The following is a 55,646-nucleotide window of genomic DNA, read 5'->3' as shown; positions in this document are numbered from 1 at the left end:
AGCCCGATCGAGACGAACATGCCAGGGACGAGCGCGCCATCGAGGTTCTCGAACTTCGCCCGCGCGCGAATCGTGCCGCTGCGGGTGTCGATCTTGTTGTCGAACGTATAAATCACGCCCCGGTAGATCCGCTCCGTGTCGCCCTGCACACGCATTTCCACCGGGATGTGCTGCTCTTCGTTGTGTGTGCCAGCATGTCGGCGGATCGACTGGACATAGGCCTGCTCGTCAACATCGAAGTCGGCATAGATCCCGTTGTTCGACACGATGCGCGTGAGCACTGGCGCATTGGCGCCAGGCTGGACAAGATTGCCAAGGGTGACTTCCGCACGGCTGATGCGGCCGCCGATCGGCGCCTTGACATAGGCATAGTCGAGATTGATCTCCGCCTGTCGCAACGCGGCCTCGGCCGCCAGCACAGCCGCCCTCGCCATGCGGTCTTCATTGGTTCGCTGATCGTGCAGACTAAGAGGAATTGCCTCCGCGTCGATCAGGCCCTTGGCACGCTCACGCTCGGCGGCCGCGAATTCGGCGCGCGCACGCGCCGAAGCCAGGTCGGCGCGTGCGCGCGCCACGGCAGCCTCATAGGGACGCGGGTCGATGACGAACATGACATCGCCTGCCTTCACCGTTTGGCCGTCGCGCACGCGAACTTCCACTAATTTTCCGCCCACTTCGGGGCGGACCTGCGCCTCATCGACCGCGTTGAGACGGCCGGAGAAGTTGGCCCAGACGCGCACGTTCTCGGGGGCCAGTGTCTTTACGAAGACCTCGGGCACCGCAGTTGCCGGGGGCGTCGCAGCGCGCGTGTCCTTCAATGCCATCGTTGCGACTAGGGTTCCGGTCGTGACGGCCAGTATGCCGCCTGCCAACAGCCACCGTCTGCTTGGGGCCCATCGATTTGGTCTCTCTACCATGCTCTACTGCCAATTGGTTTATCGGTGATTTGGTCCGATGGCGTGCCACACGCGCCTGTCGGGATTCTCTTCTCAGCTTTGCTGCGCCGTACCGGCTGCAGCACCGACCATGCCGGCCGGTTGTATGTCCCGCCGGGCGATCCGCCGTCGCGCCAGTTCGGCGATGAGCAGCGCCACTACCAGAAAGACCGCGCTCACGAGGCCGAGGGCATGACGGTCGAACCAGAAGATGGCCGCGGCGCCGATAATCCCCGACATCGATACGCCAACGTAGATCGCCGCCGAATTCAGCCCTAGCAGCAGTGGCGCCGCAGCCGGCGTGATACTAATGAGCCGGTGCTGCTGCGGGACCAGCACGCCCCAACCACACACACCCCAGACAATCAGGGCGGGGACTGCGGTCACCAGCGATGCCGACGTCAGCGGCAACAGTGCGAAGTCAATGACCAGTACGGCAATAGCGCCGTTGATGATGCGGCGACTGCCATAGAGATCGGTCAAGCGGCCGGCGGCAAGATTGCCGACGGTCGCCGCTACTCCCCACAGCAACAGCAAAGCCGCCAGCACGCGCGCGTCGCCGCCGGTCGCCCGGTCGAAGCTCAAACCGATGTACGTGTAAACGAGGAATAGCCCCGCGTAGACCATCCAGGTGGTCAACAACGTCAGCAGCACGCGCGTGTCCGCCAACGGTGCGAGGCGGCGCGACAGAGTGACGGGTAACGGCGTCGGGACTCCCGGCAGGCGCCAGGCCACGCCCAGTCCCGCCAGCGTGCCGACTGCGGCCACGAACCACATCGTCGCGCGCCAGTCCAGCGCACCGCCAATGAACGTGCCCAACGGCGCGCCTAAAGCCGTCGCGCTGGACAGCCCACCGATCACGATGGCGAGTGCTCGTCCACGCTGCTCTGGCTGCACCAACGACGCCCCAGTGGCAGTCGCGGTCGGACTGAACATGGCCGCGCCAAGGCCCGCAATCAGCCGGCTGGCCAGCACGAGCTCGATGTTTGGCGCCAGGGCAGTTACCACGTTGCCCACCACGAACACCGCAAGGCCGGCAAGCAGCAACCGCTTGCGTGGCCAATGGGCTGCCGCCGCGGCGATCACCGGCGACAGCAACGCGTAGCTCATTGCATACACCGTGACCATCTGCCCAGCCAACGCCACCGGGACACCTAACGAGGCCGACACTTGCGATAGCACCCCAGCCACAACGAAGCTGTCGGTGCCTATCGCGAACATGCCGCCGGCGAGGACGATAAGACGTCTATCCATGAGAGTCCTTCGCGGCGCATTGGGCCGCTATCCAAGAGGTTTGCCGGCGCAGCCCGCAAAAGTTTTTTGATGCAACTTACAATAGCTTATAAAGTTGCATGATGCAACTTAGTCGTCTACGATTGTGCTTATGCAACGAAAAACCTTCACAGGAATGAACTGCTCCGTGGCGGGCGCTCTCGAACAAATCGGCGAGTGGTGGAGCCTGCTGATCGTGCGTGAGTGCACGTTGGGGACCACGCGTTTTGACGACTTCCAGGAACGGCTTGGGATCGCCCGCAATGTGCTGACCACGCGACTGAACAAACTGATCGAGCACGGTGTGCTGGTCAAGGTGGTAGCGGAGGGCAGCGAACGGCGCACCGAGTACCGGCTCACCGAAAAAGGCGAGGCGCTTTATCCGGTCATCGTGGCCCTCATGCAATGGGGCGACCAATGGTGCAATTCGCGAAAGCCCATCCGCCTCGTCGAGGACAGTACTGGCAAGCCGGTGGAACCGGTCAGTCTGCGCGTGGGTCCACGCACGCTTGGCTTGCGCGACGTCCGCCTGGAAGCCGGCGAGGGTGCCACGGAGAGAACGGCCGAGATCATCGACGCCCGCAATAAGGCGATACTCGGCAGATAATTCATTCGGCTGGGCCGCCGTTCACAAAGGCTCACCGCCGCCTCACCCAACGGCGCGTTTCGTCGCGCCGTCCGGTTTGCGTCCGCTCCCCCTACTTGCCAGGCACGACGAGCCGGGCGCCCTTGTCGCGGTCAGAGTTGCTGCGGCTTCGCCTTATTCCGCTTCGAACGTGGTGCGCACCTCTGAAATCGTTGCAGCCTTGTCCTGGAGATGCGGGTAATGGCCGATGCCGGGCAGCAGCTTCAGTTCCAGTTGCGCGCGTCTTGCCAGCTCCTCGCCCATCTCCTTGCGAATGTAGATGTCCTTCTCACCCCAGATCACCGTAACGGGCGTCTTCAAATTGGCGAGATTCGCTTCGAAATAGTCCTGATCTCGTGTGAACCGCGCGTAGTACTGGTAAAACGCATCGGCAGAGGTCAGCGCACCGTTTTGCCATCCACGGGCCATGTCGGCCTTGAACGCCGGCGAGACTTCATAGTGTGAGGATTCGGGGAGGCCGCGCGTGAATGCGTTCTGCAGGATTTCGTCGCGCGTCCGGTTGAACGCCGTATGCACCGCCTCGGCGGTTGCGGGATCCTTCAGGCCTTGCAGTCGCTCCTGCATGAACTGCGGACGATTGAATGGGGCAAAATCGCCAACAATGATCCGCTTTGCGATGGCCGGGTCGTTGATGGCTGCTATGAGCGCTGGCAGCGCCCCGATATCGGTCGCGTAGATCACCAGTCGTTGCTTGTCGATGCCGGTCGTGGAAATGTAGTCCGCCAGCACCTTGGCATAGTCCCGCGGTGCATAGGAAAACTTGTCCACGGCGGGTCTGGATGATTCGCCATAGCCCGGCCAGTCAAAGGCATGGACCTCGTAGTCCTGGCCCAGGGACGATGCCACGTCTTGCCACGCGTAAAGCGTTTCAGGAAATCCGTGCAGAAACAAGACCGTACCCTTGGCACGCGCATTGTGTACAACAAGACGCCTCAGCTTGATGTCCGGATTGACCTGCACGAAACCGATCTCGGGCGTCGGGTCCGGCGTTGCCGCGTGCGCGTTGCCAATGAGCAGCGTGGCCGCTAGTGCGGCTGTGGGACCGGCAGCACCTGCGAACCGAAGCGCGCTGCGAACCGTAGTTTTCGTCGTCATGTCTTTCACCATTTTGCTTGACCTGCAAACACCCGAACCAACGCGGCCGTTTCTGTTGCATATGCAGCATTGAAGAACGGATTTGTATCTGCACTGTAGTGAATGGCGAGGGCAAATGTATGCGTTTGTACCTGCCGCGGTCATCGACACATTGGCATACAAATATCCCTCAGCACGCAGTTCGATGTGTGCTGAAATGCAACGCATATCGGCAGGTTGACCGCCGAAATGGTTGCATATGCATCCCTCCTATCATGAAGACTTCCGACTCCAGCACCGCCAGGAAAGACCATGCAGCCAGTGAAATCCTGCGGAGCTGCCTGATTACCCGTACCCGACAGATTTCCCGTGTGCTGACAGCGATCTATGACGATGCGCTGCGGCCATTCGGAATCAACGCGCCCCAACTCACCCTGCTTGTGATGATCCAGGAACTCGGTCCAATAGGCCGTGCCGCACTCGGCCGACATAACCATCATGATCGTTCAACACTGACCCGAAACCTGCAGCCGCTACTGACACACGGCTGGATAGCGGAAGCTGCGCCGGACGAGGATGGGCGGACGCGGCCGCTGGCCATCACGAAGGCTGGTCAGGCCCTGCTTCGCAATGCCGCGCCCGCGTGGGCGTCCGCACAAGCGACGGCGAGGACGTTGCTAGGCGAGGCGGGTGCCGACGCCATCATGGACATTGCCCGTAGTCTGCCGAAGTACTAGCGACGTCTTTTTCGCTGTCAGATATGTTGTATATACATCATACCAATCGCTATTTCGAAGGAAGCGTGCAACGCATCAGACGTGGAGGAATTCTCCTCGCCGTCTTTCTGAAACTCAGCACACGTGTCAGGGCTCGCCCGAGTGGGCAATCATCGCTACAAGTGAGGATTTCGCAATGACCAATGCATTGGATGGCGGACTCGAACACAATCGCGCGAGCGGCTTGGCCGAACGGCTGAAGCAGGCGCTCACCGTTTTCGGGCCGGAGGGTCAGCCGCTCGCCTTCGTGGACGGCCATTCGGGCCGCATCTGGCAAGACGAAGCCATCCCGCACAATGACCAAAGTCGGTCCGCTCTAACGGACGTGCCGATTCGCAACGCTGAACATCTCAGAAGGGTCATTCTGAGACCGTCACCCCCCCAGATCGGCCGAACCGAAAGTAAGCGCCGCCGGGGAAGTACGGCCTTTTAACCCGGTTCCAGACGGGTGACCCGGCGTCGCTCGAGGGATGCGCCGCGGGTCGAAGCCGATCGGACGAATTCGCAATGTCGTCGTTGCTACAGTAGGCCATCCTCAGAACCGGTGACGAATGCCCACCACCGCGCCGAACTGGTTCGCGCCTGGCTCCACGTTGAAGACGGCGCTCGAGCCCGATCCGCTGTTGAAGCCATTGACGCCCAGTTGCGACTTGTCCTTGTTGAGCGCATACGACACCGATGCATAGAGATCGGTGCGCTTGCTCAACGTATAGTCGCCCATCACGGAGAACAGCCACGGATCCGAGCCGGTCTGGCGGAAATCCTGGTAGTAGGCCGCGCCGGTTACCGAGAATGCTGGCGACAGTTGGTATGCGAGCGCGAGCCAGTAGAGATTCGATCCGATATTCGCAGCTTGGGCGCCCGGCAGCATGGCGCCATCGAGCGCCTTGGCGAGCCGGTAGCCGGCGAATATCTTCGCTGGACCTGTCGCATAGGTACCCGCCACCGAATAGCGCCGGAAGACCGGTGCCTGGTTTGCAGGCGTGCCGGCATGGGCGTCGTCGTAGGACACGCCCAGTGAAAACGGGCCCTTGGCATAATTGACGAATGCACCGAAATCACGGCCGAACACATAGGCGCCGGGCACCTCATTTCCGTTGGACTGGAACGAATAGAAGGCTATTGCGGTCAGCCCGCCGAACTGGCCGACGTACTTGATTGAGTTGTCCGCGCGCGCGCCAAACTCCGGCGCGATCGACAGGATGCCGTAGCGGTCGGCCAGTTGCGCCGGGTCATAGACATTGCCGAACTCGCGCATGGCCGTCTGCTGACGGCCCAGCAGCAACGACCCATACGGGCTGTTCACCCCGACATAGGCATTGCGCCCAAACAGGCGCCCGCCTTGGGCCGAATTGCCGGTATCAAGATCGAACCCGCTTTCCAGGATGAATACGGCCTTCAGGCCGCTGCCCAGGTCCTCGGTACCGCGCAACCCCCAACGCGAGCCGGACAGATTCCCGGAAGTCAGTCGAGTGAGACTATTGCCGTTGCGCCCTGCGTTCGTATTGAATTCAATGCCGGCATCGACGATCCCATACAGAGTGACATTGGACTGGGCGTATGCGGTGCTGGTCAGGGTGGTGGCCGCGATCAGCGCAAAGGACTTTTTCATTGGGCCTCCGATTCCTCTTTTTGGGCACTTCCTGTCCCTGAAGGCGACGGGTTCGCCAGACTCAAGGCCCGCGGTCACGTGGGATTTATTGCTCAGTGTGTCATACGTGGGTTCCAGCGGACAGTATCTCGACGATCTTCGCCTCTTGAATGTCCCCTTTCGCACATTGCAGAGGAACGCTTCGGGTCGCTAAGAGATGGCAGGACCTTAATCGATCGACTATCAGCCGAGCCCGGTCAATTTCTAACAATGACGAGCGAGCGATGACCCACGTGGTGTCGTGGAAAAGGGGCCGAAGACACGCCAAATCAATTGCGCACCGCAGCAGTTCAGATTGATTGCTCGCCGGAGCCCAGTGGCAATTCAGGCCGTAGTCGGCCAGCTTGTGCCGTTCGCTTTTGGGCTCGGTTGGCCATTCATGCGGCCGCTTCGCATCAAAGAACGGACATTCGTGCCCGGATCGCGTCGGACGGCCCATCGGCCGATCCGGTCAACCCAAATTCAGTCACTTGTAATATTTTTTCGCGTGCTCCAGTGTGAAGGCAGCCACCAGCCCAGCGTGGGATCGTGGAGCCCCCCCGCCAAGCCGACGTCCTCAATCCGCTGAGCCGCTGCGGCATCTGGCCGCACTAGCGGTTCCGGCATGACCAATCAAGCCAAATTCGAATCCATCCACGCGGGATCGCCGCGGGACGGGCAATATCCGTGGCATTCTGCGCCGAGGCTGCAACGCAGTAAGCAGCGCCGGCAGTGGCTAGCGATGCGTCCGATCCCTGAGCCAGTTGGTTGCTGCGTACGGTGAAAAGGATCGCACTACTCCCGTACGTACCTTTTGCCAACAATCGTCAGGATGCGCGCAGTTCACGTACGCCCTTGCCCAGTCTCCGACGCAGCAGCGTGCGTAGCGTCACCCCATCCGCGTAGCCAACCTGCTCGGCGATTCGATCGACGCTGTCTTTGCTGGTCTTCAGCAAATGAACGGCACGCTCGATCCGCAGCGTTTGAATGTATTCGATCGGCGTCTTGCCGAGCACTTCATTCAGGCGTCGCGTCAATGTCCGCTTGCTGGTTGCCAGCGCTTCGGCGGCCGAATCGAGCGTGATCGCCGTGTCGAGGTGGTCGCGCACCCAGCGGTCGAAACGCTCGACCAGCGGGTCCGAATGGCTGAGGTGATCGGTGATCGCATAGGCGGACTGCGACAGTCGCGTATCGAATACGAGGTACCTGGCAACGAGCGCTGCAAGCTCAGGGCTGTTATTGCGGATCAACCAGAGCGCAAGGTCGAGATGGCTGAGCGCGGCCCCTGCCGTCACCGTTGCGCCGCTGGGGACGATGATTCGATTCGCATCCAGGTGCACGTCCGGGTAGCGCTGCCGGAACAACGGTGTAAGCCACCAGGTCGTCGTTGCTTCGTATCCATTGAGCATGCCGCTTTCTGCCAGCACAAACGTACCCGTACAAGCGGCTGCAATGCGGGCGCCGGCATTCTGCCACGTACGCAAAGCGCCCAACGCATCGAACACGTCGTCCTGGCCAAGCGCAGGCACGAGCTGATCGGCCGTGATTGCGCCGAGCGCCGGGACGACGACCCAATCCGGGCGGGGGGCGTCTGCGATATCGCGGACGGGCACCTGCAGCCCAAGTGCCGTGCGTACTTGTGGCCGCACACCCACCACGGTGATTTCGAAGCCCGGTGTGGCCATCCCTGTTGCGTGCGCAAGTTTGTTGGCTGTTGTCAAGGCATCGAGGACGGAGGCGAGGCCGGTATCGAACACGCCTTCCAGCGCGAGAACAGAAACTCGCATGGCAGCATTGATATCAAAGTTGTCAATTCGGTCAGTGTTTCCCAGCGCGCTCCGTTTGTAAAGTCCCTCTCAACGCGAGCCTCCCGCACGCGGACACTGGAGAAACGAAGATGATCAGGAAAGCACTATTTGTCCGGCTTGAGGCCAAGCCGGGAAAAGAGCAGGCGGTAGCGGACTTTCTTGCCGCCGGCCTGGAAATGACAAATCGGGAGACGACCACGCCGATCTGGTTCGCCCTCAGGTTATCGCCGGCCACGTTCGGCGTGTTCGACGCCTTTGCGAGTGAAGAGGATCGCCAGGCACACCTCGTCGGCAACATGGCCCAGACCCTGATGGCGCGGGTCGATGAGATGCTGGCATGCCCGCCTTCGGTCGAGCAGTTCGACGTTCTGGCCATGAAGAACAAGCTGACCTGACGTCCTGTCCATAGAACCTGGAGATTCAAATGTTTACGCTGCAAAAGAAGTTTGCGATTGCCATGATGATCGCCATGGGCGGTGCGATGGCTCACGCCGAGTCAAAGCCGGCTGCGAAAGAGAAAGATATCGTTATCGTCCACGGCGCACTGGTGGATGGCTCGGGCTGGCGGGCCGTTTACGACATCCTGTCCAAGGATGGTTACCACGTGACCATGGTGCAAGCGCCGCTCACTGGCCTCACCGAGGACATCGACGCCACCAAGCGCGCCATTGATCAGCAGAAGGGGCCTGTCGTGCTGGTCGGCCATAGCTATGGCGGCTCCGTGATCACGGGCGCAGGCGTCGACCCCAAGGTCAAAACGCTGGTGTATGTCGCCGCACTCCAACCCGATGCAGGGGAAGCCAGCGGTCAACTGCTGTCAAAGTTCGCTCCGCCCAACGATGCCATGCGAGCGACTCCAGACAAGTTCTTCTTCCTCCCCCCAGCGAAATTCCGCGAGACCTATGCATCGGATGTCTCACCGGCGGACGCGCAATTCCTGGCGGACTCGCAGCAGCAACTCGCTGAGAAAGCCCTGGTGGCAACTGTGTCCGTCGCGGCATGGCGGAACAAGCCTAGCTACGCCATTCTGACCACCCAGGACCACGTAGTGAGCCCTCAACTTCAGCGCTGGATGTATCAACGGTCGGGTGCCAAGGTAACCGAAGTCAACGCAAGCCATGCTGTCTTCATCTCTCAGCCAGCCACGGTTGCTCGAGTGATCGAAACGGCTGCGAATCAGGCGAATTGACCGCTGATCAACCCAGTGAGGGTGCCCGCTCTGGCCCGAAGGTGACACCTTGGCCAGTCGGCATGCCCCCCATGGCCTCGCGCACGCTGGGACATAACCCAAGCGCGGGGCCGTGCGATCAGCACCACGAACCTGCCACGGAGGTTGCCTTCATGCTTTTACTGATCCTTGCCTACCTCGGAGTGTATTGACCATCCTTAGTCCGTGCATCCTGCCGGTGCTGCCTTTCGTATTCGCGCGGGCAGACCCCCGTTCGCGCGCAATGGACTGCCCATGCTGATGGGCATGGCACTCACCTTCGCTGTGGTCGCCACGCTGGCCGCCATTGGCGGCGGCTGGGCCGTCCGCGCCAACCAGTACGGCCGCATCGTCGCCCTAGCCGTGCTCGCCGTGCGTGGCCTTACCTTGCTTTCCAATCATGTTGCCGAATGGATCAGCCGGCCGCTCGTTGCCCTCGGCAGCAAGCTCACCCGGCACAGCGAAAGCGAGAACGATTCGGTGCTCTCGGCGGCGGATCTGGGGGTCGCTGCCGGGCTGCTGTGGGCACCATGCGCGGCCACCATTCTGGGGCTGCTGCTCACGGGTGCGGCCCTCAACGGGGCCAGCGTCCAGACCACCCTATTGTTGCTCGCCTACGCGGCCGGAGCTGCGACGTCGCTCGCGCTGGCGCTGCTGATTGGTGGGCGCGTCTTTGCCGTGATGAAGCGCTCGCTTAACGCCGGCGAGTGGGTGCGCCATGCCCTGGGTGTGCTGGTACTGGCGGGCGTGGCCGCCATCGCACTGGGGCTGGATACCGGATTGCTGACACGGTTGTCGCTGGCCAGCACCGGCGACAGCGAACAGAAGCTGATCAACGCGGCGCGCCCTGCGCCTCCCCGTGCAGCCCGCTGTCAAGACCGGCGAGCCGATGTCGGTGGAAGGCGAGCTGCCGCGCGCAGAGAACTTCTTTGTGGGTGTACCAGATTTGGAAGACACGCTCACGCGACTCAAGTCATATGCGCCGGCTGGCGCCGGCTGTCTCTACGCACCGGGAAAAATGACGCGAGAGCAGATCGCCGCGGTAGTCGCAGCAGTCGCGCCGAAGCCCGTCAATGTGCTGGTGGGCTCGAACGCTGAATTCACAATGAATGACTTCGCCGCCCTGGGCGTACGGCGCGTCAGCGTCGGCGGCGCTTTGGCGAGGGCCGCATGGGGTGGCTTCATTCGGGCTGCGCAATCCTTGCGCTAGTGGACGGTTTGACGGGTTCGCCGATGCCGCTAGCTGCGCACAGCTCGACTTACTTTTCCTCTGACATTGCCTGTTACTCATGGTCGAGTTGGCGCGTGGTCATGAATCTCATAGCTTCAAGAGGCTCCTCTTGTCGCTCCTGGATGCCCAGACCTCGGCGTCAGGAAGGGGCTGCGATGCAATCGTGGCCACAGGCCATTGCTCCGCCATGCGTCCATTGATTTCGACAAACTCTACCTCGTGAGGTGCCAAATCAAAGTCGCTCTTGATGGCAGACACCGGACATACGACCTCGCAGATTGAGCAGTTAATACACACCTCGGGATCGATGACCATGAAGTTTGGTCCCTGGTGGAAAGCCTGAACCGGACAAACTTCGATGCAGTCTCCGTGGCGGCAATTGATACAGGGCTCGGTGACGACATACGTCATGGTTTCCTCCGATGAAGTTATGAGGGCTATCCACCTGGATCGCCCTGTCCTCAACCGACTTCAGGACGCCTTGCGGAAGCCCGCCGTACCGAAGAACACATTGGGCTTGCGATAGACAGCAAGCAAGAGGCAGCCTTCATCCGATCGCGTCTCATGCAGCGAACCGGGTTGCCGCCAAACGAATTGGCCAGCGCGGCAGATGCCGTCGTGGTCGTAAAAGGACCCCTCCAGGACATAGCTCTGCTCGATCTCCGGATGCTTATGGAAAGGCAGGACTGCACCCGGTTCCCACTTCAGCAGCACCGTCATCTCGCCCGCTTCGTCATTGCGATACAAGACCTTCATGGAGATCTTCTCGAACTGGGACGGTTCCCATTCGAGCGTGTTCGGATCGATATACACGGATCCGCCGGCGGTCGGTTCCAGCTTGCCTTTGAGGCGCTCGGCAAAGTGCTTATTCTCGGTCTGAGTTGTCATGACTTGTCTCCTTGGTATGGAAGATGGGGGAAGAGCGTGCACACGATGTCTGCGATGCCGCTGTGGATCAATGTAGTCCGATGTTTCCCGTCAGTCAACATTAAGACCACGATTTGTAGCGTACGTGCCGCTTTATCCTCATATGTTTCCCTCGTTTACCCTTGTTTGGTTGAATAAGTTTCCTTTTTGTCTAACATCAACGCTCAGGCAAAGGAAACCCAGTGGCCTCAGGCTACGACGAACAGGAGACAAGGAATGGACATCTACAATTCCGATGCGGCCGGACTAGCCCCCACATCCCACCCGACAAGCAGCACCAACAGCATGGGGAAGGTGGTGACGGCAAGTGTCATCGGCACCATGGTCGAGTGGTACGATTTTTTGCTTTACGGTACGGCAGCGGCGCTCGTATTCAACAAGCTCTTCTTTCCCGCGCTAGACCCTTTGATGGGCACCCTTGCAGCACTTGGATCGTTTGCCGTGGGGTTCATCGCCCGGCCCCTGGGCGGTGTGATCTTCGGTCATTTCGGCGACAAGATTGGACGGAAGACAATGCTAATGACCACCATGTTTCTCATGGGTGGCGGCACGTTTTCCATTGGATTGCTGCCTACGTACGCACAAATCGGCATCTGGGCGCCCGCGCTGCTGATTCTGCTGCGCATCGTCCAAGGTATCGGAATCGGCGGTGAATGGGGCGGAGCCGCACTGATGGTCATCGAGCACTCGCCGCGCGACAAGCGTGGCTTCTACGGAAGCCTGGTGCAGATGGGTTTCCCGCTGGGGATGCTCGCGTCTACTGGAATCTTTGCCTATCTATCGCGCATGCCCGATGCAGATTTCCTGGCATGGGGATGGCGCATTCCATTCCTGCTCAGTGCTGTACTCGTGGTGCTGGGTTTCTACATCCGACTCAAGGTAACTGAATCGCCCGTGTTTGCTGCGGCATCCGGCGATGGGCAGGAAAGTCCAAAGATTCCGCTCATCGAGGTTCTTACCAAGCATCGGCGCAACTTGCTCATCAGCATTGGACTGAAGGTCTGTGAGGTTGCCTGGGTCTACATTCTGACCGTGTTCGTAGTGGTCTACGGCACGACGGTTCTGCACATTCCCAAGGCGGTCATCCTGGATGGCGTATTGCTGGGTGCGGCTCTGGAGCTCTTCACGATTCCACTGTTTGGCTGGCTATCTGACCGGCGGGGACGCCGCCCGCTCTATTTCTTGGGCTCGCTCTTTACCATCGCTGCGGCGTATCCGCTCTTTCTAGGCATCCAGACTGGCAATCCCGTCGTGATCGCCCTAGCTGTGGCACTCTGCATGAACCTGGGCCACGGATCGATGTATGGACCACAGGCTGCACTGCTGCCCGAGCTCTTTGGCACCAAAATTCGCTACAGCGGCTCGTCACTTGGATGCCAGGTCGCCGCCGGCATCGGCGGCGGGCTAGCCCCCATGTTGGCCACGGCTCTGCTTGCCAGACAGGGACATTTTGTCGGCGTAGCCATCATGATTGCTGTACTTGGAATCGCGACGCTGATAGCCACGGCGGCTAGCCCCGAAACCCATCGCGACAATCTTTACGACTCCTGAGCAAGAGGTCTCCCCAGATAAGGGGCAGCCATTTTGGGCCGGCTCGCAAATCCGCATACAATCTTCCGTAGGAAACTATACGTTTCCTGAATCCTCCCTTGAACGGACGACCGGATTTGCGAGCCATGTCGGCAAAAGCCTTCCAAAGAAACACGCCCCCTGCCCAAGTTCCCCGAGTCTCCGCGCAGGCGCCGCAGAACACCAGCGCAGGACTGGATGACGAAGAAATCGTGTGCCAGCGATTGCGCATGGCACGGATAGAGCACGGCCTTACCCTGGATGCCTTAGCCGAGAAATCCGGCTTCACCAAGGGATACCTTTCCAAGATTGAGAATGGCAAGAAGGCCCCTCCCATCGGCTCACTCGCCCGTATCGCGCGGGCTATGGGCATGGAGCTTAGCTATTTCTTCACGGATCCTGCTCAGGCAGAGACCACGGCCATCGAAGAGGTCGATCGCCCTGTTTCGGTAGTCCATCACTGGGAACGGAAGCCCGTTGTTCGTGGCGGAAGCGCCTATGGATATGACTATGTGAGCCTCGCCCATAAGAGGCAGCACAAGCTGATGGATCCGTTCATGTTCACATTCCCCTCTGCAACCGACCTGGACTTCTTCTTCGAGCACACTGGAGAAGAGTTCGTCTTCTTGCTTTCCGGCAAGGTGGAATTCGAGTTCAAGCTAAACGGCAAACTCCAGCGCTACGTTCTGGAAGCCGGCGACAGCCTGTATTTCGAATCTGGCACACCTCATCGGGGCCGCGCCCTCGAAGGCGACGCACAGGCCATCGTCGTGGTTACGGAACCCTCAGAACTGAAAGCTGAGTAAGTCAACTTATGTTGACTATTGGGAAACTTTTCCTAAAATTAGGAAACCTACCAATTAGGAGACACCCATGCGCGTTGCCGTCGTCTTATATTCCCATGTTGAGCCCATCGATCTAGCCGTTGTCGGCACCCTTTCGATGGCCAAGCGTGTGACAGACAAGCTGTCCTACTTCACCGTGTCTGAGAATGGCGGCCAGGTGGAGCTGCAAAACGGACTGCGTGTCCAGACCGATTTCTCATTTGCTGACGCCCCTGTGGCTGACGTCATTGTCGTAACGGGCGGACCAGGTTGGCGCAATGAACTCGAGAACACGAAAATGCACGCGTTCCTCAAGCATCGCCATGCGCGGGGCGAGGTCATCTCGAGCGTCTGCACTGGGGCGATGATTCTCGGAGCATCGGGGCTACTGGATGGCAAACGCGCGACAACCAAGGCGCCTGTAGCGAGCCCGGAGGAGCGTCCCATCACTACGATGGGACGTCTTTGCTCGACGACAGACACTGTCGAGGCGCTCGTCGTGGATGAAGGCGATATCGTGACGGGCGGTGGCGTAACACTTGGCATCGATACGACTCTCTACTTGCTGGAGCGATTCCTGGGGGCGCATGTTTGCAACGAGACAGCACGGATCATGGAGTACAGTGCGGCGCTCGCAGTGAATCGCCATCGACTATCGACACTTAAAACAGAGGCCATGACCTCCGTTTAACACGCCGGGACGCCGTCGTTGACTGGGACATTGATGGAATCTTGCATACAGAAACAGATAGTGTCGAGAACGGCGCCTGCTCGCAACTGGCCCCGCTCACCGCTTTCGGGGTCGGCTATTCGCCGATGCCCACCTGCAGCAGAAATTCGCAAACTCACGCTGTCACGTACAGTTGCCGTAAAACCAATTGGAGAAAAATGATGCTGAATCTTAACGCCATCGCCCTTGCACTGGGCGTCTTGAGCGTGGCGGCAAGCGGGGCTGCCATGTCCGCCACCAACGTCGAAACCAAGCCTTCCGTCGTTATCGTGCATGGGGCATTCGCGGATGGCTCCGACTGGGCGAAGGTTATTCCCCTGTTGCAGGCCAAAGGTATCAAAGTGCAGGCGGTCCAGAACGGACTGAACTCGCTTGGCGAGGACGTCGCCGCAACGCGACGCGCCATCAACAATCAGGCAGGAAAAGTTGTGCTCGTTGGACACTCGTGGGGCGGCACTGTAATTACCGAGGCCGGCAATAGCGATAAAGTGGCATCGTTGGTGTACGTTGCCGCATTCGCCCCCAGCGCCGGCCAGTCGACCGAGGAAGCTGGTAAAGGTTACCCGCCAGCGCCCGGTATCACGAAGCTTGTCGCAGACTCCGAGGGTTATCTGACACTCCCGGCTAACGCGCTCGCGGAAGATTTCGCCCAGGACGTGCCAACAGCCCAAGCCCGCATCATGGCAGCCACACAGGGCCCGATTCAGTCGAAGGCATTTGGCGAGAAAGTCAGCACAGCAGCCTGGATGACCAAGCCATCCTGGTACATCGTCAGCCAAAAAGATCGCATGATCCAGCCGGAGCTGGAGCTTGCCATGGCGAAGAAGATTGGTGCCAAGGTCACAACCTTGCCGACGAGCCACGTCCCTCAGCAGTCGCGTCCGAATGATGTTGCCGAAGTCATTCTCGACGCCGTCCAATCGAGTGGCAAGTGATGACACTTGGTATTCAAGGTGCGTCCTTTCGTTGCACCTTGAATACCAAGGCGTGAGTTCGCGCGCGGATAGGTTTGGTTCCGACAGCAATTGTGAAACATTGCCCCGCTGCCTTCGGCATGAGAACCTTCTGCTTCCAGCACACCATTACGTGTTTCAGGGGAACTCTCAAGCATTGAGTCGTCAGCTAACCGAAGCATTTCGTTGCCTCGAAGGGCTTCCCGTCGTGAAGCATGTTATAGGCTGCACGCGCAAGCTTATGCGCGAGCGCCTTCATCACGACGACAGGCATGCGCCGAGCTTTCTTGCGTTCATAGAAGCGTTTGGCCGGCGGGCAGCTATCCCTGCGGAAGTCTGCAATCGTCTTGAAGTCCGGCGCCAGTCGGCCGGTAAGCCACATCAGCTCTATATTGCGTCGGCATTCGCGCTCCAGCCGGCGGCTGGACTGGATCCGGTTGAGGTAGCCATAGATGTATATCTTCAACAGGACGGCCGGATGATATGAGGGGCGACCTGTAGTCGAGGGATTGGCACCTTCGAACCCGAGCGACTCGAGATCCAACTCTTCAACAAACGCGTCGACGATCCTGGCGGGGTTGTCCTCGGCGATGAAGTCATCGAGGCATTCTGGAAGCAGCGTAGCTTGCTTGCGATCTTCTCCCTCTATGAATCGCTTCATCCGATCCCCCAATCTGAATGCGTTGATCCAGTCTAGGTGATCGAGACGTTTTCACACACCCTCGGTCGTTCAGGGACGGCCGTCTCCGGCCAGTTGCGCCGCCTCATAGTGGCCCTCTCCGCGGTGTCCGAAGGACGACTTCGCGTTCTCACGTGGACGGGTATTGCGATAAGTTTTCTTATCACAATGCCTGCGCAGCGGGTCCAAACTGGACGCCGTCAAATCGCGTTCATCCCGATTTGCCCATACACCCCTGATTTCTAAGTCACACTGAGGAAGCGCGCCGTACAAAGGGCTGCACGGAGTGTGATCGCCGCCCTCCCCCCTCCGTTGACCGGGTTCGGCCAGTTTCTGCCGTCTGACCTTCATCGCGCCAGTGACCGAAGTCGGCCAAAGCCGACATTCGCAGGAACCGCCGAAGACGCTGAGCTAGAATCCCATGGCCCGCGCCTTCACCCCCACTTTGCCGACGATGAATCCCGGACCGCAAGACGTCCTGAGCCGAATCCTTTCCGCATGCAAGGCTGAACGCGCCGTGACGGCAAGCTTCCGGCTCCACGCACCGTGGGCATTGCACTCGGCCGGCACCGAGGGGGCGCTAATCCGCATGTGTACCGGACCCGGATACTGGATCTGCACCGATGGCGGCACACCTGTCGAGATCGCTCCACGCGATATTGTCATGCTGCCGCGCGGCACCCCGCATACGGTGTCATCGACACGCGACCCCTGTGATCGCGTCGTGCCCTTCGCCGATCTGCTGAAGGCGCACATGATTGGCCGCCATGGCGACCATCCGATCGAACTGACATATGGCGCGGATAGCAAGGGCAGCTCGGACACCCCACCCACGCCACTGTTCTCCCTGCACCTATGGATGCCCGCGCTGGACGTGGGCACCATCCCGGCGGAATTGCCACCGCTGATCGTGCTGCGTGCCGATGAGCTGGCGCTGGCGCACACGCTGGCAAACACGATGGAACTGCTGGTGCAGGACTCGCTGGCCCAGCGCCCGGGCTGGCAGTTGTCCGCGGCACGCATGGGCGACCTGCTGCTCGTGCATATCCTGGGCGAGTATCTGCGCACGCCCGCGGCCGTGCGTCAGGGCACGCCGAACGTCCTCGACGACCCCGGCATCGCGCGCGCGGTTGCCGCCATGCAGGAAGAGCCGCAACGGGACTGGAGCATCGCCCAGCTCGCTGCTGTGGCGTACCTGTCGCGCACGGTATTCGTCGAGCGCTTTCGTGCGCTGCTAGGCGTACCGCCGATGCAGTACCTGAGCGCCTATCGCATGAACCTGGCTGCCGAACGGCTGCGCCAGCCGCGCGCACGGATTGCCGATGTCGCCGAAACCACGGGCTATACATCCGAAAAAGCATTCTCACGCGCATTTCAGCGCTGGATTGGTGTGTCGCCCACTCGATACCAGCGCGACGCATCGGCGCCCTGACGCTTCCTCGGGCTGCGGATCCGGACGATCGGTGCCCGAATCCGGCGTTCTGGAGGTTGAGTCTGGCAGGGCGCCTGCCCAATAATTCTGCTCAAATTTCGCTCAATCGCCCGCGCTGGCGAACAAGGAGACTTGGGCATGAAGCAGGTGGAACACGCACTGATCGTGGGAGGTGGTATCGCCGGCTGTGCGGCGGCCATTGCACTGGCACAGGCCGGTGTGCGAGTGACGATGCTGGAGAAGCAGCAGGAATGGAGATTCCAGAGCTCCGGCATCTTCATCTATCACAACGGCCTTGCGGCGCTCGGCAGCCTCGGGGTACTTCCGCAGATCGTGTCGGGTGGCTTTGCCATTGCTGATGGCCGGAATATTTACCTGGACCATCGCGGCGAACCGATCACCGATACGTACTATCCGTCCCGGCACCCGAACATTCCGCCGATCATCGGCATTCGTCGGGCCGAGATGCATCGCATCCTCGCCAGTCGCCTCGACGCCCTACGCGTCGATATCCGTCTCGGCACTACTGCCGTCCGGATTGACCAGAACACGGCAGAGCACGTCACCGTCACGCTATCCGATGGCACCACTGGCCAGTATGACCTCGTGGTCGGGGCAGACGGCATTCGCTCGGAGATCCGTCGCCTTGTCGCGGGTGCGCAGGAGCCGATCTATACGGGACTTGGCGTCTGGCGCAGCGTGCACCCGCGTCCGAAGGACCTCACCGCGAAGATCATGATGATGGGGACCGGTAAGCGGCTTGGCATCATGCCAATCAGCGATGATCAACTGTACCTGTTCGGCACGCTGCCCGAGCCCGCCGGGCAATGGTATGAGCGGGCCGATTGGCCGGCGCTGATGCAAGCCCGCTTTGCGGAGTTCGATGGCCCGGCGCGCCAGTTCCTGGACGCGCTCTCGGTCGACGCCGAAGTCCTCTACACCGCCGTGGAGGAGGTTGCCGCTCCGCTGCCTTGGCACCGTGGCCGTGTGATCATGATCGGTGATGCCGCGCACGCCTCCACACCTTTTATGGGACAAGGCGGCGCGATGGCGCTCGAAGACGCGGTGCTACTGGCGGAGATGCTGTCACGTGACGTCGACGTTGAGACCACGCTGCGAGCCTTTGGCGATGCACGCTATCCGCTGTGCAAGTTCGTGCAGGACACCTCGCGTAAAGTCGGCGAGGCCGGGGCACAGGAAGACGCGGACATTACCAGGACGCGCAACGAAACGATGCGGCGCACCGCGCAGCGACAGGTGGACGATTTTTACGCGAGAATGGATGTGCTACGCAGTCAATTGCCCTTGGCGCATAGCGCCTGACAGGCTAGGTACAAGCGCGCCTAGCCGCGCGCAAGCTCGAGCTTCTCGACAGTGGTCGACGAACTCGATCAGCCCATCGAGGTGAGGCATATCTCCGATGCATAATCTCCTCGCCAGTCGCTAATGGGGGCACGGCGAGAAATCACCGATCGGCTGAACGGAGGGGTAGTGGGACGTTGCGAGCGACAGCTATGGTCTAATTGCGGTCGCACGCTGATCCGTGCGCGAATGACTCAGAAGGGTTGCGGATTCAACCGGTCGATGCAACGGTTTGATGGAATCGTTCAGCCGGGGTATCGAAGTTTAGAGTCTTGCGCGGACGTTCATTGAGCCGCCTCGCTACGGCATTGAGCTTGGCTTGCGAATAGACCGAGAGATCGGTTCCCTTTGGGAAGTATTGTCTCAAGAGACCATTCGTGTTCTCGTTGGAGCCGCGTTGCCAGGGGTTCTGAGGGTCACAGAAGTAGACCTGGATATCCGTGGCCACGGTAAAGCGGTTGTGATCGGCCATCTCTTTTCCGCGATCCCACGTCAGCGATTTGTAGAGCTCCTGGGGCAGTTTGCGCACATGCTTGATGAGTGCATTGACGACTGTCTCGCTGTCTTTGCTGGCGACCTTCACCAGCATCACAAACCTCGTCTGACGCTCGACCAAGGTGACGATCTGGCTGTCAGCATTGCCGAAGAGCAGATCGCCTTCCCAGTGGCCTGGTATCGCGCGATCCTCAACGGTCGCAGGGCGCTCGCTTATCGAAACGGCACCGCTGATTCTTCCACGCGGCACCGCTGATTCCTTGAGCCAGCCTGCAACTTGCTCAGGCAACCACTGCAACTGAAGCTTGCTTGCCACAACCTGTGCAAGTACCCGGTTCCTGACGAGCTTACATGTCTTTGGACGACGGGCGTGCTCCCAGGCGAGCTGGTCCGCCTGATTCGCCCGATAAACCTGACTGCCACCATTGCGCCGGACCTCGCGGCTGATGGTAGATGGCGCACGCCCTAGCCGGGCTGCTATGGATCGGATGGAGTGGCCGGCGACTACCGCGCGCGAAATCTCCTCTCGTTCGGCAAGCGTCAACGCCAATTGCGCCCCCAAATAAACGCCGATCTTGGGGGTCCGGCTGCGCAAAAATCTCGACACCAGACGCCCCGCTTCTCCTCGGCGCCGCTTGCCGACCGAGCGGTGCTGTATTAGATTCCTGCTGTGGGGCAGGCCTGTCCCCCGACTCGGCTCACCTGAGAACGCGTGACGCGAACAGGCTGCAGTAAAGCGGGCTGTCAGGACCGGGGGTCAGTGAGCGCCAATGCCGGTCCTGGCGCCGCCCGCCCCCGACTTTTCAGCCGCTGAGCCCTCTGCCCGTCCGTCAAAGCCGGTTTCTAAGTTCAAAACGGGATCGACCTTATTCTCAATGGGTCCCCGGCAATATGCCGGTCCACTACCCGTCACTGCCCATGCCCAGATTCAAGTCGCCCTTCGAAGGAAAGCCGGCTCGGCTCGATTGGAGTGGCATTTTTACGTTCCATCCCGACGTGGACCTCAAGCTGATCGGTATGTCGTTCAGTGGATTGTTCGCGAGCGAGGGGCTCCGTTCCCTCTATACGCGAATGAAGGCGGCGGAGGGTCTTCCCGTCAACGACCCTGTCGCCTTTCGCGTCCTTACTGATCTCACGAAGGCCGTACCCGATTTGCCAATGAACGGTCTTGTGCAGAAAGCTATTATCAGCGGTGATCTAGGGCCACTTGAGCAAGCGGACCGCGAACGCTCCACGGGCATGTGGGAGTTCGTGCTTCAGGGTATGAAGCACCAAGGAAAGAAATCGATCCCGTCGAGCTGGAGATGGCTCTGTCAGGTCGAATCTGCGGCGAGCGTTCCGAGAGACCTGCTGCCAACGCAAGGCGGCGCCGCAGCCATCAAGGCTATTCGGGCCGATCGCCTACTTTCTCTATGCATAGATGACCGTTCGGCGGCGCTGATTGGTGCCAACTCATCGTGGGAGCCGCTGCTGGAGCCGCGCGCCCTGGTTGCGCTCGAAATTCGCCTCGCTCTAGCCGCATATCTCGCCAGGGAACATTGCGCTGACATCGACTCTAAGGAATCGGGGTACCTGGACTTGGTACCGCCCCCAGAAGACGTTCGTCCCCCAGGCGCGAAGCTGATCAACTGGTTAATGTTGAAGCTTGGAGCGAGGTCGACAACGGACCTTTTCAAGATGGCGCCATACACCGGCCGCCATTCCGTGGTGAGCCTTCCTACGTTGAAAGGATGGAGAGCAGGCAAGAATCTTCCCGAGTCAACCACGCTCTGCGCCTTGGCAAAGCCCCTTTTGACCGAGGAAGGCTTTTCGGAGCTGAGGTCGCGGTACGTGGTCACCAAACATCTTCAGTTTGTTGCCCACCTCGGCGACCGGCTTGCAACGATCCTGAGCATCAAAGGAAGGACTGACGCGGGACCACTTCCATTCCAGTTCCAATCGGTCGAGTCGTGGATGGCGAGCCGCTATCCCTTTTGGCTCGCTCATCCCGAATCCTTGACGCTTAAATAGATGTCAACGGCGCTTGCTCCCACCGGGCTTTGAGGCGTCGGCTGCGCGGTTTTCGTATCAACAATTTTTTGGACCTTGGATGCAAAACCACCGCTTTTGACTTGCCCATTTCCCTTGACGGCCTCGCCTCCCATTAGCCGCGCTTTGTCACCTTCGTTGAATGGCTTACCCGACATGTGAATCTCCTTAGATTTGTTTGACCCTGATCTCCAGGGACGAACAAATTCTCAGGGGAAACCAGCACCACGTCGGTATATCAGTTTGCAAAGTGCCTTATACTCAACATTAACTTGACTCCTCGCGACCACCACTCCGTCATCAGGCATCAAGGAGATGGAGACACTTCGCAAACAAAGATAGCCTCGACCCAGACGCTAAATGTCGTTTAAGCGAATTATTGTCGGAGGTCATCGCGCGGCATATTCTCCTTGCCTGTCATCCGATACTGTATATATTTACAGTACCTGTATGGATGAACAGTGCGAGGAATGCCATGGAACATCTGATCCGTGTCCAGAACGACTATGATCGCCAGGTGCTGGCCTGGCTGCGCGCGCGCATCGGCGATGCCGCGCTACAGTCCGCGGCGGGCCGGCTGGCAGGCGCGCGCAAGCCCTACCTGTCCACCATCTGCCGCAGCCTGGGTATCCGCCCGCCCACGCGCCGGGATTTCGCCCAGGAAACGGCGCGCATGCACCGTGCGGTTGGCGACCAGTACCTGGCGCGCATCCGCGCCATCCTGGCGGCACCGGCCGGCGCCGCCCGCTGATCCGGCTGCCTGCGGTGGCTGCGCAGTGACTATGATCAATCACGACGCTGTGTGCGGCGAGGACCGCGCCGCACCCACACCGCAACTCACCGGACAAGAACATGAGCAAGACCGGTTGCATCGGCCTGGGGGGCTTTGGCTCGAACCATGCGGCGCTGATGCGCGCCATCGAAAGCCCCTCCCCGTTCTCGCTTGACGACGCCTATGCAGGCTGAGCCGGCCACTGCGGCGCCGGCCGCCATGACGCACGCTCGCGTCGTCCTGCTGACGGCTGTCACCATGCTGGCCTTTGCCGGCAATTCGATCCTGTGCCGACTCGCGCTCAAGGGCACGGCGATCGACGCGGCCAGCTTCACGCTGGCCCGGGTCGTCAGCGCGGCGGCGGCCTTGTGGCTGATCCTGCTGGTCCGTCATGGCCCGCGCCGGGTGGCGGTTGGCGGCAACTGGCCGTCGGCACTGGCGCTGTTCGCCTATGCGGCAGCGTTCTCGTACGCATACCTCCACCTTTCCGCCGGGACAGGCGCGCTGCTGCTGTTCGGCGCCGTGCAGGCAACCATGACCGGCTATGGCCTGTACGCCGGCGAGCGCCTGCGCGCCTGGCAATGGCTGGGGCTCGCGCTGGCGCTCGGCGGACTGGCGTGGCTCGTGCTGCCGGGGCTGTCGGCGCCGCCGCCGGGCTCATCGTTGCTGATGGTCGTGGCCGGCATCGCCTGGGGCATCTATTCGCTGCGCGGCAGGGGGGCGGCCGATGCCATTGCCGCCACCGCCGGCAACTTCGCCCGCGCCATGCCGCCGGCGCTTGCTCTGGCCTTGCTGATGCACGCGCAGCGCCGCCTCGACGGCGCCGGGCTGGCGTGTGCGCTGGTGTCCGGCGCCCTCACCTCCGGACTGGGCTACGTGGTCTGGTATGCGGTCGTGCCGCAGCTGCGTGCCGCCACCGCCGCGACCGTCCAGCTCAGCGTGCCGGTGATCGCGGCGGCGGGTGGCCTGGCGTTGCTCGGCGAAGCCATGACCTTGCGGCTGGCCGTCAGCGCTGCCGCCGTGCTCGGCGGCATTGCGCTGGTCATTGCGGGCAAGCCGCGCTGATTCCCGCAAAGCCCCCGGCGTGGAACACCAGTGGCTCGCCCCGGTTCATGCGGTAGGACACGATCTCCACAATGAACAGGACGTGATCGCCGACCTTGCGCGCGCTGCGCGGGCGGCACACGAAGCAGGCCAGCGCGTTGTCGATCAGTGCCGTACCGCATGGTCCGGGCGTGAGCGACACGCCCTGGAAGCGGTCGATGCCGCTGGTGGCAAAGCGTTCGCACAAGGCCTGCTGAGTGTGTGCCAGCACGTTGACCGCATGGCAAGGCGCGGCGCGGAACGCGGCCAGGCTGCCGGAACCGAGCGCCAGGCTCCAGAGCAGCAACGGCGGCGACAGCGACACCGAGGCCAGGGAATTGATGGTGACGCCAACGGGCCTGCCATCGGACCCGGTTGCCGTCACCACCGCCACGCCGGTGGCGAACTGTCCCAGCGCACGGCGCAGGGCACGGCGCACGGTTTGCGCTGCGTCCTCGCCGTGGCCGGTATCGTCCACCTCTGCCAGGCCGCTGTCGTTGCTTGCCTCGGTGGCATACGGCAGCAGCGCGAGCGCGGGCATCATTGCGCGGCCGGCCGCACGTCTGCGGGCGGCGCATCGATATCGAGGCCCAGCGCCATGCGGCCCGCGTACTCGTGCTGCGCGCCGGCCTGCATTGGGTGAAAACGCGCGCCCTGCGCATCGCGGAAGCGCCGTTCCAGCCCGGCGTCGCGATAGAAGCCCGCGCCGCCGGCCAGTTCCATGGCCAGGTCGGCCGTCGCCAGCACTGCGCGCGCGGCCAGCGCGCGTCCGCACATGACCCGGTTCGTGGTCACGGCACCCGGAGCCTGGCTCGCTGCCGCGGCGAACATATCGTCCAGCGCCAGGCGCGCAGCATCGCATTCGTTGCCGATGCGCCCGGCCAGCTCGACGGCATGCGGCGAGACGCGGCGCTGCTTTGCCATCCGCAGCGCGATATCGCGCGCGGACTCGGCAATGCCGACGTAGACCGAATAGATCAGCGGCAAGGCGATCATCGCCACGGTATGCATCATCGGATGCCACACGCCCTGCGGGCGCCGCGCGGCAATGGCGCTGTCGGGCACCAGCACGTTCTCGAGCACCACGTCGTGCGAGCCCGTGCCGCGCATGCCCATCGTGCGCCAGGTGGGCACGATACGCACGCCCGGCGTCTTCATCGGCAGCGCGAAATGCAGCACGGTGGGGCCAGCCTGCGGATCATCATGGACCGCGCAGGTCATGAACAGGTCTGCCGCCGGCGCACCGCTGGCGAACACCTTGTGCGCGTCGATGCGAAAGCCGCCTTCCACGCGCGTTGCCGTGCCGCTGCCATGCAGCCAGTCGGAACCGCCGCTGCCGAGCAGCACGATCTGCTCGCCACCGACGCGCTTAAGCAGCCCTTCCACCGGCGCCTTCTGGTTGCGCCAGCGCCAGGCGGCGGTGGCCGCCGGATGCGTGTGCATCGCGAACGCCAGCGCGGTCGAGCCGCAATACTTGCCGAGTTCGCGCAGGACCTGGCCCAGTTCCTGATGGGACAGGCCGGCACCGCCGAATTCGTGCGGTACCGCGGCAGCCAGGAATCGTTGCGCCCTGAGGTCGTCGTAATTGGCGCTGACGAAGGCGTCGCGGGCATCGATGGCCGGGGCGCGTTCGTCGAAGGTGCGGCCGAGCGAAGCGGCAAGCGCGAGCCAGTCAGACTGCGCACCAGCGCTGGCATCGGGGGCGGTGATCGTTTCCATGGCATAGGTCTCCTGCTGAATTGCCGGCGGCCTGCGCCGTTGTTTGGCGTCAGGCACGGTGCTAGTATCGGAGCCCGGCCGGCTCCGTTCATTGACCGGGCCTCCGGCTTTCTTGCGCAAGACGCCGGGATTTGCGGAGAAGTGACCATGGATGCTCTGTCCGATCTCCTGCGCGCGGTGCAACTGAGCGGCGCTGTCTTTCTCAACGGCGATTTCAGGGCGCCGTGGTGCGTGATCTCCGAAGCGGACTGCAGCCTGCGTGCCGCCTTCCTGCCTGGCACCGGCCCGGTCGTGTCCTACCACCTCATCACTGAAGGCAGTTGCTGGGCCCGCCTGGTCGACGGCGACGGGCAGGGACTGCGCGTCGACGCCGGCGAACTGCTGGTCGTGCCGCAAGGCGAACCCCATGTGCTCGGAAGCGATCTTCGCCTGTGCCCGATCCCGGCCGGCCCGCTGGTCGCGGGGATGATGGAGAGCAATCCGGGCGAGGTCATGCGGCTGTCCTATGGCGGGACCGGCACGCCGACGCGCATGGTGTGCGGCTTCCTTGCCTTCGACGATATGCTCGGCAACCCCCTGCTCTCGTCTCTGCCGCGCCTGTTCAAGGTGGGGTTAGACGGCGGCGTCGAGTCCGCGTGGCTGGCACCGGCCCTGGCCTTCGCGACCTCGGAAGCGGCCGTTCCCAAGGCCGGCAGCGCCACTGTCCTGGCCAAGCTGTCGGAACTGCTGTTCGTGCAGGCCGTGCGGCGTTGCATCGACGGCATGCCGGAAAGCGAGCGCGGCTGGCTGGCGGCGCTGCGCGACCGCTATGTCGGCCGTGCGCTGTCACGCATGCATGCGCGCCCGGCCTATCCGTGGACGGTCGATGAACTGGCCAGCAACGTGGGCCTGTCGCGCTCGGCCCTGGCCCAGCGCTTCACCGACCTGCTCGGCCAGCCGCCGATGCAGTACCTGGCGCACTGGCGCCTGCGCATCGCGGCCACGGCCTTGCGCAATGGCAGCCAGTCCATCGGCGAAGTTGCCGGCATCGCCGGCTATGACTCCGAAGCGGCATTCTGCCGGGCCTTCAAGCGCGAATTCGGCCTGCCGCCGGCAAGCTGGCGGCGCCATCGCACCGACCATGCGCCCGAGGCCCCGGAGGCAACCGTCACACAGTGAACGGCTGCGCGCTTGCCCGACCAGCGCACCACGAACGGCCAGGGGCCCGCAAAGGGCCCCTGAGGTGATGGCTCGCGGACTGGCGGCTACATCTTCTGCTTGGTGCTATCCGCGGCTCCCTGCACCTTCTCGCCACCGCGTTCGATGTCCTTGCCGGCGCCGTGAATGGTGTTGCAGCCCGTAATCACCAGCATGCCGGCGAGGGCGAATAGTGCGAACAACTTTCTCATGACGATCTCCTTGCTCCATGTGGATACGGGCACGCTGCGCAACAGGAACCAAGGGTCCTGGGCTGCTAAGTTGAGCGTAGCAAGCAGCAAACCGTGCGGGCAGTCCGCATTCGTCCTACAACGGTGTCAGCGGGCTGCGCAAATCGCCCCGCCGCCAGGACCCGAACATGCGCAAGACGTCATTGCGCGGAATGCGTTGAGCCAGGTCAACGGACCAACGATTGTCCGGCGTGCGGCCTCCTGCGCTGTCCATACTGGAACCACCAAGGCGTGCGCGCCCCGGTCCCCTGACGGGACAAAGGCTCGAACCGGTCCGCGCCGCAGCCGATACATCTTTCCAATACGACAGACATCACCATGCCTTTCCGCCTCAGATTCAGCCCCCACGATATCTATCCCGATGCACTCGAAGCCCGTCTGGCCGAACTGCACGAGATCGCCGCTGACGTCCAGCGCGCCCAGGAACGCCGCTGGCGCAAGCACGACACCCTGCTTCCGCAGGGCGCCGCATCGCAGGGCAACCCGCCCACACTTCACTGAGACAGCGCTCAGGCCTGCCGCAGATAGCGCGCTGCTGGCGTGGCGTGGCTCAGGTGGCCGGACATGGCCCGGCGTGCTGCCTCGTAGGCGGCCCACTCGGCGCCGTCCTGCAGCGGCGGAATGGTGACCACCTCGCCCTGATCGAACCCGGCCAGCGCCGCATCGACCATATCGTCGGCACGCATCACCCACTCCGCGGGCAGGTTCTCATGTCCGCCCGTTCCGGCAACGTCCCAGAACTCCGTGGCCGTGGCGCCCGGCAGCACGGCCTGCACCCGCACGCCCTGGTCGGACAGTTCGTGCTGCAGTGATTGGGTCAGCGCCAGCACGTAGGCCTTGGTCGCGCCGTAGACACCGTTGAGGATCTCGGGGCCGATCGCCACGATCGACGCGATATTGATGATGCTGCCGCGCCCGCGCCGCACGAATCCCGGGGCAGCGGCGTAGACCAGGCGCGTCAGCGCCGTGACATTGAGGTCGATCATCTGCGCCATGCGGTCGACATCGGCCTCCAGCAACGGCGCAACGGCCCCAAACCCGGCATTGTTGACCAGCGTGTCGATGTGCTCGTCTGCGCGCAGGATAGCCTCCACGCGCGCGAGATCGGCCTGCTTGCCAAGATCGGCGGCGACGATGCTGACGCCGCGCCCCGTCGTGTCGCGGATGCGCTGCGCTACGGCTGACAGCCGTTCCTCGTTGCGCGCGACCAGGATCAGGTCGTGGCCGCGCCGCGCGAGACGGTCGGCATAGATGGCACCAATGCCCGAAGACGCGCCGGTGATGAGAGCCTTGCCCTGTGTCGTAGTGTCCATGCTGAACTCCTGTTTGCATTGAAGGGGAACCGCTTTCGATTTTCGGCGCTGGCGGCGATGTCTCATATGACCAAAATCCGTCAAAAAGAGACAAGGCGTCGCGCCAGCAGGACGGCAGCCAAAGTCCTACAATGCATGGCATTCCCAGCATGATCCCTCTGATCCGGACACCATGAGCGCACGCATCGGACTCGTCGTATTCCCCGGCTTCCAGTTGCTCGACCTGTCGGCGCTGACCGTCTTCGAACTGGCTAATTACGGGCGGCAACCCGCACCCTACGAAGTGACGGTGGTATCTCATGGCGGCGGGATGGTCAGGAGTTCATCGGGCGTCGCGTTCGAGACCCAGCCGATCGGCCGGCGGCGCTATGACACGCTGCTGGTTGCCGGCGCGACGGAGGTCATGCCGGCGGACCCCGAACTGATCCGGCAACTGCAGCGCGCGGCACCGCGCGCGAGACGGGTCGCAAGCATCTGCACCGGCGCGTTCATCCTTGCCGAAGCCGGGCTGCTGGACGGCAGGCGCGTCACCACGCACTGGGCCATGGCCCACGCACTGCAGAAGCGCCATCCGTCGGTCACAGTCGATGAAGACCGGATCTTCATACAGGATGGTCCGGTCTGGTCGTCTGCGGGCATGACCGCCTGCATCGACCTAGCGCTCGCGCTGGTCGATGCCGACCAAGGCGCATCGGTGGCCAGGAGCGTGTCGCGCAAGCTGGTGATCCACTACCGGCGTACCGGCGGCCAGTCGCAGTTCTCCACGCTGGCCGAGCTCGAACCGAGCTCCGACCGGATTCGCGAAGCGCTCACCTTTGCACGCGAGAACCTGCGCGAGCCGCTTTCGGTCATCCAGCTAGCCGAGCATGTCCATTGGAGTCCGCGTCATTTCAGCCGGGCTTTCCAGTTGCAGACTGGCCTGACGCCGGCCAAGGCAATCGAGAAACTGCGGCTGGAGGCCGCGCACGCCCTGATTGAAAAGGGGGAGTCGTCTATCACTCGCGTGGCCACACTGACCGGCTTTGGCGACGAGGAACGCATGCGCCGCGCGTTCCTGCGCGCGCTCGGCAAGCCACCGCAGGCCCTGGTGCGCGAGATGCGTAGCCGGCGCGGCGAGCCTTTCACAGCCCTGGCCGTCGCGGCCTGAGCCTGCCAGCCGCCGCGATGGCTGTCGCCAGCCCTGGCAATTGTGAACAACTGTGATATGCGATTGGCAAGGGGCTGGGGCTACGGAAGAATGGGGGGTTCGATGCGGCGTGGCCAAAGAAGGATTCGGCCGCGGGGCAAATTCTTCCGATGTAGCCACCATGAAACGACCAACCCGGGATTGTGTACTCGCGCTGATCGCCTGCTTGCGGGATGCTGGCCCCGTGCGACGCGATCATCTCGCCAGCGCGTGCAGGCTGTCCGCCGCCGAACTCACGCGCGCACTGAAATCTGCCCGTCAAATGGGCGTGGTCGCACACCTGCCGGCCACCGAGAACATAGCGCAGGCAGAGCGCCTGCTCGCGCTGACTGGCCGGCCATTGCCTCCTGCGCGCCGTGTTCCCGCGCGCGACGGCGAATCCGGCCCCAGTTTCCAACCTTTGCTGGACGCATGGGGCATTGCCCGGCCAAAGCCACGCCGGGTCAGCCACCGGCACTGACGGTTGCCGCAACGTGTTGGATGGAGCAGGCGCCAGGGGTGTCACGTCTCAAAGCAAGTGGGTTTTGTCTCACAATGAGGCATTGAGGCGGTGCCGCCTCCTCAAAAGCGGCGGCCCCTTGCGAGGCCGTCCGTTGGGTGGCGGGAAGCGGAGCAGTCACGCCCGCTTTGGCGCGGCCGCCCCGCCGGGGCGGCATCCTTACTGAGCCGGAAAGGTCAGCGCATTGGTCAGGTCGCCCATGACCGGCTTGCCGTTGGCGATCAGCGACGTATCACGAAGCTTCAGGCCTGGCAGCGTCGGCAGGGCGAAACGGTGCGTGATGAAGCGCAGGACCGAGGCGGTGTCGTACTGCGTATGATCGACGAAGCCCCGCTTGGCGAACGGCGAGACGATGATCGCCGGAATACGCGTGCCCGGGCCCCAGCGGTCGGCCACCGGAACCGGCGCGTGGTCGTAGAAGCCGCCGTTCTCGTCGTATGTCACCACGATCAGCGTGTTTTTGGACTGCGGGCTGGCCTGCAGATGCTTGATCACGTCGGCGATGTGGGCATCGCCGTCGGACACGCTGGCGTAGCCGGGGTGCTGGTTCAGGTCGACCGATCACTATCACGAGAACGACGGCAATGACGCCGAAGACCAGGGGCCGACCGGTGGGCACAACTGGGATGGGCGTGCCAATTCCGCGCACGACCAGGCTCGTGTTCCGCTGTTGTCGGCCTATGAAATGGCCAATGCGGAGCCGCGCGTTGTTGTGGAGAAGATCCGCAGCGGGCCTTACGCCGAAACGTTCCGCGCGGTGCTAGGCAAGGATGTGCTCGACGACGAGGAAACGGCGTTCAACGCTGTGCTCATGGCGCTCGAGGTGTTCCAGCAGACGCCGGCCGAGTTCTATCCCTACACCAGCAAATACGATGCGGTGCTGCGCGGGCAGGCACACTTGACCGCGCAGGAGTTGCGCGGCCTGCGCGTGTTCAACGATCCGAACAAGGGCAATTGCGCCGCGTGCCACCCGTCCGACATTCGCGAAGGCGCACTCCCTGCGTTCTCCGACTTCGGATTCATTGCGGTGGGCGCGCCGCGCAACCGCAAGCTTGCGGGCAATGCCGATCCGGCGTTCTACGACATGGGTCTTTGCGGCCCCGACCGTACCGACCTCAAGGACCGCGCCGACTACTGCGGCCGGTTCCGCACGCCGTCACTGCGCAACGTGGCGTTGCGCCAGGCGTTCTTCCACAACGGCATCTTCCATTCGCTCGACGAGGTGCTCCATTTCTACGCGGAACGCGACGTCAAGCCAGAGAAATGGTATCCGCGTGACAAGGACGGCAAGGTACGCAAGTTCGACGATCTGCCCGCGCAGTATCACGGCAACGTCAACATCGAAGCACCATTCGGCGGCAAGCCGGGGGACAAGCCGCTGATGACCGAGGCCGACATGCGCGACGTGATCGCGTTCCTGAAGACGCTGACGGATGGCTACCAGGCGTCGGTTGCCGCCACAAACCGATAAGCAGGCGTATATCGGCAACGAAGAGCGGCAACGAAGCTGAGACTGGCACCGGCTGACGCGGCCCACCGCGGCAAGCAAGCCGCGCACGCGCTGATCCTGCAACTTGGCCGCGGGCCGGGTTGAGAGGCTGACCCGGCCCCCAACCATCAGGCTGTCGGGCCGCGACGGATTTGGGTATCAGGCAAGCCTTTCTTTCAGAAATGCCACGAGATAGGGAGTCGCGGCGGCGGCCAGGGTAGATGCGGTGGATGGGTCAATACCCATCTTTCCGGCCAGTGACTCCGCCACCCGGGGTCAGGATGCCCTCCCCGCCCTCCTTGAGCGACTGGAAAAACCCATCCCCCCGAATCAGGCCTGCAGCGAAAGCCGCAAAGAAACTCTTGCCTGCATGCTCGCCCAACAGGCCGCCACTCTGTTCTTCCACGTGAGCATGAGCGGCTTCTGCCGCATGGCCCAGCATCTGCTGGGCATCGTCGGGACTGATGCCCTGATCCGCCAACGCCTGGGCGGCCTGTCCTCCGTGCTCGGAAGCAAGAAATTCAGTGACGAGTTGCTGCACATCCATGGCATGCCCTCCTGAAGGTACACGGATGATTGATCCGAACGGGGACGATGGCGGCAAGCGGACGGATGCCGCCGGGTGATGCTGTCATTGCGTGAACGTTGGCCACCCCCCGTGACAGACGTGCCGGCCCGCGAGCGCACCTCTCATCGCGGTGCATTGAGAGACAGTAGCGCCGGTCGGCCCGCCCTGAGTCATTCGAAAGTGAGGCCGGAGGTCCCATGCAGCGAATGCCTTCAGGAGCAAGCCTTGCCGTGATCCGGCTTGTAACCCTTGGCCTTCGCGTCCGCCTCCGACATGTATTCGCCGCTCTTGGTCTTGCCATAGTAGCGGTCGGATGGGCAATGGTAGACCTTTGTGGAGGCGTTGGCCCAGACCTGGCCCGGCCCACCGCCCGGCGCCACGGCGGTCTTCTTCTCGCCTGCCGGGGCCAGCGGCGCCGCTGGCTTCGCCGGTGCCGCGGCTGGGGCGGATGAAGAGGTTGCAGTCTTCGGCGCTACGCCGGCGGCCGCGGGCGCCGAAGCGGCAACCTCGGCGCCGTACCAATCCTTGATGCCCTTATGTCCGGCGCAAGCCCCTTTCTTTGTCGCGCCCGAATAGTAGGTCCCGTCCTTGCAGAGGGCGGTGCTACCGGTCGGCGCACCAGCGGGCGCCTGCGCATGGGCGCCGAGCGACATGCCCAGCGCGGCCGCTGCGGCCATCGATAACAGCAGAGTCTTCATTGGCTGCTCCCATATCCGGGTAAAACCACGGGATGAAAATACGCTTGCGCTGCACTGTCGACGGGCCGCGAATCAGGCATTGCCCAAGGCGGATTGCCGACACAGGCAGGCAAGCGGGCGACCGTACCCGTTGCAGTGCGGCACGGTGTTGCGGTGCCATTTGCCCGCATGTGTTTCCATTAACCGTTGCGACGTCCGCGCCGTTGACAGCGGGTCGCGAAATAATGGAAACGGCAGTTGCAGGCGTTTCCGCATCCCCGCGTCCGTTGGGCTGCCCGCCTGGTCGACGCATCGACGCCAATCGCACAATCTGGCAAAGTACGGCATTTTTACGCCAGGATGGCCGGCCCCCCCTCGCAAGCCGCTCTCACAGCAAGGAGCACAATTGTGAACCCAATCGCGCGCGGCGCTGCCCTGCTCCTGTGGTCGGCGCTGTACTTTGGCTCCGGCTATGTTTCCCACAAGATCAACGGCCCGTTTGCCACCACGGGTTATATCTGGTTGCCGGCAGGCGTGACTGTTGCGGCCTTCATGCTGGCACCGGCGCGGCGCTGGCTGGCGCTCGGCATGGCCTTCTTCGCGGCACAGATGCTGCTGGGCGCGGTCGAAGGCCGCGACGCCTGGCGCATGGTGTTGTTCTCCCTCGACGAAATCGGCTTTGCCGCGGTTGCCGTCGCGCTGGTCCGGCTCACACGCCTGACCCGGTTTTCGCTTGAGGGCCTTGCCTTCGTACGCGCGCTGCTGATTGCCGGCCTGGTGTGCAGCGTCGCAAGCGCCGCTTTTGGTGCGGGCTGGTACACGATCGTGACGGGCGCTGCGTTCTGGCCGGTTGCTCGGGTCTGGGCCGCATCCGACCTGGTGGGGGTGCTTATCATGACGCCCGTTCTGGCCGGCTGGTCGCACTTCCGGGCCAAACGCTCCGGCGGCATGAGCCGTAGCGACTTCCTGTTCGGCCTGGGCGCATGTGGCGCACTGCTGGTCACTGCGCTGCTCATCTTCGATGGGATCGGCCTGCCGCCGCTGCCAGGTGGCCTTTCGTTCGCGCTAACCTATATTCCGCTGTTCTTTGTCACGGTCGTGACGCTGCTGTGGGGCCCGCGCGCCGGATCTGCGTTGGTTGCCCTGCTCGCTTGCGTCGTCCTGATCAATACCAGTCAGGGCGATGGGCCCTTCGTAGAAGCCGCCATGCATCGCGGCAGGTCACTGCTGGAAGCACAACTCTACCTGGCAGTGGCCGCCCTGCTGACGCTGCTGATCAACACACTCAAGACAAGCCGCGAACAGCTCCATGAGCAGTCGGCCACCCGGCAGAACGACGTGGAACTGGCGCTTGCCGCCAGCGCCCAGTTGATCTATTGCCTGGATCCCCATCACGGCACGATCCGCTGGAGCGGCAACCTTCAGCGTGCCCTGGGCGTGTCCGAAGCGGACTTCTCCGATCTCGACAAGGTGCTTGCCCGGGTGCACCCCGAGGACCGTGCGCTGGTGCGCCGCCGCTGGCTTCGAGAAAGCGACGGCGAATCACGCGGCGACTTGCGGTTCCGCCTGCAATTGCCAGCCGGCACCACGACCACGCTTGTCGATATGAGCGGCCCCCTGCTCGATGGCGACGAATCGGTTGCCGTCATCGCCGGTGCATGGCGCGTGATCAGACCTGTACCAGCGGAAGGTCGGATCGCGGCATGACAGCGTCGACGGGCACCGGCACCGGAGCCTTGCTTATCCACGGACTGGGTGGCACCCAGTTCGACCTTGGCCCGCTGCACAAGGCCTTGCGGCGCGTGGACGTCGAGACTCATGCCATCACCCTGCCCGGCCACGGCGGCCAGCCCGAGTCACTGCTTCCAGTGCGTGCCGAGGACTGGCTCGACGCAGTCACGAATGCCTACGATGAGCTGGCAGGCCGGTACGAAGTCTTCCACGTGATCGGCATGTGCATGGGAGCGCTGCTGGCGCTCGCCCTGTGCGAACGCCGCCAGCACCGCAAGGGCCAGTTGGTGGCGCTCTCGGCGCCGGTGTACATCGACGGCTGGTCGACACCCTGGTATCGCCTGCTGCGCTATCCGGTTTATCGGGTTCCAGGCCTGCCTGCGCGGATCAAGGTCGAGGAGGACGAGCCCTACGGCATCAAGAATGATCTCGTGCGGGCCATCGTCAAGGCCAAGTTCGAGCGCGGCGACAATTTCCACTACCGATGGGTGCCACTGGCTTGCATCCGCCAAGTCGACCGGCTGCGCCGATGGGTGCAGCGCGGCGCCTCTCGCATCGCCTGCCCCACCCTGGTCATGCACGCGCGGGAGGACGAGCTGACCAGCCTTCGCTCCGCCGACTTCCTTGAAGCCACGGTGCCGCACGTGCGCAAGATCGTGCTGGAAAATTCCTACCACATGATCTGTGTCGACAATGATCGCGAACAGGTCGTCAGCAGCGTGCTGGAATTCCTGGGGTTCGACCCCGCGCGCGCCCGCAGGCAAGCCCGCAAGCAGGTCGACGTACCCATGGCGCACGAGGCGGTGGCCAGCCTGGTTGCCGAGTATCTGGCGGCCCTGACCACGCATCGCTTCGAGGCATTGTTCCCCTTGCTCGCGCCAACCGTGCAATGGCGACACCTCGGCACGCATCCGCTGGCCGGCACCTATGACGACCGCGATGCCGTGATCGCGCTGTTTGCCAGGATGGGAGAAATGGCCGGCCCTTCGCTGCGTGTTGCCGCACCAGCCCCGCCTCGTATCGAAGGCCAGACCGTGGCGATCCCGCTGATGATCTCGTATGTGGCCGACGGCCACGCTGTCGAGCGCCAGGGTACGCAAATGATCCAGTGCAGCAATGGCAGGATCCTGGCCGTCGAGTACCGGCCCGCCCCCGACACGGAAGACAGGGACGCCGTGTCCGTGGATCAGGCGCCGGCGGGCGGGGACTAGTCCGTGCTAGAACACGCGGCCGAGTTGAAGATACAGGTTCCACACGCCTTGCGGCGCGGCGGCGAAACCGAAATAGAGCGGCCCGATCACGCTGTTGCCGCCAATGAACAGGCTGGCGCTGGATTTGTAGGGGCCACTGCCAAAATTCCTGCGCCGCAGCCAGACGTCGCCCACCTCCAGGCTGGTGCCCACCACGGTGGTACGGAGCCCGGGCAGGATGAACTCGCGCAGGTCATTCAGGTAGGTCACGCGGCCATAAAGCAGATAGTTGCCTGAAAACTGATCAGGCGCGTAGGCCGACAAGTGCTGGAAGCCGCCCAGCGTGAAACCGAGGCCACCGCTGAAACTGTTGTCGCTGCGGTGATCGCCATAGGTCGCCGCCCCTTCGGCCGCGAGGTTCACGGTATGGCGACCGACGCTCGCGGCCCAGAGAGCCTTGGCGCTGACATCGTTGTACCGGTTGTCGGCGCTGCCCAAAGACAACTGGTTGACCATGAACAGGTAATAGCCCTTGCGTGGAAACAGGGGGTCATCGAGCTGGTCGAGCGTCAGCTGCGCCCGCACGACGGGCTGACGAACCTCGCCGGTCGGGAACAGGCGTGTGCGGGACGAGACAATGTTGTACGCCGCCGAGTAGCGGATCTGCTGGTAGTTCATGCCCGCGCGGAACTCCCCCAGCCTGCCGATCGGCACTCCCAGGTCGACGCCGGCAATGGCCGTGTCGACCTTGTACGCCGTGAGCGGAACGGTACTGCCGTTGGAGGCGGTATCGGCAAACAGGTCGACCCGCCTGCGGCCATATTCGGCATAGGGCGCGACGTAGAAGCCCTGCCTGCCGAGCACCGGCTGGCGCAGCTCGGTATGCCACTTGGCCTGCTGGCTGCCGAGCACGATGTCGTTACGCCACTCCAGACCGCTTTGCGTGATCCACGGATAACGGTGGCCGAACTGGAGGCTGAAGCCGCCTTGCCCGTTGAACGTCGTGGAGACCCCGAAGCCGAACAGCAGGAAATGCGGCCCCCACGACTTCTCCTGTGCATCCACCTTGAGCACATTGCGCCCGTCTTCAACGACCATCTGGTGCGTCACGCTCTCGAAATCGCCCGTCGTGGCAAGCTGCGCGAGGTCGCGGTTGAGAGCGGCCACGTCGTAGGCATCTCCCTCGCGCACGCCCAGCGACTCACGCACGTAAGACGCAGGGATGCGGCCGTGGCTGTTGATCTCGATCGCGTCGATGCGCAGGTGCTCGGCCAGCCTTTGTCCGGGCTTGCGGCCCGCCAGGTACGTTTGCCAGGCATCCGGTGACAACGAGAGGGCAGCCAACCTGGCATCTGCGCCCTGGGCAGCCGCCGCGCCGCCCTCCACGCCCTCGCCGGCGCGGGAGAAATCCGTGAAGGACAGCGTGCCCAACTGCGGTTCCAGCAGGATATCGCGCTCGGTCAGCAAAGCCTTCTCTGTCGCGACGTTCTGGTTCGTCAGAATGGTGAGCATCTGCTGGGTCACTGCCGCCGGCGAATCCAGTGCCGCCGGATCGTCCAGCGGCGCCGCGATATTGACGGCGATGACGACGTCGGCGCCCATGTCGTGCGCCATCTGTATGGGCAGGTTGCTCACCAGCCCGCCGTCGACCAGGGTCCGCTTGCCCACCTTCACCGGCGCGAACAGGCCAGGGACCGCTACGCTCGCACGAATGGCCAGCGGCAGCGAGCCATGGTCGAGCACTACGCGCTCGCCGTTGCTCAGGTCGGTAGCCACCGTCCGGAACGGAATCGGGAGCCTGTCGAAATCCAGGTCGTCAGGCAGCTGTGCAGTCCAGTTCTGCAGCAAGGCCAGCAGCCGGTTACCCTGCACCAGCCCGCTTGGCAATTTCAGCTTGCCGTTGCCGAACCCCGCTGAAATCCCCACCGGATAGCGGATGTCGTCCTCACGCAGCGTTTGCGGCAGGTGAGCCCGTTCGTTGCGGTCGAAGACAATATCGCTGAGGTCGGTGTGCGACAGCAGCGCCTCCAGCTCGCTTGCCGACAATCCGCTGGCGTAGAGCCCGCCAACTACCGCGCCCATGCTCGTGGCGGCGATGCAGTCGACCGGCACGTGCATTTGCTCCAGTACCTTGAGCACGCCGATATGGGCGTAGCCCCGTGCCCCTCCGCCTGAAAGCGCCAGGCAGACGCGCGGTCGCTTTGCCGACGCCAGGGGTGTCACCCTGCCCAAATCCGCAGCCATGGATGGCAGCGCGCAGGACAAGCCTAGGCAGAGCAGCCACCCGCGCAGCAGCCTCCGCTGGCGTTGAGCAAGGATCAGGACAACACGGTGCATGGCAAGACAGCGTGGGCAATGGCGTTGCCACACAGGGCGGCAAAGTCAACCCGCGCCGCCGCGGCGGCGTCCGCGAGCTAAAGGTTGCAAAGATAAGACAAGCGCCCGTGTCGAACAAGCGGGCGGGCAAGAATCAGACGCTTATCGTTCGACCGCCACACGCTTACTCGGGCAGGCGGACTTTCGTCACGACGAACCGGTCGCCCGGAGCCCGGATCACGTCGCATTGGACCTTGGCCTTGCGCTTGGCGCCGTCGGCGCCCACGTACTCGACATCAGCCACCACGCTATAGGCATCTTCGGCGACCTTGCGATAGGTACTGCCGTCCCATTTGAAGTGATCGGGATTCGGCAGTTTTTCCCGCGCCGCTTTCCTGCACGCCACCGGCGCGCCCGGGGCTTCGTCCTTGCCGCGCGGCCTGGGCATCTCGAGATCGGCGGCCAGCGCCGTAGCGGCAGCCAGCAGCAGGCCGGCCGCCGAAAGCGCTGCACGGGTTCGGCGGGACAAGACGAGCGTCATGGAGATCTCCTGGACAGGTGGGAGCGCCACATTTTACGCGGGGGCGCCCCGCCGTGCTCCCGGTCAGGCATCTCCGCTCGCCGGCCCGACGGCCAGCAGCGGCATATTGCGGATCACGAACAGTCCGAGCAGCACGGCCGCGACACCCCACGCCACCGCTGGCAGCCAGGGCAGCAAGGCGGCCACGGCGGGCAGCCTGGCCGTGCCGGACGCGACCATGGCAATGCGCAAGGAGGCCGCCAGCGCCGCCAGCGCAAATACCAGTCCGGTGAGCTTGCCCTCGCGGCCGACATGGCCGGCGTCGATCGCGGCGCTGGCAGCGGCACTGAACACCACGCCCCACAGCCCTCCTGCCATACCTTGCGCCGCGATCAGCCAGCCCAGCGAGGGCGCCACGGCAATGCCGGCCAGCACCAGGCTACCCAGCACCGAGGCAGCCACGAGCACGCACTGAAGCGGGAACCGTCCGCGCGGCAGCCACGCGGGCACCAGCGCGCCGAGCGCGAAGCCAATCCAGAAGGCCGGCATCACGCGCACGAGGTCGGCCTGCTTCACGAACTTCAGGTAGGCCGGCGCGGTATTCACCGTGCTATGGACCTGGAATCCGAGCGCCAACAGGAATACGGCGGCCAGCAGCAACCACACCATGACAATTCCGCCGGCGCGCCCCGCGTTCGGCGCGGCGACCGGCCGTGGACCCGCGTGGCGCTCGACCCGCTGCAACGCGAACACGGCGGCTACCAGGCCAAGGCTGGCCACAAGAAACGGCAACGCCGGCGCAAGCCCACGCATCCACACGGTGAGCATGGGCGCCAGCGCGGACGCCAGCCCCACGCCAAGCAGCGAAAAGCCGACCAGGAAGGCGGGCGCCGAAGCACGCAGCCGGCGCGCGATGATCACCATGGGCGGGGCCCGCAGCGCCGAGGATGTCGTCGCCCAGCACGCGGTGAGCGCGAGCAGCATCGGCGGGGACGCCGACTTCGCCAGCAATGCGAAGGCCACGGCTGAAACGATGGTCGCGGCGAGCACCCATACGCCAAGCCGGCGCATGGCATCGGCCACCCGGTCGGCGGCGATGCCGAGCGCGCAATCCATCAGGACGAAGATGGTCTGGTCCATCAGCAGGATCCAGGCGACCTTCGCGGCTGGCAAGCCTGCCTGTGCAGCCAGTGCGGGCAGGAACGCCACGTAGAGCGTCCATGTCACCGCGAGCATGAACTGCACGGAAAACAGCGCCAATGCCTGCATGTCTGCCTGCCGGTATCCAGTCAGCCGCACGGTCGCGCCGTGCGGCGCGCAGGCGGCTGCGCATGCCATGCGCGGTCAGCCGGCATGGCGGCGGCGGCCTGCCGCCATCCCTGAACAATACTTGCTGACGGCCTCAGAAACGAGCCGAGTACTGGAGCAGGAAGAAGTTGATGCCGGGGTTGGGCTCCTTGATGCCCCCGTTCGAGTAGTGCTGCAGGCGCAGCGCAAGTTCCGAATCCAGCGCATCGCCAAAACGATAGCCGACGGCCACGCGGTCGCCGAACTGGAACGCAGTGGAAAAGACCTTCTCGTCCGAAATGTGCGTGCGCGACAGCACATGGACACCCACGCCAGCTTCGACGAAAACGCCGCTGGAACCTGCACCCTGCAGCCGGAGTATCGGCGTCAGGCCAAGATCGCCCAGCGTATTGCCACCGCTGCCATGCGGATTCCAGATGCCTGCCGACGCCTCGACACCCAGGCGCAGGCGCAGCGATTGCGACGACGTAGCCCAGAGATCGTGCTTCAGGTCCCAACGGGCTTCCAGCCGCGCCATGGAGGCATCGTTGCCGGCCCCGGCCGCCGCGCCCAGCCGCACCGGCTCGAACCATGGCTCGGCATATGACAGGCCGCTGGACAATGCCGCGGACAGGGCGATGGCGGCCAGCGCGAAACGCCGGACGCTGCGGCGGGGCGGGAGGCTTCGCGGGGAAAGACGGCTAGGCATTGGCAGTGGCGGATTGCTAGACATGGGTGGGCATGGCGACCGCGCATCGAGGAGAGGCGGCGCACCTACTTTGGCTGCCGCATTATGCAGTGTTGGCCGCTTACCAAGAAGTCATGTGGATTGCACACAGTGTTCCGTTTTTGGAACAATCCTGGACACGAAAGATCGTCCAGCTGGAACGATGCGACGCCGAGCGTCTTGCCGATCCCTGAGCGGAGCAAAAAAAAGAGCCCTCGCGGAGGAGGGCGGGAAGTCGGGGGGTGTAGCAAGATGCCACGTACGAAATTCTAAGGATCGCCCGTTGCCGCAAAGCCCCGAACAGTTGCCGCTGTCTTGCCGTATTTGCGCGTTTGTGACGGATCAGAAGGTGTGCCAGTCATCGTCCTCAGGGCCAGCACCTTCGGCGCGGGCCGTGCGCGGGGCCGCCGAAGCCTGTCGCGCTACCGCTGGCACATGGCCCCGGCTCACGTCTGCCCCGCTTCGGGTGGGCGCCGACGACACGCGCGGCACGCGGCTCGCCATGACCCCACCTGTCCCGGCAAGCCGGAACACGGACACTGCATCGGCCATGGCATTGGCCTGCTCTTCCAGCGACTGCGCCGCCGCCGCCGACTGCTCCACCAGCGCGGCATTCTGCTGGGTGCCCGAGTCGATCTGGCTGATGGCCACGTGCACCTGCTCGACGCCCTGACTCTGCTCGCCGGACGCCACGGAAATCTCGCCCATGATGTCCGAGACCTGCTGGATGGCGCGGATCACCTGCGCCATGTTCTGGCCGACTTGTCCGGCCTGCCGCGACCCGTCCTGGACCATGCCCGCAGAGGATTCGATCAGTTCCTTGATCTCCTTGGCCGCAGCCGACGAACGCTGCGCCAGCGCGCGCACCTCGCCCGCCACCACGGCGAATCCGCGTCCCTGCTCGCCCGCTCGCGCGGCTTCGACCGCCGCATTCAGCGCAAGGATATTGGTCTGGAACGCAATGCCTTCGATCAGCGTGGTGATGTCCGCAATGCGGTCCGAACTGCCGCTGATGCGGGCCATGGTCTGCACCATGGCCTGCACCGCCGCATTGCCGGCATGCGCCAGGTCCCTGGCATTGCCGGCCAGCGTATTGGCCTGCGACGCATTGTCGGCATTCATCCGGACCGTCTGGGAAATCTCCGTCATGCTGGCCGCGGTTTCCTGCAGCGAAGCTGCCTGCTGTTCCGTGCGCGCCGACAGGTCCATATTGCCGCTGGCGATCTCGCGCGAGGCCACGCGCACGGCCTCGCTCGATACCTGGATACCCCGCACGGTTTGCGCAAGCTGGCGGCTCATGCGTGCCATGGCTTCCAGCAGCAGTCCGAATTCGTCGCGCGAGCGGACCTCGATCGGCTGATCGAGGTGCCCCGCGGCAATCTCGTCGGCGATCTCCACGGAACGGCGCAGTTGCCGCGTGATGGTTCGCTGCAGACGGTATGACGCCGCCAGCGATACCAGCAGGCCGACCAGGATCAACGCCGCCGTCGTCCAGAGCGCGATGCGCGCCTGCGCGAGGCTGCTGCGGTTGTAGTCGGCGCCCTGGGCAAGGTTGACTTCCACGGCGCGCGTGATCAGTTCGCCGACCTTGTCGCCGGCCGCGCCGAGCTCGTGGTCCTGCAGGCGGGCTGCCGCGGCATGGTCGCCGGCTTCCAGCAGTTGCACCTCCTGCCCGACGAGGTCAGCGAAACGGCCAAGCGCTGCGTCCAGCGTATCGGCCACGCCTCGCTCGTTTGCGGATGTTACCCGGGCGGGATAGTAGTCCTGCCAGCCCTTGCGCATCTTCGCGCGATGCTCCTGGACTAGTGCGACGTCCTCGCTGGTTGCGCCCTCGGAGGTCGCGCGGATCTTCCACAGCAAGCGGCGGATATGAAGCTGCGCCACGCGTACCTCGGCCAGCTGGCCGATGGCCACGGTATTCTGCTCATAGGCGTTGTGCATGTTCCGGTTCAGGCTGGCGATGGTCTGCAGCGCGAACACCCCGATTCCCAGCATCAGCGCGATACAGACGCCGAACACCAGGAGAATCCTGAACTTGATCGTATGGATGAACTGACTCATGGCGGAAACTTGAATTGCTGGCTTGGTTAAGCCCCCGATGCTCCCGGCCAGCATGCCTGTGCGGGCGCGGTGCGCGCTTTGGCAGAGTTTGCGCAGCGCGGTCTTTCGGCCCTTAACGGCAGCGGTCCACCGGACGTAATGCCCCGCGCCACCTTCGTTGATGCACCGCAAACTACTGTCTTGCGAGCCCCATGATTCGAGTGTCCGCTAGCGAACAGTCTGGCATTGTCGAGGGCTTCAAGATGCACGCAACCACCGCTTGGTCCATACACCCGGCGCTAGAGGCTCTCACGGAGGCCCGTCATGTTCAGGAAATCCATACTGACCGGCAAGTCGCAAGCTTGCACGGACAACGCCGCGGTGCCGATCCACGAGGCCGCCGCGCCAGACGTCGTTCCCGATCAGTTTTCGCGCAGCCTCAAGACCCAGGGCGATGCCATGGTGCAGTACGGCGCGCGCCTGCTGGTGCTGCGCGAGTTCCTGGCCGCACTGTGTGCCGGCATGCCGGCGGAACGCCGCGACAGCGTGGAAAGCGCCTTCCGCAGGCGCGTCGACGACCTGCTGGGCATGACCGACGACCGGCAGTTGCCCGAGACCTTCCACACCACGCTGCTGGCCGAGATCAACTACTACCTTGGCGAACTGAAGCGGCGCTGACGGTCAAGCCGGCAGGCCAGGCCGGCTACGCCGGAGCCGCCATTGCAGCTCGCATGGCAGCACCGGTCTGTCATTGCGCTGGTCCTGGTCGCTTCACACCTCCCCTGCCCTTCCCCCGTATGCCGGAGATCGGCCGCCTGCAAGCTGGCGGCACAAGTGCTACCCTGCCGGCCACTACGCGCTGCCTGCATCCGACCCGGGATGCAGGCGTTGCGCCGGCGCCACTTCGAATCGCGCCGGCATAACAAGACCGGCACCCGCTGCCGCCAAGTTGAAGATCGCCATGACCGTCCAGTCCGCCACCGGCGGGGCCACCGCACCGGGCACGCACCCGATCGAGCCGCCGCAGTCCGTCCCCGCCTGGGTCACACCGCTGCTTGCCGCCGCCTGCGGCATGACCGTCGCTAACCTGTACTTCGCCCAGCCGCTGGTGGGACCGATCGCCGCGGCGCTGCAACTGTCACCGGGCGCAGCCGGACTGATCGTCACGCTGGTCCAGGCCGGCTACTGCCTGGGGCTGCTATTGCTGGTGCCGCTGGCAGACCTGGTAGAAAACCGCCGCCTGGTATGCCGGCTGCTGGCCGGCAACGCCGTGGCGCTGGCCGCTGCCGCCTTTGCTTCGCATGCCGTCACCTTCCTGCTGGCAGCCTGGCTGATCGGACTTTGTTCCGTGGCCGTGCAGGTGCTGGTGCCATTTGCCGCCCACCTGGCGCCCGACCATGCGCGCGGACGCGCGGTCGGCAATGTCACCAGCGGCCTGCTGCTGGGCATCATGCTGGCCCGGCCGATCGCCAGCATCGTGGCCGACCTCTGGGGCTGGCATGCCATCTTTGCGCTGTCGGCCGTGGTCATGGCCGTGCTGTCGTTCGTCCTGGCGCGGCGCCTGCCGCAGCGCAAGCCTGCCCCAGGGCTGCGCTATGCCGAGATGCTCGGCTCCATGTGGCATCTGCTGCGTACGCAGCCGGTGCTGCGCCGGCGCGCAGCCTACCAGGCCAGTATGTTTGGCGCGTTCAGCCTGTTCTGGACCACGGTGCCGCTCTACCTGTCCGGGCCGGCGTTCGGGCTGTCGCAGCGCGGCATTGCGCTGTTCGCGCTAGCCGGCGTGGCCGGTGCGATTGCCGCCCCCATTGCCGGGCGGCTGGCCGACCGCGGTCGCGGGCGCCGCATGACGGCCATTGCGCTGCTGCTGGGCGCGGGATCGCTGCTGCTCGGGCTTGCCGGCACGCCCGGGTCGATGCTGGCACTGGCCATGCTGACCGTCGCCGCCATCGTGCTGGACTTCGGCGTCTCGGCCAGCCTGGTGGTCAGCCAGCGGGCGATCTTCTCGCTGAGCCCCGAGCACCGCGGCCGCCTGAACGGCGTGTTCATGGCCGTGTTCTTTGTCGGTGGAGCGCTGGGTTCGGCACTTGGCGGCTGGGCCTTTGCGCAGGGCGGCTGGCCGCTGGCGAGCGGCATCGGCTTCGCGCTGCCGATGCTTGCGTTGTTGTACTTCGCCACGGAACGGCCCTGAGCCGGCGCCCTGCTGCAATGATCTGAAACAATCTCCGTATTTGCCCGGATCAAAAGTCCCGCGCTGGCCTGCCGTTATTGTTCCTGCCTGACCTTCATCCCCTGCGCCAGGCAACAATTTCCGGGAAAGCCAGCCATGTCATTTGTCACCAAGAGCGTCGAAATCGAGTACCGCCAGAAGGGTCGCAAGCCGGTCATCACCACGACGGAGTCTGTCGCTTTGTCCGAGCGGCATGCGGACGACCCCAAGGCCATCCTGGCCACGCTGCGGCTGCTGCATCCGCAGTGGGAAGACATCAAGGTGATTTCGGTCTCGTAATACACCCTGGCGAGCGGTCAAAGAAAAAAGCGCTTCGCGTACCGCGCGAAGCGCCTTTCTTGATCATCGCGACAGGATCACCGCATCAGACCGGCACATCCCTGGTCGGATCCGCCTTGCGGTCGTCGAACCAGCGGTACAGCGTCGGCACCATCACCAGCGTCAGCAGTGTCGACGTGATCAGCCCGCCGATCACCACCACCGCCAGCGGGCGCTGGACCTCCGAGCCCGGGCCGGTCGAGAACAGGAACGGCACCAGGCCGAGCATGGCAATGGTCGCCGTCATCATCACCGGCCGGAAGCGCTGGGTTGCGCCCTGCACCACCGCTTCATGCAATGAAAGCCCCGAATCGCGCAGCGTGCGGATGTACGACACCAGCACCACGCCATTGAGCACGGCCATGCCCCACAGCGCGATAAAGCCCACCGACGCCGGCACCGACAGGTATTCGCCGGTGACGAACAGCCCGATGATGCCGCCGATCGACGCGAACGGCAGCACCGTGATGATCAGCGTGGCGAAGCGCAGCGAGTTGAACAGCAGGAACAGCAGGAAGAAGATCGCGGCGATGGTCACCGGCACGATGATCTTCAGGTGGCCCATGGCGCGTTCCATGTTCTGGAACTGGCCGCCCCACTCGAGGTAGTAGCCTTCCGGCACCCTGACCCTGGCGCCCGCGGCCTGCTGCAGCTCGGCAACGAAGCCGCCGAGGTCGCGGTCCTTCACGTTGATCATCACCACCACGCGGCGCTTGGCCATTTCGCGGCTGATCTGCGCGGGGCCGTCGTTGACCTCGATCTTCGCCACGCTTTGCAGCGGCACCTGGACGCCGTTGGGCGTCGACACCAGCAGCTGGCGGATGGCCTGCACATTGCCGCGGAACGCCTCAGGCAGGCGCACGGCCGCGCCAAAGCGGCGCTCGCCCTCGAAGATGTCCGTGGCGCGCTTGCCGCCGATCGAGATCTCGATGATGTCGTGGATGTCCGACACGTTCAGGCCGTAGCGCGCAATTGCCTGGCGATCGATCTCGATCGACAGGTACTGCTGCCCCGACACGCGTTCGATGCGGATATCCTGCGACCCCTGGATGCCACCGGCGACACGCGCGATCTCGCCCGCGAGTTCGCGCAGCTTGTCGAGGTCGTCGCCGAACACCTTCACCGCCACGTCCGAACGCACGCCGCTGACCATCTCGTCGACGCGGTCGGAAATCGGCTGCGCCATCACGATCTGCACGCCGGGAATGGCCTTGAGCTTCTCGCGAATGGCGTTGGCGATGTCATCCTGGGACCAGCCGTCGGGCCATTCGTCGCGGTCCTTGAGGCTGGCGATCGGCGTCGATTCGTTCTGGCCCTGCGGGTCCGCAGGGCTTTCGCCACGGCCCACGCCTGACACCACCGACTTCACGCCGGGCACGCCCAGCACCAGCTTGTTGGCCTCCTTCTCGAGCTTGATCGACTCTTCCAGCGAAATGTTCGGCACGCGGTCAATGGCCGGCACGATCGAGCCCTCCTTCATCTCCGGGATGAACGAGGTGCCCAGCAGCGGCACGATGGCCAGCGTCAGCACAAAGGCCCCCACCGCGCCGATCACGGTCTTGCGGCTGTTGCCCAGCGCCCAGTGCAGCAGGCGCAGGTAATGCCGCTTCATGAAGGCGATGATCCTGGTGTCATGCTCGGCGCCGCCCTTGAGCAGGTAGGAACTCAGCACCGGCGACAGCGTCAGCGAAAGGAACAGCGAGATCGCCAGCGCGATCGAGATCGTGAACGCCAGCGGCGCGAACATCTTGCCCTCCATGCCGGACAGCGTCATCAGCGGCAGGAACACCAGGATGATGATGCCCACGCCGACGACCACGGGCGTGGCCACTTCCTGCACGGCCTTCACCAGGATCTCGGTCTTGGTCAGCCCCGGCTCCTTGTGGCCCAGCCGCTCGAACGCGTTCTCGACCACCACCACGGAGCCGTCCACCATCAGGCCGATGGCAATCGCCAGCCCGCCCAGCGACATCAGGTTGGCCGACAGCCCCATCCGGTTCATCACCATGAAGGTCAGCAGCGGTGTCAGCACCAGCGTCGCCAGCACGATGATCGACGAACGCACGTCCCCCAGGAACAGGAACAGCACGATCACCACCAGCACCACGCCTTCCAGCAGCACCTTGGTCACCGTCCACAGCGCGGCATCGACCAGCTCGCTGCGGTCGTAGTACGGCACGATCTGCAGCTTGCCGGGCAGCATGCCCTTGGCGTTGATCTCGGCCACGCGCGCCTTGACGCGGCTCACGACCTCCTTGGCATTGCCGCCGCGCATCATCATGACGATGCCGCCGACCGCCTCGGTCTGGCCGTTCTTCACCAGCGCGCCCTGGCGCACCTCATGGCCGATGGTGACGGTGGCCACATCGCGCAGGTAGACCGGAGTCCCGGCGACTTCCTTCAGCACAATGCTGCCCAGGTCGTCCACGCCTTTGGCCAAACCCACGCCGCGGATCAGATACTGCTCGGCGTAGTGCGGCAGCACGCCGCCGCCGGAGTTGGCGTTGTTGCGCGCGAGCGCCTGGTAGACCTGCTGGATCGAGACGTCGTAGTGGCGCATGCGCTCCGGATTGACCAGCGCCTGGTACTGGCGCACGTAGCCGCCCTGCGAGTTGATCTCGGCCACGCCGGGGATCGAGCGCAGCAGCGGGCGCACCACCCAGTCCTGGGCAATGCGGCGCTCGGCCAGTTCCTCTTGCGTCAGTTCGCGGTTGCCGTCGTCGGGGCGGTCCAGCGTGTACTGGTAGACCTCGCCAAGGCCGGTCGAGACCGGGCCGAGCACCGGCGTCACGCCTTCGGGCATGCGTCCGGAAACCTCGATCAGGCGCTCCATGACGAGCTGGCGCGCGAAGTAGACGTCCGTGGCATCGGTGAACACGAGCGTGATCAGCGACAGGCCCGCCTTGTTCAGCGAACGCATCTCTTCCAGCCCGGGCAGGCCGGTCATGGCCATTTCCACCGGCACGGTGACAAAGCGCTCCACTTCCTCCGGCGAGCGCCCGGTGGCCTCGGTGGCGATCTGCACCTGCACGTTGGTCACGTCCGGGAATGCATCGACCGACAGCTTTGTGGCCGCACGCAGGCCGAAGAAGAGCAGCACCACAGCCAGCACGCACACCACCAGGCGCTGCTTGATGGCGGCTTCAACTAGGGATTTCATCACGGTGCTCAGCCCTGTTCGAGACGCTTGCGCTCGTTGTCGAGATGGAACGCCCCATCGACCACGACACGGTCGCCAGCCTTGGCGCCATTGAGTACCACGCGCATGCCGTCGCTCTCCGCGCCGAGCTTGACGCGCGTCTGGCGGAACTGGCCATCGGCCATTTCGACGTAGACCAGCTCATCATTGCCGTCGCGCACCACGGCGGAGGCCGGCACCACGAGCTGGTCGACCGGCTTGCTGGCGATCAGCATGCTTGCGAGCATGGCCGGCTTGAGACGGCCCTCGCGGTTGTCGAGCTCGGTGCGGACCAGCACCGTGCGCGACTGCGGATTCACCGTGCGGCCCACATAGATCAGCTTGCCGGTAATGGTCTGGGCGCCCTTGCCGTTGGCCAGCGAAGGCACCTCGATCTCCACGCTCTGCCCTTCGGCCACCTGCGCGGCCTGCTGCTCCGGCACTTCGGCCACCACCCACACGCGCGACAGGTCCGCCACGGTGTAGAGCGCATCGGCCGGCTGCACGACCTGGCCCTGGGCCACATTGCGTTCGACCACGGTGCCGCTGAGGCTCGAATACACCGGCGAGTGCGAGTTGATGCTGCCGCTCCTGGCCAGATCGGCAATGGCGGCCGGCGACATGCCCAGCACGCGCAACTGGTCGCGATAGGCGCGCATCTCGGCCGAGGCAATGGCCAGTTCGCTCTGGCGGCGCTGCAGTTCGCCGCGGCCGATCACATCGGCGGCGTACAGTTGCTGGGCGCGTTCGGCATTACGGGCCTGCAGTTCGTGCTGCGCCTCGCTCTTCAGGAAGGCCATCTGCGCCGCGCCCAGTTCGGTGCTGTGCAGGCGGGCCAGCACTTGTCCGGCCTTGACCTCCTCGCCCAGGCTCGCGTACAGGTCGGTCACGCGCCCGGTCACGCTGGCGCCGACGCGCGACACGCGCTGCTCGTCGAAATCGATGCGCCCGGCCACGCGCAGCATCTCGCTGAACGGGGACGTGGCCAGCGGCGCCACCTTCAGCGTCTGCATCAGATTGGCTTCGGGCTTGACCACGCCGGGCGGCAGGCGGGGCGCTTCGGTCGCCTGGACCGGCTCCTTCGAGCAGCCCGCCAGGGCAAACACCATGACGGCAGCGGCCGTCAGCGAAAGCAGGAAATTGGGACGCATGATCATCGGTTCTGGATGGTGGAGGACGGCAGGCCCGCGGGCGTGGTGCCCGGCGCCTCCGACATGAGCTTTTCGATCTGGATGGCGGCGACCTGCAGGTCGAACTGGGCGGCGATCAGTTCATTGCGCGCGCCGCGCAGCACGCGCTGCGCATCCAGGTAGTCGAGGATGCCGCGCTCGCCGAAGCGGTACCCCGACTCGGCCACGTTCAGTGCGGATTCGGCCTCGCGCACGATGCCGGACTCGAGCGCGGCCACCTGCGACTGGGTGATCTCGTACTGGCGGTAGGCGGTTTCGAGCTCCTGGGCCAGCTCGAATTCACGCGCTTCCAGCGCGCTGCGGGCCTGCGTGGCCTGGGCCGTGGCCTCGCCCACCGGACCGCTGCGGCGGTCCCATAGCGGAATGGTCAGCACCAGGCCGATCTGCGAGACGTTGTTGTCCGGCTGGCGGTCCGTGCTCGCACGCACGGCGACTTCCGGCCAGCGCAGCGAACGCTGGTAATCGACGCCCAGCCGCGCGCGCTCCAGTTCCATGCGGCGCTGGATCAATTCGGCATTGCTCGCGGTCACGGTGCTGCGCAGTTGCGGCAGCGGCGGCACCTGCGGCGCGTGGCTCAGACTGCCGCCCAGCGCGAATTGAGCCGGCATCGCACCGCCGACCTGCTGGCGCAGCGCGGCCTTGGCCTGGTTCACGCGCAATTCGGCGGTCTGCTGGCTCTTCTGCGCCGCCAGCAGCTCGGTCTCGGCCTTGATCAGTTCGTAGCGTGGGGCCTCGCCCACCTCCACGCGCAGGCGCGCGCGGGAATGGATCTGGCGCGTCATGGCCAGGTCCTCGGACGCCGCCTGCAGTTCGCTCTCGCGGCGCAGCACCTCGAAGTAGGCAGTCTTCACGCGCGCGGCAAGCTCGGCGCGAAAGCCCTGCCGCATGGCCTGCGACGCTTCCAGTCCGCGCGTGGCCATGTCCTCGCGCAGGCTGCGCTGGTGTGGATAGTCGAGCTTCTGGGTGATGGCGTAGGTCGGCGCGTTGCCACTGGTAACGCCCGGTTGCTTGGCCTGCAGGCGGCCGTACATGACTTCGACCTGCGGGTTCGGATAGGCGCGCGCACTGGTGATGGCGGCATTGGCGGCGTCGACGTTGGCCTGCGCAGCCTCGACCCCCTTGTTGGTGGACTGCGCCATCCCCAGCAGATCGTGCAGGCCGTAGGAGGGGCCGGCGGGAGCGGCGGAAGGCGCGGGCGCGGTGTTGCCGGCAGCGAGAACGACGGCGGCCGGCGGGCGCACGTCGTCGCTGGCCTGCGCCGGCACGGCGGCGAACGCCACCAGCGAAAGCGACGCGATCAGGGTCAGCTTGGTGTTTGTCATGAGTCGGGAAAACAAGCGATACGGCTGCCTGCGCCACGCCGCGACGCCGCTCTCGAACGCGACGCGAACAAGGCGGACGACCGCAACGGACTCAGCCGGCTACCGCGAAGGCGCGCCGGGAGATCTGGGCAGGCAATGGGACGCTCCCCGGACGCGGCAAGGCCGCGCGCCGGGCGCGAAGGAGATCAGGCGAGGGAAATCGGCGGCTTGAAGAATGCCGCGGCGGGTGGCGCGGTGCGCCCGGAGGGTGCCGGCCAGAAATCATCCGCGGGCGGCAGGAGCTTCGCGGTGGGCAGGTCGAACAAGGCGCTGGACTCTTCGATCTCGTCCAGCAGGTCGAGCGGATCAAGCAGGTCCGCCGACCAGATATTGCAGTAGCCGGGTGGCGGGTCGTCGATGGCGTCTTCGTCATGCAGGCCATCATCGCCGGGGGCGATCACCCGCCCCATCTCGTCGACGGACGGTAGCGCCGCGACTTCGGTGACTATGTCCTGTACCGCGGCAGTCCGGGCGGCCGCCGTGGCGACTTGCCCCTGCAAACCCGCGTGCGCGTGCGCGGCCGCTCCAAAGGAGAGCAGCGACAGGCACAAGGCAGTCATCAGCAGGAACAGGAATCGCATGGGTCGGGGCGCTCAGCAGGGTTGATACCGCACTCTGCAATCGAGTGCAGGCCATGCTGCGGTACAACATTGTAACTTAACGATTACGATTGACCGGGAACGTGCAGGTTCGTTCCCTTTGGAGACGGCGCGGTTGGCCTATTAGTCTGGCCCGCTTGCGACGCAAGGAATCATTGAAGACATGGGCAAAGCGGATGGGGGTCTCCGTACCCACGCTGCAAAGGCTTGAAGCCGGTGACCCGTCCGTGGGCATCGGCATCGTCGCCACGGCGCTATGGCTTATCCAGCGCGAGAGCGAACTGGGAAATCTCGCGGCGCCCGAGCACGACCGGAGCGCCATCGAGATGGATGTGCGCCAGGCCGTCGAACTCGGGCGTGCCCGCGCCCAGGCCGCCGCGGAAGCACGCATGCGCGCGAAACAGGCGGGAGACTAAGATGCGCCTGGACGACCTGCAAGGCTTGGAGAATCCCGGCGCACGCGAAGACGGAAAACATGCCTTCCTCCCTCAGGACCCGCTACTTCGCGCGACAGACCGCGACCGACTGCTGCTCCATCGATCTCCCGGGCTACAGGTCGAACCCGTAGAGCGCCGCCGCATTGCGCCAGCGCAGCGACTCGGCAAAACCGCGCTGATCCGCTATGCGTGCGCCGGCGTCTGGCTCGCACGGCCAGCCGAGCAACGCCGTGCATTCATCGGCGCGGGCCGCCGATTCATGATTGGTCCAGGGCCAGTCACTGCCCAGCAGCAACCGGTCCGGTCCCACCACCCGCCCCCACGCGCCGGCTAGCGATCGCCAGTCCGTTCCAGGCGGCAAGCGGTACGCGGCGCTCAGCTTCACCCATACCTCCCGACGCCGCAGCGTCCGTGTGGCCACCTCGAAAACCGCATCGCGCGAGCCCTGCTCGCCGGGTCGGCCAAAGTGGTCCAGTACGACCGGCGCGGCGCAATGGCCAAGCGCGCTGTCCAGTTCGGCCAGCATCGCACCGCCCTGCCCGTTTTCGGTATGCAGCTCCACGTGCCAGCCCAGCGCGTCGATCCGCGCGAACAGCGCGCGCCATGACTCCGTTGCGATGCGTGCCCAGGCCGGGTCGCCGAAGAGATTGAGCCGGATGCCGCGCACGCCGGCCGCCTGCATGGCGGCCAATGCGTCGTCCGTGACTGACGGGTCGACCACCGCCACGCCGCGCAGCCGGCCGGCACTGGCGCCCAGCGCCGCGAGCAGCGCCGCATTGTCGGTGCCAAGGAAACTGGTCTGGACCACCACGCCATAGAGATCGCCCAGCGGCGCCAGCAGCCGTTGCCAATCCTCGATGCGCGCGGCGTACGCGGGCCGATAGCGGGCGGACGGCGTGCCGGCCCCGGCATCGAACAGGTGAAAGTGGCAATCCACCAGCGGCATCGCATTGCGCATCATCGTCAGCCATTCCTCGCCTACGGGTAAGCCCTGATATGGTGCCAGGCGCCCCGAAGCTAATCTAGTCCTCTAGAGGACATAATCTAACACGGACGCCAGATGCAAGACAACGACCTGCTGCACAGTGCCGCGACCGCCCCCGGCGTCAGCCGCTATGGCCGGATTGCCGCACAACTGCAGCGCAAGATCGTCGATGGCGAATGGCAGCCCGGCGCAGCCATTCCGGCGGAAAGCACGCTTGCCGCCGAGTTCGGCATTGCGCTGGGCACCATCCGCCAGGCCATCTCCGTGCTGGTGCAGGAAGGACTGCTGGAACGCGTCCAGGGCAAAGGCACCTTCGTGCGCAACGGACTCACCGGCGCGAGCATGATGCGGTTCTTCCGCTTCCGCGCCGATGCGGCAGCACCTGGCAGCTTCACCACGGGCACCGAGCCGCGCCCGGCCATCCCGCGCTCCGAGATCCTGTCGTGCCGGGCGGCGCGGCTGGACAAGAGCATAGCTGCGCTGTTCGGGCTCGATGCCGGCGCACGCGGCCTCGCGATCTCGCGGCGGCGCTGGCTCGACGACAAGCCGCGCCTGCTCGAATCGATCTGGCTGCCGCTGCCGCGCTGCGAACCGTTGCAGCGCCTGCCAAAAGCCGAATGGGGTGACCTGCTTTATCCGCTGCTGGGCTCGCAATGCGGCATCACCATCCATCGTGCCGTGGACGAGGTGACCTTCCGCACGCTGGATACCGACGAGGCAGGCCTGCTGGAGTTGCCTGACGGCCATCCCTGCGCGCTGGTAACGCGGCGCGCCTATGACCTGCAGGGCCACTGCGCGGAATACCGGCTGACAAGGGGCGATGCCTACGCCTTCCGCTACCAGGCGGACATCCGCTGACCAGACGAAGAACGCCCATTGATATGGAGACAAGCTTGAAGCATTCGCCAACACGGATCGCCGCGACCCTGGTGACCACCCTGCTGCTCGCCCCTGCCCTTGTGCAGGCCGCGGAACCGGCCGCGCAGTGGCCGACCCGGCCCATCACCATCGTCGTGACCTACCCGCCGGGCGGAGGCGCAGACCTGATGGCACGGCTGATCGCGCCCGGCCTCGGGCGCGAACTCGGCCAGTCCGTCATCGTGGAAAACCGGCCCGGCGCCGGCGGCCAGATCGGCGCGTCCTACGTTGCCAAGGCAGCACCGGACGGCTACACGCTGATGGTCGATGCCTCTTCCTATGCGGTGAATCCCAGCCTGTATCCGCGCCTGCCCTATGACCCCGCCAAGGCCTTCACCGCGATTGGCGTGCTGGCCCGCTATCCCAATGTACTGGTTGCCACGCCGGGATTCCCGGCGCACTCGGTCAGGGATGTCCTGGCCATGGCAAAGCAGAAGCCGGGCACGGTGGCCTTTGCCTCGTCGGGCAACGGTTCCGCCCAGCATCTGTCCGGCGTGCTGTTCGAGCAGCGCGCCGGCGTGGACCTGCTGCACGTGCCCTACAAGGGCGGTGGCCCGGCCATGACGGACGTGATCGCGGGCCAGGTGCCGCTGTTCTTCGCCAACGTGGCATCGAGCCTGCAGCACATCAAGGCCGGCAAGCTCAGGCCACTTGCCGTGACCAGCCATACACGCACGCCAGCGCTGCCGTCGGTGCCGACCATGGAAGAAGCCGGCGTGGCCGGCTACGAAGTCTATGAATGGAATGCCGCGTTCGTTCCGGCCGGCACGCCCCAGCCGATTGCCGCCAAGCTGTCCGAGGCGCTGCAGAAGGTCATGAACAGCCCCGACGTGCGCAAGCGCATTGCGGAACTGGGCGGCGAGGTCGTGGCCGCGCCGCCCGCCGAGGCCGCCCGCTATATCGACAACCAGACCCGCCTGTGGGCGAAGGTCATCAAGGATGGCAACGTCAAGCCCGAATGAGGTGACCGCTGGTCACCCGCCGCAAGCGCCCAGCCAACAAGAATCATCAAGCTTCTCCGGAGAAATGCATGACCCAGTTTGACCCCGTCCGCCGCGACGTCCTGAAGCTCGCCGCCGCGCTAGGCGCCGGCGCCCTCGCGCCTTCGCTCGCGCGGGCGCAGGCGTGGCCCGCCAAGCCCATCCGCCTGGTGGTGCCGTTCGCGCCGGGCGGCAGTTCAGAGATCGTGGCCCGCTCGACCGCCGCCGAACTGACCCGGCTGCTTGGCGTATCGGTATTCGTCGAGAACAAGCCCGGCGGCGCAGGCAATGTCGCCATGGGAGAAGTGGCGCGCGCCGATGACCAGCACACGTTGATCCTGGGCCATATTGGTACCCTCGCGGTGAATCCCTACATCTTCGCCAGGCTGCCGTACGACCCGAACAAGGACTTCCGCCCGATTTCCCTGCTGTCCAAGGTGCCGAGCCTGTACGTGATCCATCCCGACGTGCCGGCGAAGAACCTGAAGGAGTTCATCGCGCTGGCCAAGAGCAAGCCCGGCAAGCTCAACTACGGTTCGGCCGGCAATGGCAGCGCGGGGCATCTTGCCTTCGAGTACCTGAAGGCCGCAACCGGCACCTTCATCACCCATGTGCCGTACCGCGGCAGCGGCCCGCAGATCACTGACCTGCTGTCCGGCAGACTCGACGCGGCCGCGGTCGGCGCGCCGGCCATCCTGCCGTTCATCAAGGCGGGCAAGCTGCGCTGCATCGCCACGGGCACGTCGCAGCGCATCCCGCAGCTGCCTGAGGTCGGCACGGTCGCTGAACAGGGCTATCCGGGCTTCGAGATGACGCAGTGGTACGGCCTGCTGGCCCCGGCAAGCCTGTCGCAGCCGGCCACCGACAAGCTCGCCGACGCCGCGGCCAAGGCGGTCAAGAGCCCTGCGTCGACACAGCGGCTGAGCGCCGATGCGGCGCTGGTGGTGGGCAGCACGCCGCAGGAGTTCGCGCAGTTCATTGCGCAGGAACAGCAGCGGTGGAGGCCGATCATTGCGCGGGCGCAGATTAAGCCGGATTGAATTTGGTTGGGGTGGGTGTGTTGGACCACTTTAAACTGTGGGCTTTGGTGGTAGCTGGCTCATCGTCCTTGGCAGGCGCCGCTGTTTCGCCGGCGTAGCCGGCGACCTACTTCTTGTCCGAGCGACAAAAGAGTAAGCAGAAAAGCGCGTCGCCTGGCGGCTGGCCATCAACGATGCGCTTCTTGTTTTCAAGCGGCTTTGGTCTCGCGAGACGTGGTTGCCCGTTCGAGCCTGCTACGCATAGTGATTCAGAACCAGTGCCTGCGATAACCTGCTTGTGTACGATCCCCA

At 64.1% G+C, this 55,646-nt stretch carries 52 protein-coding genes and 5 pseudogenes (1 of these 57 running past the window's edge); 29 read left to right on the top strand and 28 right to left on the bottom strand.

Annotated features, from left to right (window positions below):
* Together AC3FNH_RS19595 and AC3FNH_RS19590 are read right to left on the bottom strand one after the other, a co-directional pair.
* Nucleotides 1-824: the 5' portion of an efflux RND transporter periplasmic adaptor subunit gene (locus AC3FNH_RS19595; protein WP_488721252.1), read on the bottom strand. 295 nt of this gene lie to the left of the window's left edge; 824 of the gene's 1,119 nt are visible here — the first part of the coding sequence; it begins with the start codon at nt 822-824; its stop codon lies off the left edge, out of view.
* Between the two features lie 165 nt (nt 825-989).
* The gene (locus tag AC3FNH_RS19590; protein WP_488721251.1) at nt 990-2,189 is read right to left on the bottom strand and encodes an MFS transporter; all 1,200 of its coding nucleotides are present in this window, start codon (nt 2,187-2,189) and stop codon (nt 990-992) included.
* Between the two features lie 130 nt (nt 2,190-2,319).
* On the opposite strand from AC3FNH_RS19590, the gene AC3FNH_RS19585 reads away from it, so the two are divergent.
* Nucleotides 2,320-2,814, top strand: a complete 495-nt coding sequence (locus tag AC3FNH_RS19585) for a winged helix-turn-helix transcriptional regulator (protein ID WP_488721250.1) — start codon at nt 2,320-2,322, stop codon at nt 2,812-2,814.
* A 153-nt stretch (nt 2,815-2,967) separates the two neighbouring features.
* Here the strand turns inward: AC3FNH_RS19585 and AC3FNH_RS19580 are convergent, their stop codons facing one another.
* Nucleotides 2,968-3,948 (bottom strand): alpha/beta fold hydrolase, encoded by a 981-nt coding sequence (locus tag AC3FNH_RS19580; RefSeq protein WP_488721249.1) that lies wholly within the window; start codon nt 3,946-3,948, stop codon nt 2,968-2,970.
* Between the two features lie 254 nt (nt 3,949-4,202).
* Here AC3FNH_RS19580 and AC3FNH_RS19575 point away from each other — a divergent pair, with 254 nt between their 5' ends.
* Nucleotides 4,203-4,664: a MarR family winged helix-turn-helix transcriptional regulator gene (locus tag AC3FNH_RS19575; protein ID WP_488721248.1), complete on the top strand. Its 462-nt coding sequence runs from the start codon at nt 4,203-4,205 to the stop codon at nt 4,662-4,664.
* A gap of 175 nt (nt 4,665-4,839) precedes the next feature.
* A complete protein-coding gene (locus AC3FNH_RS19570) occupies nt 4,840-5,136 on the top strand; it encodes a hypothetical protein (RefSeq protein WP_488721247.1) in 297 nt (98 codons plus the stop codon).
* A 102-nt stretch (nt 5,137-5,238) separates the two neighbouring features.
* Here the strand turns inward: AC3FNH_RS19570 and AC3FNH_RS19565 are convergent, their stop codons facing one another.
* Nucleotides 5,239-6,315, bottom strand: coding sequence for a porin (locus AC3FNH_RS19565; RefSeq protein WP_488721246.1), 1,077 nt, complete (start codon nt 6,313-6,315; stop codon nt 5,239-5,241).
* 845 nt (nt 6,316-7,160) lie between these two features.
* Nucleotides 7,161-8,120, bottom strand: coding sequence for a GlxA family transcriptional regulator (locus AC3FNH_RS19560; RefSeq protein ID WP_488721245.1), 960 nt, complete (start codon nt 8,118-8,120; stop codon nt 7,161-7,163).
* A 110-nt stretch (nt 8,121-8,230) separates the two neighbouring features.
* Between AC3FNH_RS19560 and AC3FNH_RS19555 the strand changes: the two genes are divergently transcribed.
* From AC3FNH_RS19555 to AC3FNH_RS19540, 4 genes and pseudogenes are all read left to right on the top strand, one after another.
* Nucleotides 8,231-8,536 (top strand): putative quinol monooxygenase, encoded by a 306-nt coding sequence (locus tag AC3FNH_RS19555; RefSeq protein WP_488721244.1) that lies wholly within the window; start codon nt 8,231-8,233, stop codon nt 8,534-8,536.
* A gap of 29 nt (nt 8,537-8,565) precedes the next feature.
* Nucleotides 8,566-9,330 (top strand): alpha/beta hydrolase, encoded by a 765-nt coding sequence (locus AC3FNH_RS19550; protein WP_488721243.1) that lies wholly within the window; start codon nt 8,566-8,568, stop codon nt 9,328-9,330.
* A 152-nt stretch (nt 9,331-9,482) separates the two neighbouring features.
* Nucleotides 9,483-10,185 (top strand): annotated as a pseudogene (locus AC3FNH_RS19545) (cytochrome c biogenesis CcdA family protein); the annotation flags it as partial.
* 76 nt (nt 10,186-10,261) lie between these two features.
* Nucleotides 10,262-10,622, top strand: a pseudogene (locus AC3FNH_RS19540) (isocitrate lyase/phosphoenolpyruvate mutase family protein); the annotation flags it as partial.
* 44 nt (nt 10,623-10,666) lie between these two features.
* Here the strand turns inward: AC3FNH_RS19540 and AC3FNH_RS19535 are convergent.
* A complete protein-coding gene (locus AC3FNH_RS19535; RefSeq protein ID WP_488721242.1) occupies nt 10,667-10,990 on the bottom strand; it encodes a DUF3470 domain-containing protein in 324 nt (107 codons plus the stop codon).
* Between the two features lie 60 nt (nt 10,991-11,050).
* On the bottom strand, nt 11,051-11,467 hold the full coding sequence (locus tag AC3FNH_RS19530) for a cupin domain-containing protein (protein WP_488721241.1): 417 nt from the start codon (nt 11,465-11,467) through the stop codon (nt 11,051-11,053).
* A gap of 255 nt (nt 11,468-11,722) precedes the next feature.
* Between AC3FNH_RS19530 and AC3FNH_RS19525 the strand changes: the two genes are divergently transcribed.
* The 4 genes from AC3FNH_RS19525 (at nt 11,723) to AC3FNH_RS19510 (ending at nt 15,564) form a co-directional block, all read left to right on the top strand.
* Nucleotides 11,723-13,057 (top strand): MFS transporter, encoded by a 1,335-nt coding sequence (locus AC3FNH_RS19525; RefSeq protein WP_488721240.1) that lies wholly within the window; start codon nt 11,723-11,725, stop codon nt 13,055-13,057.
* Between the two features lie 125 nt (nt 13,058-13,182).
* Complete coding sequence (locus AC3FNH_RS19520; RefSeq protein ID WP_488721239.1) at nt 13,183-13,881, top strand: helix-turn-helix domain-containing protein; 699 nt, start codon at nt 13,183-13,185, stop codon at nt 13,879-13,881.
* Between the two features lie 67 nt (nt 13,882-13,948).
* A complete protein-coding gene (locus AC3FNH_RS19515; protein ID WP_488721238.1) occupies nt 13,949-14,590 on the top strand; it encodes a DJ-1/PfpI family protein in 642 nt (213 codons plus the stop codon).
* Between the two features lie 197 nt (nt 14,591-14,787).
* Nucleotides 14,788-15,564, top strand: a complete 777-nt coding sequence (locus AC3FNH_RS19510; protein WP_488721237.1) for an alpha/beta fold hydrolase — start codon at nt 14,788-14,790, stop codon at nt 15,562-15,564.
* 337 nt (nt 15,565-15,901) lie between these two features.
* Here AC3FNH_RS19510 and AC3FNH_RS19505 read toward each other — a convergent pair.
* Nucleotides 15,902-16,243, bottom strand: a pseudogene (locus AC3FNH_RS19505) (transposase); the annotation flags it as partial.
* A gap of 439 nt (nt 16,244-16,682) precedes the next feature.
* Between AC3FNH_RS19505 and AC3FNH_RS19500 the strand changes: the two are divergent.
* Entirely contained in the window at nt 16,683-17,693 is a 1,011-nt protein-coding gene (locus AC3FNH_RS19500; protein WP_488721236.1) for an AraC family transcriptional regulator, read from the top strand.
* A 138-nt stretch (nt 17,694-17,831) separates the two neighbouring features.
* Entirely contained in the window at nt 17,832-19,016 is a 1,185-nt protein-coding gene (locus tag AC3FNH_RS19495; RefSeq protein ID WP_488721235.1) for an FAD-dependent oxidoreductase, read from the top strand.
* A gap of 250 nt (nt 19,017-19,266) precedes the next feature.
* Here AC3FNH_RS19495 and AC3FNH_RS19490 read toward each other — a convergent pair whose 3' ends face one another.
* Nucleotides 19,267-20,229 carry an IS30 family transposase gene (locus tag AC3FNH_RS19490; protein ID WP_488721307.1) on the bottom strand — a complete coding sequence of 321 codons (963 nt, stop codon included), beginning with the start codon at nt 20,227-20,229 and terminating at the stop codon, nt 19,267-19,269.
* Between the two features lie 239 nt (nt 20,230-20,468).
* Between AC3FNH_RS19490 and AC3FNH_RS19485 the strand changes: the two genes are divergently transcribed.
* On the top strand, nt 20,469-21,560 hold the full coding sequence (locus AC3FNH_RS19485; RefSeq protein ID WP_488721234.1) for a hypothetical protein: 1,092 nt from the start codon (nt 20,469-20,471) through the stop codon (nt 21,558-21,560).
* Here the strand turns inward: AC3FNH_RS19485 and AC3FNH_RS19480 are convergent.
* Nucleotides 21,533-21,736 carry a hypothetical protein gene (locus tag AC3FNH_RS19480; protein ID WP_488721233.1) on the bottom strand — a complete coding sequence of 68 codons (204 nt, stop codon included), beginning with the start codon at nt 21,734-21,736 and terminating at the stop codon, nt 21,533-21,535. The two genes, AC3FNH_RS19485 and AC3FNH_RS19480, sit on opposite strands and share 28 nt — an antisense overlap.
* 317 nt (nt 21,737-22,053) lie before the next feature.
* Here AC3FNH_RS19480 and AC3FNH_RS19475 point away from each other — a divergent pair, with 317 nt between their 5' ends.
* Nucleotides 22,054-22,329, top strand: a complete 276-nt coding sequence (locus AC3FNH_RS19475) for a CppA family protein (protein ID WP_488721232.1) — start codon at nt 22,054-22,056, stop codon at nt 22,327-22,329.
* Between the two features lie 240 nt (nt 22,330-22,569).
* Nucleotides 22,570-23,415 (top strand): EamA family transporter, encoded by an 846-nt coding sequence (locus tag AC3FNH_RS19470; RefSeq protein WP_488721231.1) that lies wholly within the window; start codon nt 22,570-22,572, stop codon nt 23,413-23,415.
* Here AC3FNH_RS19470 and AC3FNH_RS19465 read toward each other — a convergent pair.
* Together AC3FNH_RS19465 and AC3FNH_RS19460 are read right to left on the bottom strand one after the other, a co-directional pair.
* Complete coding sequence (locus AC3FNH_RS19465) at nt 23,393-23,977, bottom strand: flavin reductase family protein (RefSeq protein ID WP_488721230.1); 585 nt, start codon at nt 23,975-23,977, stop codon at nt 23,393-23,395. The genes AC3FNH_RS19470 and AC3FNH_RS19465 overlap by 23 nt on opposite strands.
* Complete coding sequence (locus AC3FNH_RS19460; RefSeq protein WP_488721229.1) at nt 23,974-25,152, bottom strand: acyl-CoA dehydrogenase family protein; 1,179 nt, start codon at nt 25,150-25,152, stop codon at nt 23,974-23,976. Before AC3FNH_RS19460 ends, AC3FNH_RS19465 begins: the two co-directional genes overlap by 4 nt.
* Nucleotides 25,153-25,299: 147 nt before the next feature.
* On the opposite strand from AC3FNH_RS19460, the gene AC3FNH_RS19455 reads away from it, so the two are divergent.
* Nucleotides 25,300-26,310 carry an AraC family transcriptional regulator gene (locus AC3FNH_RS19455; RefSeq protein ID WP_488721228.1) on the top strand — a complete coding sequence of 337 codons (1,011 nt, stop codon included), beginning with the start codon at nt 25,300-25,302 and terminating at the stop codon, nt 26,308-26,310.
* Nucleotides 26,311-26,396: 86 nt separating this feature from the next.
* On the opposite strand, the gene AC3FNH_RS19450 is transcribed toward AC3FNH_RS19455, so the two are convergent.
* On the bottom strand, nt 26,397-26,540 hold the full coding sequence (locus AC3FNH_RS19450; RefSeq protein WP_276101167.1) for an entericidin A/B family lipoprotein: 144 nt from the start codon (nt 26,538-26,540) through the stop codon (nt 26,397-26,399).
* Nucleotides 26,541-26,897: 357 nt separating this feature from the next.
* Here AC3FNH_RS19450 and AC3FNH_RS19445 point away from each other — a divergent pair, with 357 nt between their 5' ends.
* Complete coding sequence (locus tag AC3FNH_RS19445; RefSeq protein WP_276101166.1) at nt 26,898-27,080, top strand: hypothetical protein; 183 nt, start codon at nt 26,898-26,900, stop codon at nt 27,078-27,080.
* An 8-nt stretch (nt 27,081-27,088) separates the two neighbouring features.
* Here AC3FNH_RS19445 and AC3FNH_RS19440 read toward each other — a convergent pair whose 3' ends face one another.
* Entirely contained in the window at nt 27,089-27,892 is an 804-nt protein-coding gene (locus AC3FNH_RS19440; protein WP_488721227.1) for an SDR family NAD(P)-dependent oxidoreductase, read from the bottom strand.
* 172 nt (nt 27,893-28,064) lie between these two features.
* On the opposite strand from AC3FNH_RS19440, the gene AC3FNH_RS19435 reads away from it, so the two are divergent.
* Nucleotides 28,065-29,039 (top strand): GlxA family transcriptional regulator, encoded by a 975-nt coding sequence (locus tag AC3FNH_RS19435; protein WP_488721226.1) that lies wholly within the window; start codon nt 28,065-28,067, stop codon nt 29,037-29,039.
* 697 nt (nt 29,040-29,736) lie between these two features.
* Here the strand turns inward: AC3FNH_RS19435 and AC3FNH_RS19430 are convergent.
* Nucleotides 29,737-30,132 (bottom strand): annotated as a pseudogene (locus AC3FNH_RS19430) (alkaline phosphatase family protein); the annotation flags it as partial.
* 1 nt (nt 30,133) lies between these two features.
* On the opposite strand from AC3FNH_RS19430, the pseudogene AC3FNH_RS19425 reads away from it, so the two are divergent.
* Nucleotides 30,134-31,048: pseudogene (locus tag AC3FNH_RS19425) on the top strand (cytochrome-c peroxidase); the annotation flags it as partial.
* Between the two features lie 253 nt (nt 31,049-31,301).
* Here the strand turns inward: AC3FNH_RS19425 and AC3FNH_RS19420 are convergent.
* Nucleotides 31,302-31,613: a hypothetical protein gene (locus AC3FNH_RS19420; protein ID WP_488721225.1), complete on the bottom strand. Its 312-nt coding sequence runs from the start codon at nt 31,611-31,613 to the stop codon at nt 31,302-31,304.
* A 233-nt stretch (nt 31,614-31,846) separates the two neighbouring features.
* Complete coding sequence (locus AC3FNH_RS19415; RefSeq protein ID WP_488721224.1) at nt 31,847-32,332, bottom strand: DUF3761 domain-containing protein; 486 nt, start codon at nt 32,330-32,332, stop codon at nt 31,847-31,849.
* 387 nt (nt 32,333-32,719) lie between these two features.
* On the opposite strand from AC3FNH_RS19415, the gene AC3FNH_RS19410 reads away from it, so the two are divergent.
* Both AC3FNH_RS19410 and AC3FNH_RS19405 read left to right on the top strand, forming a co-directional pair.
* Nucleotides 32,720-34,018 (top strand): MASE1 domain-containing protein, encoded by a 1,299-nt coding sequence (locus tag AC3FNH_RS19410; RefSeq protein WP_276103201.1) that lies wholly within the window; start codon nt 32,720-32,722, stop codon nt 34,016-34,018.
* A complete protein-coding gene (locus AC3FNH_RS19405; protein ID WP_276101158.1) occupies nt 34,015-35,253 on the top strand; it encodes an alpha/beta fold hydrolase in 1,239 nt (412 codons plus the stop codon). The genes AC3FNH_RS19410 and AC3FNH_RS19405 overlap by 4 nt, the downstream gene beginning before the upstream one ends.
* Before the next feature lie 6 nt (nt 35,254-35,259).
* On the opposite strand, the gene AC3FNH_RS19400 is transcribed toward AC3FNH_RS19405, so the two are convergent.
* The 5 genes from AC3FNH_RS19400 to AC3FNH_RS19380 form a co-directional block, all read right to left on the bottom strand.
* Nucleotides 35,260-37,476: a patatin-like phospholipase family protein gene (locus AC3FNH_RS19400; protein WP_488721223.1), complete on the bottom strand. Its 2,217-nt coding sequence runs from the start codon at nt 37,474-37,476 to the stop codon at nt 35,260-35,262.
* A gap of 256 nt (nt 37,477-37,732) precedes the next feature.
* Entirely contained in the window at nt 37,733-38,089 is a 357-nt protein-coding gene (locus AC3FNH_RS19395; protein WP_488721222.1) for a DUF2880 domain-containing protein, read from the bottom strand.
* A 63-nt stretch (nt 38,090-38,152) separates the two neighbouring features.
* On the bottom strand, nt 38,153-39,406 hold the full coding sequence (locus AC3FNH_RS19390; RefSeq protein ID WP_488721221.1) for an MFS transporter: 1,254 nt from the start codon (nt 39,404-39,406) through the stop codon (nt 38,153-38,155).
* 64 nt (nt 39,407-39,470) lie between these two features.
* Complete coding sequence (locus AC3FNH_RS19385) at nt 39,471-40,064, bottom strand: acyloxyacyl hydrolase (protein ID WP_488721220.1); 594 nt, start codon at nt 40,062-40,064, stop codon at nt 39,471-39,473.
* Nucleotides 40,065-40,424: 360 nt separating this feature from the next.
* Nucleotides 40,425-42,143 (bottom strand): methyl-accepting chemotaxis protein, encoded by a 1,719-nt coding sequence (locus tag AC3FNH_RS19380; protein WP_488721219.1) that lies wholly within the window; start codon nt 42,141-42,143, stop codon nt 40,425-40,427.
* Between the two features lie 303 nt (nt 42,144-42,446).
* Between AC3FNH_RS19380 and AC3FNH_RS19375 the strand changes: the two genes are divergently transcribed.
* The 3 genes from AC3FNH_RS19375 (at nt 42,447) to AC3FNH_RS19365 (ending at nt 44,628) form a co-directional block, all read left to right on the top strand.
* The gene (locus tag AC3FNH_RS19375; protein ID WP_276101152.1) at nt 42,447-42,800 is read left to right on the top strand and encodes a hypothetical protein; all 354 of its coding nucleotides are present in this window, start codon (nt 42,447-42,449) and stop codon (nt 42,798-42,800) included.
* A 283-nt stretch (nt 42,801-43,083) separates the two neighbouring features.
* Complete coding sequence (locus AC3FNH_RS19370) at nt 43,084-44,310, top strand: MFS transporter (protein ID WP_488721218.1); 1,227 nt, start codon at nt 43,084-43,086, stop codon at nt 44,308-44,310.
* Between the two features lie 135 nt (nt 44,311-44,445).
* Nucleotides 44,446-44,628 carry a hypothetical protein gene (locus AC3FNH_RS19365; protein WP_276101150.1) on the top strand — a complete coding sequence of 61 codons (183 nt, stop codon included), beginning with the start codon at nt 44,446-44,448 and terminating at the stop codon, nt 44,626-44,628.
* 85 nt (nt 44,629-44,713) lie between these two features.
* Here the strand turns inward: AC3FNH_RS19365 and AC3FNH_RS19360 are convergent, their stop codons facing one another.
* The 4 genes from AC3FNH_RS19360 to AC3FNH_RS19345 form a co-directional block, all read right to left on the bottom strand.
* Nucleotides 44,714-47,830, bottom strand: a complete 3,117-nt coding sequence (locus AC3FNH_RS19360) for an efflux RND transporter permease subunit (RefSeq protein WP_488721217.1) — start codon at nt 47,828-47,830, stop codon at nt 44,714-44,716.
* Between the two features lie 5 nt (nt 47,831-47,835).
* Complete coding sequence (locus AC3FNH_RS19355; RefSeq protein ID WP_488721216.1) at nt 47,836-48,996, bottom strand: efflux RND transporter periplasmic adaptor subunit; 1,161 nt, start codon at nt 48,994-48,996, stop codon at nt 47,836-47,838.
* 2 nt (nt 48,997-48,998) lie between these two features.
* Nucleotides 48,999-50,357, bottom strand: coding sequence for a TolC family protein (locus AC3FNH_RS19350; protein WP_488721215.1), 1,359 nt, complete (start codon nt 50,355-50,357; stop codon nt 48,999-49,001).
* Nucleotides 50,358-50,542: 185 nt separating this feature from the next.
* Nucleotides 50,543-50,977 carry a cobalt-zinc-cadmium resistance protein gene (locus AC3FNH_RS19345; RefSeq protein ID WP_488721214.1) on the bottom strand — a complete coding sequence of 145 codons (435 nt, stop codon included), beginning with the start codon at nt 50,975-50,977 and terminating at the stop codon, nt 50,543-50,545.
* Between the two features lie 194 nt (nt 50,978-51,171).
* Between AC3FNH_RS19345 and AC3FNH_RS19340 the strand changes: the two genes are divergently transcribed.
* Nucleotides 51,172-51,411, top strand: coding sequence for a DNA-binding protein (locus AC3FNH_RS19340; RefSeq protein WP_488721213.1), 240 nt, complete (start codon nt 51,172-51,174; stop codon nt 51,409-51,411).
* Nucleotides 51,412-51,544: 133 nt separating this feature from the next.
* Here the strand turns inward: AC3FNH_RS19340 and AC3FNH_RS19335 are convergent, their stop codons facing one another.
* Nucleotides 51,545-52,393 (bottom strand): amidohydrolase family protein, encoded by an 849-nt coding sequence (locus tag AC3FNH_RS19335; protein ID WP_488721212.1) that lies wholly within the window; start codon nt 52,391-52,393, stop codon nt 51,545-51,547.
* Between the two features lie 99 nt (nt 52,394-52,492).
* On the opposite strand from AC3FNH_RS19335, the gene AC3FNH_RS19330 reads away from it, so the two are divergent.
* The 3 genes from AC3FNH_RS19330 to AC3FNH_RS19320 all read left to right on the top strand — a co-directional run bounded on the left by AC3FNH_RS19330 (nt 52,493) and on the right by AC3FNH_RS19320 (nt 55,355).
* Nucleotides 52,493-53,275, top strand: a complete 783-nt coding sequence (locus AC3FNH_RS19330; protein WP_488721211.1) for a GntR family transcriptional regulator — start codon at nt 52,493-52,495, stop codon at nt 53,273-53,275.
* A 23-nt stretch (nt 53,276-53,298) separates the two neighbouring features.
* Nucleotides 53,299-54,297, top strand: coding sequence for a tripartite tricarboxylate transporter substrate binding protein (locus AC3FNH_RS19325; protein ID WP_488721210.1), 999 nt, complete (start codon nt 53,299-53,301; stop codon nt 54,295-54,297).
* Between the two features lie 68 nt (nt 54,298-54,365).
* On the top strand, nt 54,366-55,355 hold the full coding sequence (locus tag AC3FNH_RS19320; protein WP_276101142.1) for a Bug family tripartite tricarboxylate transporter substrate binding protein: 990 nt from the start codon (nt 54,366-54,368) through the stop codon (nt 55,353-55,355).
* Nucleotides 55,356-55,461: 106 nt separating this feature from the next.
* Here the strand turns inward: AC3FNH_RS19320 and AC3FNH_RS19315 are convergent.
* Nucleotides 55,462-55,646: hypothetical protein (locus tag AC3FNH_RS19315; protein ID WP_488721209.1), on the bottom strand; the 185-nt coding region annotated here is incomplete at its 5' end.

It is taken from the genome of Cupriavidus sp. 22TCCZM01-5, assembly GCF_057798915.1.
The sequence above is the reverse complement of the archived record's forward strand: the minus strand, read 5'-3'. Positions and strand labels throughout refer to the sequence as shown.

Bases quoted from the DNA above. Each gene is read 5' to 3' on its own strand.
- AC3FNH_RS19325 (WP_488721210.1), top strand. From the start codon at position 53,299: ATGGAGACAAGCTTGAAGCATTCGCCAACACGGATCGCCGCGACCCTG.
- AC3FNH_RS19530 (WP_488721241.1), bottom strand. From the start codon at position 11,467: ATGACAACTCAGACCGAGAATAAGCACTTTGCCGAGCGCCTCAAAGGC.
- AC3FNH_RS19450 (WP_276101167.1), bottom strand. From the start codon at position 26,540: ATGAGAAAGTTGTTCGCACTATTCGCCCTCGCCGGCATGCTGGTGATT.
- AC3FNH_RS19405 (WP_276101158.1), top strand. From the start codon at position 34,015: ATGACAGCGTCGACGGGCACCGGCACCGGAGCCTTGCTTATCCACGGA.
- AC3FNH_RS19500 (WP_488721236.1), top strand. From the start codon at position 16,683: ATGGCCCGCGCCTTCACCCCCACTTTGCCGACGATGAATCCCGGACCG.
- AC3FNH_RS19445 (WP_276101166.1), top strand. From the start codon at position 26,898: ATGCCTTTCCGCCTCAGATTCAGCCCCCACGATATCTATCCCGATGCA.
- AC3FNH_RS19575 (WP_488721248.1), top strand. From the start codon at position 4,203: ATGAAGACTTCCGACTCCAGCACCGCCAGGAAAGACCATGCAGCCAGT.
- AC3FNH_RS19580 (WP_488721249.1), bottom strand. From the start codon at position 3,948: ATGACGACGAAAACTACGGTTCGCAGCGCGCTTCGGTTCGCAGGTGCT.
- AC3FNH_RS19485 (WP_488721234.1), top strand. From the start codon at position 20,469: ATGCCCAGATTCAAGTCGCCCTTCGAAGGAAAGCCGGCTCGGCTCGAT.
- AC3FNH_RS19390 (WP_488721221.1), bottom strand. From the start codon at position 39,406: ATGGCATGCGCAGCCGCCTGCGCGCCGCACGGCGCGACCGTGCGGCTG.
- AC3FNH_RS19560 (WP_488721245.1), bottom strand. From the start codon at position 8,120: ATGCGAGTTTCTGTTCTCGCGCTGGAAGGCGTGTTCGATACCGGCCTC.
- AC3FNH_RS19355 (WP_488721216.1), bottom strand. From the start codon at position 48,996: ATGCGTCCCAATTTCCTGCTTTCGCTGACGGCCGCTGCCGTCATGGTG.
- AC3FNH_RS19515 (WP_488721238.1), top strand. From the start codon at position 13,949: ATGCGCGTTGCCGTCGTCTTATATTCCCATGTTGAGCCCATCGATCTA.
- AC3FNH_RS19590 (WP_488721251.1), bottom strand. From the start codon at position 2,189: ATGGATAGACGTCTTATCGTCCTCGCCGGCGGCATGTTCGCGATAGGC.
- AC3FNH_RS19435 (WP_488721226.1), top strand. From the start codon at position 28,065: ATGAGCGCACGCATCGGACTCGTCGTATTCCCCGGCTTCCAGTTGCTC.
- AC3FNH_RS19495 (WP_488721235.1), top strand. From the start codon at position 17,832: ATGAAGCAGGTGGAACACGCACTGATCGTGGGAGGTGGTATCGCCGGC.
- AC3FNH_RS19375 (WP_276101152.1), top strand. From the start codon at position 42,447: ATGTTCAGGAAATCCATACTGACCGGCAAGTCGCAAGCTTGCACGGAC.
- AC3FNH_RS19475 (WP_488721232.1), top strand. From the start codon at position 22,054: ATGGAACATCTGATCCGTGTCCAGAACGACTATGATCGCCAGGTGCTG.
- AC3FNH_RS19420 (WP_488721225.1), bottom strand. From the start codon at position 31,613: ATGGATGTGCAGCAACTCGTCACTGAATTTCTTGCTTCCGAGCACGGA.
- AC3FNH_RS19340 (WP_488721213.1), top strand. From the start codon at position 51,172: ATGGGGGTCTCCGTACCCACGCTGCAAAGGCTTGAAGCCGGTGACCCG.
- AC3FNH_RS19365 (WP_276101150.1), top strand. From the start codon at position 44,446: ATGTCATTTGTCACCAAGAGCGTCGAAATCGAGTACCGCCAGAAGGGT.
- AC3FNH_RS19320 (WP_276101142.1), top strand. From the start codon at position 54,366: ATGACCCAGTTTGACCCCGTCCGCCGCGACGTCCTGAAGCTCGCCGCC.
- AC3FNH_RS19520 (WP_488721239.1), top strand. From the start codon at position 13,183: ATGTCGGCAAAAGCCTTCCAAAGAAACACGCCCCCTGCCCAAGTTCCC.
- AC3FNH_RS19345 (WP_488721214.1), bottom strand. From the start codon at position 50,977: ATGCGATTCCTGTTCCTGCTGATGACTGCCTTGTGCCTGTCGCTGCTC.
- AC3FNH_RS19460 (WP_488721229.1), bottom strand. From the start codon at position 25,152: ATGGAAACGATCACCGCCCCCGATGCCAGCGCTGGTGCGCAGTCTGAC.
- AC3FNH_RS19470 (WP_488721231.1), top strand. From the start codon at position 22,570: ATGACGCACGCTCGCGTCGTCCTGCTGACGGCTGTCACCATGCTGGCC.
- AC3FNH_RS19400 (WP_488721223.1), bottom strand. From the start codon at position 37,476: ATGGCTGCGGATTTGGGCAGGGTGACACCCCTGGCGTCGGCAAAGCGA.
- AC3FNH_RS19385 (WP_488721220.1), bottom strand. From the start codon at position 40,064: ATGCCTAGCCGTCTTTCCCCGCGAAGCCTCCCGCCCCGCCGCAGCGTC.
- AC3FNH_RS19395 (WP_488721222.1), bottom strand. From the start codon at position 38,089: ATGACGCTCGTCTTGTCCCGCCGAACCCGTGCAGCGCTTTCGGCGGCC.
- AC3FNH_RS19455 (WP_488721228.1), top strand. From the start codon at position 25,300: ATGGATGCTCTGTCCGATCTCCTGCGCGCGGTGCAACTGAGCGGCGCT.
- AC3FNH_RS19555 (WP_488721244.1), top strand. From the start codon at position 8,231: ATGATCAGGAAAGCACTATTTGTCCGGCTTGAGGCCAAGCCGGGAAAA.
- AC3FNH_RS19465 (WP_488721230.1), bottom strand. From the start codon at position 23,977: ATGATGCCCGCGCTCGCGCTGCTGCCGTATGCCACCGAGGCAAGCAAC.
- AC3FNH_RS19350 (WP_488721215.1), bottom strand. From the start codon at position 50,357: ATGACAAACACCAAGCTGACCCTGATCGCGTCGCTTTCGCTGGTGGCG.
- AC3FNH_RS19480 (WP_488721233.1), bottom strand. From the start codon at position 21,736: ATGTCGGGTAAGCCATTCAACGAAGGTGACAAAGCGCGGCTAATGGGA.
- AC3FNH_RS19440 (WP_488721227.1), bottom strand. From the start codon at position 27,892: ATGGACACTACGACACAGGGCAAGGCTCTCATCACCGGCGCGTCTTCG.
- AC3FNH_RS19525 (WP_488721240.1), top strand. From the start codon at position 11,723: ATGGACATCTACAATTCCGATGCGGCCGGACTAGCCCCCACATCCCAC.
- AC3FNH_RS19330 (WP_488721211.1), top strand. From the start codon at position 52,493: ATGCAAGACAACGACCTGCTGCACAGTGCCGCGACCGCCCCCGGCGTC.
- AC3FNH_RS19380 (WP_488721219.1), bottom strand. From the start codon at position 42,143: ATGAGTCAGTTCATCCATACGATCAAGTTCAGGATTCTCCTGGTGTTC.
- AC3FNH_RS19370 (WP_488721218.1), top strand. From the start codon at position 43,084: ATGACCGTCCAGTCCGCCACCGGCGGGGCCACCGCACCGGGCACGCAC.
- AC3FNH_RS19550 (WP_488721243.1), top strand. From the start codon at position 8,566: ATGTTTACGCTGCAAAAGAAGTTTGCGATTGCCATGATGATCGCCATG.
- AC3FNH_RS19415 (WP_488721224.1), bottom strand. From the start codon at position 32,332: ATGAAGACTCTGCTGTTATCGATGGCCGCAGCGGCCGCGCTGGGCATG.
- AC3FNH_RS19565 (WP_488721246.1), bottom strand. From the start codon at position 6,315: ATGAAAAAGTCCTTTGCGCTGATCGCGGCCACCACCCTGACCAGCACC.
- AC3FNH_RS19570 (WP_488721247.1), top strand. From the start codon at position 4,840: ATGACCAATGCATTGGATGGCGGACTCGAACACAATCGCGCGAGCGGC.
- AC3FNH_RS19585 (WP_488721250.1), top strand. From the start codon at position 2,320: ATGCAACGAAAAACCTTCACAGGAATGAACTGCTCCGTGGCGGGCGCT.
- AC3FNH_RS19510 (WP_488721237.1), top strand. From the start codon at position 14,788: ATGATGCTGAATCTTAACGCCATCGCCCTTGCACTGGGCGTCTTGAGC.
- AC3FNH_RS19335 (WP_488721212.1), bottom strand. From the start codon at position 52,393: ATGATGCGCAATGCGATGCCGCTGGTGGATTGCCACTTTCACCTGTTC.
- AC3FNH_RS19535 (WP_488721242.1), bottom strand. From the start codon at position 10,990: ATGACGTATGTCGTCACCGAGCCCTGTATCAATTGCCGCCACGGAGAC.